This is a genomic window from Flavobacterium pedocola, assembly GCF_053764385.1.
The window spans coordinates 170,555-222,385 of sequence record NZ_JBSNCR010000005.1; the positions used below are offsets into that span (position 1 = coordinate 170,555).

General features: G+C 39.8%; 37 protein-coding genes (1 of these 37 running past the window's edge). 24 read left to right on the forward strand and 13 right to left on the reverse strand.

Annotation, left to right across the window (positions count from 1 at the left end; translation table 11 throughout):
• Positions 1 to 169: the final stretch of an endonuclease III gene (gene nth / locus ACWPKD_RS13125; RefSeq protein ID WP_455413139.1), read on the forward strand. 485 nt of this gene lie to the left of the window's left edge; only the last 169 of its 654 coding nucleotides appear in the window; its start codon lies beyond the left edge, outside the window; its stop codon occupies positions 167 to 169.
• A gap of 115 nt (positions 170 to 284) precedes the next feature.
• On the opposite strand, the gene ACWPKD_RS13130 is transcribed toward nth, so the two are convergent.
• Together ACWPKD_RS13130 and ACWPKD_RS13135 are read right to left on the reverse strand one after the other, a co-directional pair.
• Complete coding sequence (locus ACWPKD_RS13130) at positions 285 to 428, reverse strand: hypothetical protein (RefSeq protein WP_455413140.1); 144 nt, start codon at positions 426 to 428, stop codon at positions 285 to 287.
• 52 nt (positions 429 to 480) lie between these two features.
• Positions 481 to 1,065, reverse strand: a complete 585-nt coding sequence (locus ACWPKD_RS13135) for an RNA polymerase sigma factor (RefSeq protein ID WP_455413141.1) — start codon at positions 1,063 to 1,065, stop codon at positions 481 to 483.
• A gap of 320 nt (positions 1,066 to 1,385) precedes the next feature.
• On the opposite strand from ACWPKD_RS13135, the gene uvrA reads away from it, so the two are divergent.
• The gene (uvrA, locus tag ACWPKD_RS13140; RefSeq protein WP_455413142.1) at positions 1,386 to 4,172 is read left to right on the forward strand and encodes an excinuclease ABC subunit UvrA; all 2,787 of its coding nucleotides are present in this window, start codon (positions 1,386 to 1,388) and stop codon (positions 4,170 to 4,172) included.
• 30 nt (positions 4,173 to 4,202) lie between these two features.
• On the opposite strand, the gene ACWPKD_RS13145 is transcribed toward uvrA, so the two are convergent.
• Positions 4,203 to 5,390 carry a M28 family peptidase gene (locus ACWPKD_RS13145; protein WP_455413143.1) on the reverse strand — a complete coding sequence of 396 codons (1,188 nt, stop codon included), beginning with the start codon at positions 5,388 to 5,390 and terminating at the stop codon, positions 4,203 to 4,205.
• A 100-nt stretch (positions 5,391 to 5,490) separates the two neighbouring features.
• Here ACWPKD_RS13145 and ACWPKD_RS13150 point away from each other — a divergent pair, with 100 nt between their 5' ends.
• Complete coding sequence (locus ACWPKD_RS13150; RefSeq protein WP_455413144.1) at positions 5,491 to 5,883, forward strand: VOC family protein; 393 nt, start codon at positions 5,491 to 5,493, stop codon at positions 5,881 to 5,883.
• Positions 5,884 to 6,161: 278 nt separating this feature from the next.
• Entirely contained in the window at positions 6,162 to 6,890 is a 729-nt protein-coding gene (locus ACWPKD_RS13155) for a hypothetical protein (protein ID WP_455413145.1), read from the forward strand.
• Between the two features lie 67 nt (positions 6,891 to 6,957).
• Here the strand turns inward: ACWPKD_RS13155 and ACWPKD_RS13160 are convergent, their stop codons facing one another.
• Together ACWPKD_RS13160 and ACWPKD_RS13165 are read right to left on the reverse strand one after the other, a co-directional pair.
• A complete protein-coding gene (locus tag ACWPKD_RS13160) occupies positions 6,958 to 7,518 on the reverse strand; it encodes a hypothetical protein (protein WP_455413146.1) in 561 nt (186 codons plus the stop codon).
• 1 nt (position 7,519) lies between these two features.
• Positions 7,520 to 8,503: a hypothetical protein gene (locus ACWPKD_RS13165; RefSeq protein WP_455413147.1), complete on the reverse strand. Its 984-nt coding sequence runs from the start codon at positions 8,501 to 8,503 to the stop codon at positions 7,520 to 7,522.
• Positions 8,504 to 8,587: 84 nt separating this feature from the next.
• On the opposite strand from ACWPKD_RS13165, the gene ACWPKD_RS13170 reads away from it, so the two are divergent.
• On the forward strand, positions 8,588 to 9,589 hold the full coding sequence (locus ACWPKD_RS13170) for an SIMPL domain-containing protein (RefSeq protein ID WP_455413148.1): 1,002 nt from the start codon (positions 8,588 to 8,590) through the stop codon (positions 9,587 to 9,589).
• A gap of 109 nt (positions 9,590 to 9,698) precedes the next feature.
• On the opposite strand, the gene ACWPKD_RS13175 is transcribed toward ACWPKD_RS13170, so the two are convergent.
• The 4 genes from ACWPKD_RS13175 to ACWPKD_RS13190 form a co-directional block, all read right to left on the reverse strand.
• Complete coding sequence (locus ACWPKD_RS13175) at positions 9,699 to 10,976, reverse strand: glycosyltransferase family 4 protein (protein ID WP_455413149.1); 1,278 nt, start codon at positions 10,974 to 10,976, stop codon at positions 9,699 to 9,701.
• Entirely contained in the window at positions 10,977 to 11,348 is a 372-nt protein-coding gene (gene crcB, locus ACWPKD_RS13180; RefSeq protein WP_455413150.1) for a fluoride efflux transporter CrcB, read from the reverse strand.
• A gap of 55 nt (positions 11,349 to 11,403) precedes the next feature.
• Positions 11,404 to 13,911: a YfhO family protein gene (locus ACWPKD_RS13185; protein WP_455413151.1), complete on the reverse strand. Its 2,508-nt coding sequence runs from the start codon at positions 13,909 to 13,911 to the stop codon at positions 11,404 to 11,406.
• Between the two features lie 112 nt (positions 13,912 to 14,023).
• Positions 14,024 to 14,308, reverse strand: coding sequence for a DUF4834 family protein (locus ACWPKD_RS13190; RefSeq protein WP_455413152.1), 285 nt, complete (start codon positions 14,306 to 14,308; stop codon positions 14,024 to 14,026).
• 99 nt (positions 14,309 to 14,407) lie between these two features.
• On the opposite strand from ACWPKD_RS13190, the gene ACWPKD_RS13195 reads away from it, so the two are divergent.
• Together ACWPKD_RS13195 and ACWPKD_RS13200 are read left to right on the forward strand one after the other, a co-directional pair.
• Positions 14,408 to 15,355, forward strand: coding sequence for a transporter (locus ACWPKD_RS13195; protein ID WP_455413153.1), 948 nt, complete (start codon positions 14,408 to 14,410; stop codon positions 15,353 to 15,355).
• Positions 15,356 to 15,357: 2 nt separating this feature from the next.
• The gene (locus tag ACWPKD_RS13200) at positions 15,358 to 16,476 is read left to right on the forward strand and encodes a GTP cyclohydrolase (protein ID WP_455413154.1); all 1,119 of its coding nucleotides are present in this window, start codon (positions 15,358 to 15,360) and stop codon (positions 16,474 to 16,476) included.
• A gap of 140 nt (positions 16,477 to 16,616) precedes the next feature.
• On the opposite strand, the gene ACWPKD_RS13205 is transcribed toward ACWPKD_RS13200, so the two are convergent.
• A complete protein-coding gene (locus ACWPKD_RS13205; RefSeq protein ID WP_455413155.1) occupies positions 16,617 to 17,882 on the reverse strand; it encodes an aminotransferase class I/II-fold pyridoxal phosphate-dependent enzyme in 1,266 nt (421 codons plus the stop codon).
• Between the two features lie 216 nt (positions 17,883 to 18,098).
• Between ACWPKD_RS13205 and ACWPKD_RS13210 the strand changes: the two genes are divergently transcribed.
• The 4 genes from ACWPKD_RS13210 to ACWPKD_RS13225 all read left to right on the forward strand — a co-directional run bounded on the left by ACWPKD_RS13210 (position 18,099) and on the right by ACWPKD_RS13225 (position 24,356).
• The gene (locus ACWPKD_RS13210) at positions 18,099 to 18,500 is read left to right on the forward strand and encodes a hypothetical protein (RefSeq protein WP_455413156.1); all 402 of its coding nucleotides are present in this window, start codon (positions 18,099 to 18,101) and stop codon (positions 18,498 to 18,500) included.
• A 131-nt stretch (positions 18,501 to 18,631) separates the two neighbouring features.
• Positions 18,632 to 19,699 (forward strand): efflux RND transporter periplasmic adaptor subunit, encoded by a 1,068-nt coding sequence (locus tag ACWPKD_RS13215; RefSeq protein ID WP_455413157.1) that lies wholly within the window; start codon positions 18,632 to 18,634, stop codon positions 19,697 to 19,699.
• A gap of 24 nt (positions 19,700 to 19,723) precedes the next feature.
• The gene (locus ACWPKD_RS13220; protein ID WP_455413158.1) at positions 19,724 to 22,936 is read left to right on the forward strand and encodes an efflux RND transporter permease subunit; all 3,213 of its coding nucleotides are present in this window, start codon (positions 19,724 to 19,726) and stop codon (positions 22,934 to 22,936) included.
• On the forward strand, positions 22,923 to 24,356 hold the full coding sequence (locus ACWPKD_RS13225; RefSeq protein ID WP_455413159.1) for a TolC family protein: 1,434 nt from the start codon (positions 22,923 to 22,925) through the stop codon (positions 24,354 to 24,356). The genes ACWPKD_RS13220 and ACWPKD_RS13225 overlap by 14 nt, the downstream gene beginning before the upstream one ends.
• Before the next feature lie 243 nt (positions 24,357 to 24,599).
• On the opposite strand, the gene ACWPKD_RS13230 is transcribed toward ACWPKD_RS13225, so the two are convergent.
• Together ACWPKD_RS13230 and ACWPKD_RS13235 are read right to left on the reverse strand one after the other, a co-directional pair.
• Positions 24,600 to 26,126: a carbon-nitrogen hydrolase family protein gene (locus ACWPKD_RS13230; protein ID WP_455413160.1), complete on the reverse strand. Its 1,527-nt coding sequence runs from the start codon at positions 26,124 to 26,126 to the stop codon at positions 24,600 to 24,602.
• Between the two features lie 441 nt (positions 26,127 to 26,567).
• Positions 26,568 to 27,338: a hypothetical protein gene (locus ACWPKD_RS13235; protein ID WP_455413161.1), complete on the reverse strand. Its 771-nt coding sequence runs from the start codon at positions 27,336 to 27,338 to the stop codon at positions 26,568 to 26,570.
• 154 nt (positions 27,339 to 27,492) lie between these two features.
• Here ACWPKD_RS13235 and ACWPKD_RS13240 point away from each other — a divergent pair, with 154 nt between their 5' ends.
• From ACWPKD_RS13240 to ACWPKD_RS13260, 5 genes are all read left to right on the forward strand, one after another.
• Positions 27,493 to 28,068, forward strand: a complete 576-nt coding sequence (locus ACWPKD_RS13240; RefSeq protein WP_455413178.1) for a non-canonical purine NTP diphosphatase — start codon at positions 27,493 to 27,495, stop codon at positions 28,066 to 28,068.
• Positions 28,069 to 28,244: 176 nt separating this feature from the next.
• Entirely contained in the window at positions 28,245 to 30,140 is a 1,896-nt protein-coding gene (locus ACWPKD_RS13245; RefSeq protein WP_455413162.1) for a DEAD/DEAH box helicase, read from the forward strand.
• A 78-nt stretch (positions 30,141 to 30,218) separates the two neighbouring features.
• On the forward strand, positions 30,219 to 30,989 hold the full coding sequence (locus ACWPKD_RS13250) for a carboxypeptidase-like regulatory domain-containing protein (RefSeq protein ID WP_455413163.1): 771 nt from the start codon (positions 30,219 to 30,221) through the stop codon (positions 30,987 to 30,989).
• A gap of 6 nt (positions 30,990 to 30,995) precedes the next feature.
• Complete coding sequence (locus ACWPKD_RS13255; RefSeq protein WP_455413164.1) at positions 30,996 to 32,162, forward strand: WG repeat-containing protein; 1,167 nt, start codon at positions 30,996 to 30,998, stop codon at positions 32,160 to 32,162.
• A 3-nt stretch (positions 32,163 to 32,165) separates the two neighbouring features.
• On the forward strand, positions 32,166 to 33,938 hold the full coding sequence (locus ACWPKD_RS13260; RefSeq protein WP_455413165.1) for a hypothetical protein: 1,773 nt from the start codon (positions 32,166 to 32,168) through the stop codon (positions 33,936 to 33,938).
• A gap of 2 nt (positions 33,939 to 33,940) precedes the next feature.
• On the opposite strand, the gene ACWPKD_RS13265 is transcribed toward ACWPKD_RS13260, so the two are convergent.
• Positions 33,941 to 34,615 (reverse strand): TrmH family RNA methyltransferase, encoded by a 675-nt coding sequence (locus tag ACWPKD_RS13265; protein WP_455413166.1) that lies wholly within the window; start codon positions 34,613 to 34,615, stop codon positions 33,941 to 33,943.
• 57 nt (positions 34,616 to 34,672) lie between these two features.
• On the opposite strand from ACWPKD_RS13265, the gene ACWPKD_RS13270 reads away from it, so the two are divergent.
• The 8 genes from ACWPKD_RS13270 to ACWPKD_RS13305 form a co-directional block, all read left to right on the forward strand.
• Positions 34,673 to 35,203: an RNA polymerase sigma factor gene (locus ACWPKD_RS13270; RefSeq protein WP_455413167.1), complete on the forward strand. Its 531-nt coding sequence runs from the start codon at positions 34,673 to 34,675 to the stop codon at positions 35,201 to 35,203.
• Positions 35,204 to 36,004, forward strand: coding sequence for an anti-sigma factor (locus tag ACWPKD_RS13275; protein ID WP_455413168.1), 801 nt, complete (start codon positions 35,204 to 35,206; stop codon positions 36,002 to 36,004). It begins immediately after the preceding gene.
• Between the two features lie 21 nt (positions 36,005 to 36,025).
• A complete protein-coding gene (locus ACWPKD_RS13280; RefSeq protein WP_455413169.1) occupies positions 36,026 to 36,520 on the forward strand; it encodes a hypothetical protein in 495 nt (164 codons plus the stop codon).
• Positions 36,521 to 36,561: 41 nt separating this feature from the next.
• Positions 36,562 to 37,245 (forward strand): SIR2 family NAD-dependent protein deacylase, encoded by a 684-nt coding sequence (locus ACWPKD_RS13285; RefSeq protein ID WP_455413170.1) that lies wholly within the window; start codon positions 36,562 to 36,564, stop codon positions 37,243 to 37,245.
• Positions 37,246 to 37,408: 163 nt separating this feature from the next.
• Positions 37,409 to 38,752 carry an adenylosuccinate lyase gene (gene purB / locus ACWPKD_RS13290; protein WP_455413171.1) on the forward strand — a complete coding sequence of 448 codons (1,344 nt, stop codon included), beginning with the start codon at positions 37,409 to 37,411 and terminating at the stop codon, positions 38,750 to 38,752.
• A gap of 98 nt (positions 38,753 to 38,850) precedes the next feature.
• Positions 38,851 to 40,056, forward strand: a complete 1,206-nt coding sequence (locus ACWPKD_RS13295) for an MFS transporter (protein ID WP_455413172.1) — start codon at positions 38,851 to 38,853, stop codon at positions 40,054 to 40,056.
• 165 nt (positions 40,057 to 40,221) lie between these two features.
• Positions 40,222 to 42,477, forward strand: a complete 2,256-nt coding sequence (locus ACWPKD_RS13300) for a cation:proton antiporter domain-containing protein (protein WP_455413173.1) — start codon at positions 40,222 to 40,224, stop codon at positions 42,475 to 42,477.
• A gap of 789 nt (positions 42,478 to 43,266) precedes the next feature.
• Positions 43,267 to 51,831: fibronectin type III domain-containing protein (locus ACWPKD_RS13305; RefSeq protein ID WP_455413174.1), on the forward strand; the 8,565-nt coding region annotated here is incomplete at its 3' end.

Genomic DNA, 51,831 nt, shown 5'->3' on the forward strand with positions numbered 1-51,831 from the left:
AGACGCCAAACGTATTTTCCCTAAAGAAACCTGGAACGATTTACACCTTCAGATTATTTGGTACGGAAGAGAATATTCACCGGCACGTGGCTGGAATCTTGAGAAAGATATAATCACCAAAACACTGGGCAGAAAATCGGTTTTGGAGGAATATTATAAAGGCAAATAATTCATTAACGATTCTTCAAAAACAAACCGCAACTCACAGATACACTGCGATGTTGCGGTTTTCAATTAGTACAGATCGAAGAAATGCCTCGAAATTAACACTTCGAGGCATTTCCCTAATTAGCAATATTCTCAAAAACTAAATCACCCACTTTAGTAATACTCAGGGCTTTCGAATAGCTGAGTAAAAAATTAACCGTTTCCTTCCTAGGTGACATTTTGGGACTTGCTTTTTTCTTCTTAGAGTAGAGTTTTGCCATTGCTATACATTTAAATTATATAACAACAACGCAAGTATTTTATAAATATTGTTTAATTGGTTAAAATAATTTGGTTTTTTTCGATAACCTTTCTTAAGTTCATTAAAGCATAACGCATTCTTCCTAAGGCTGTGTTGATGCTAACCCCAGTAATATCGGCTATTTCTTTGAAACTCAAGTCGTCGTAAATACGCATTACCAACACTTCTCGCTGATCGTCGGGAAGTTCGTTAATCAATCGCTGTAAATCAACCTCTACCTGTTCGGTGATGATCTTATTCTCAATATTCGGACTGTTATCCGACATGATTGAAAAAATAGAAAACTCCTCAGTCTCTCTGTGGTACGGCATCTTTTTCGTTTTACGGAAATGATCCACAATCAGGTTGTGTGAAATACGCATTACCCAAGGCAAAAATTTACCTTCTTCGTTATAGTTTTTCGTCTTTAAAGTTTTGATAACTTTAATAAAAGTGTCTTGAAAGATATCCTCGGTAACGTCACGATCCATTACCTTCGAATAAATAAAACCATAAATCTTAGATTGGTGTCTTTCGATTAATGTAGCTAAAGCAATTTCGTCTCCACCTACATAATTTTTCACTAGGACTGCGTCCGGAAGTACAACATTAGCCATAATAATACCTTTTAGTTTTTGGTTTGGGAATTAAGTCTTTACAACTCTAAAAAGTATTTTTATCCTATAGGCGAATGTTATTTTTTGCAATTAGTGATACCCAAATATAACAATAAATATTTTTATCTCACAAATTAATTTTGAAAATTTAACAATATTTAAGACAATAACCTTAAAAATCCGATGAAAAAACTAAAAATAATTAAATTTAGGCTTTTTACTGATTTTAAGCAATTTACGTTATTTACAACGTAATATTGTGTAAACAAATTCCCTGAAATTTGGTTTTTGACTATCTTTGCAATTCATTGAATTTTGCTATGCAAACCGACATCACAACACTAGAACCTAAGAAGAATATCATCATTAAAGGAGCGCAACTTCACAATTTAAAAAATGTGGATGTGGCGATTCCCCGTAATAAACTTGTGGTGATTACCGGGCTTTCGGGTTCAGGAAAATCCAGTCTGGCATTCGACACCCTTTATGCGGAAGGCCAACGCCGCTACGTGGAAAGCTTATCATCCTACGCAAGACAGTTCTTAGGAAGATTAGACAAACCAAAAGTAGAATACATCAAAGGAATCGCGCCTGCCATTGCCATCGAGCAAAAGGTAAACACCACCAATGCGCGCTCGACGGTGGGTACTTCTACGGAAATTTACGATTATTTAAAACTGCTTTATGCCAGAATCGGGAAAACCTTTTCGCCGGTTTCAGGCCTTGAAGTGAAAAAACATACCGTAACCGATGTGATCACTCAGGTGAAAAACTTCGACCTGGACAGCAAATGGTTACTCCTTTCCCCTATTCATCTGGAAGCCGGACGAGCACTGGAAGACAAACTGAAAGTCCTTTTACAACAGGGTTTTGCCCGTATTCTGGTGAACAACGATATGGTTCGTTTAGATGAAATCGATCAGCATTCGTTAGACAATAAAGACGTCTTACTGATTATCGACCGTATCGTGGTAAAAGAAGAAGAGGAATTCTTCAACCGCTTGGCCGATGCTGTACAAACTGCTTTCTACGAAGGAAAAGGCGAATGTTATCTGCAGGAACTCAATTCGGATAAGAAATTCACCTTCAGTAATAATTTTGAACTGGACGGCATTACCTTTTTGGAACCGAACATCCATTTGTTCAGCTTCAACAATCCTTACGGTGCCTGCCCGAAATGTGAAGGTTACGGAAACGTTATCGGGATTGATGAAGAACTTGTGGTTCCAAATACAGCACTTTCGGTATACGAAAACGCCATTTATCCGTGGAGAGGCGAAAGCATGGGCTGGTACCGCGATCAGTTGGTGAACAACAGTCATCATTTCGATTTTCCGATTCACAAACCGTTTTTTGAATTATCTCCCGAACACAAGGCTCTGATCTGGAAAGGAAACAAATATTTTGTTGGTCTGGATGCTTTCTTTCAGGAATTGGAAGAGAAAAACTATAAAATTCAAAACCGCGTAATGCTTTCCCGTTACCGAGGCAAAACCAAGTGTAACGTCTGTAAAGGAAAACGTTTGCGTCAGGAAGCCAATTACGTTTTGGTAGGCGGAAAAACCATTTCGGATTTAGTCGATTTACCGATTAAAAACCTGATTGAATTCTTCAAAGGCATGACCTTGAACGAATACGACGAAAAAATTGCTAAACGTCTTTTACTGGAAATCAACAATCGTTTGCGCTTTTTAGATGAAGTGGGACTGAACTACCTGACTTTGAACCGAAATTCGGCAACATTATCCGGTGGAGAATCACAGCGCATCAATCTGGCGACATCTTTAGGAAGCAGTTTGGTAGGTTCGATGTATATTCTGGATGAGCCAAGTATCGGTTTGCATCCAAAAGACACGGAACGCCTTATAAAAGTTTTGGAAGATTTACGCAATTTGGGTAATACTGTAATTGTTGTAGAACACGACGAAGACATCATGAAAGCGGCCGACATGATTATCGATATCGGTCCGGAAGCAGGAACCTTTGGCGGACGATTGGTAGCTCAAGGCACTTACGAAGAAATTCTGAAAGCCGATTCCCTGACCGCACAATACCTGAACGGAAAAATGGAAATCGAAGTTCCGAAGAAACGCCGTAAGTTCAAAAACCATGTGGATGTTATCGGAGCCCGTGAAAACAACTTAAAAAACATCAATGTTACTTTTCCTTTAGAATGTTTAACCGTAATCACGGGAGTTTCGGGAAGCGGAAAAAGTACTTTAGTCAAGAAAATATTGTTCCCTGCCCTTCAGAAGAAACTGGAAGGTGTTGGTGAAAAAGCAGGTCAGTTTACCGATTTAGGCGGAAGTTATTCCCTGATCAAACACATTGAATACGTAGACCAGAACCCGATCGGAAGAAGTTCACGTTCCAACCCGGTTACGTATATTAAGGCTTATGATGATATCCGTGATTTATTTTCCAAACAGCAATTGTCGAAAATGCGCGCCTATCAGGCCAAACATTTTTCGTTCAACGTTGATGGCGGACGCTGTGAAACCTGTAAAGGTGAAGGTGAAGTAACCATCGAGATGCAGTTCATGGCCGATGTGCACCTGGAGTGTGAAACCTGTAACGGAAAACGTTTCAAAAAAGAAATCCTGGAAGTAAATTTCGAAGGTAAGAATATTGATGATATCCTAACGATGACCATTGATGATGCCATTGAATTCTTCAATACTCATAAACAGACGAAAATCATCCAGAAGTTACAGCCTTTGCAGGATGTGGGATTAGGCTATGTTCAGTTGGGACAATCGTCTTCTACCCTTTCCGGCGGTGAGGCACAGCGTATTAAACTCGCATCCTTTTTGGTGAAAGGAGCTACGAAAGAAAAAGCGCTGTTCGTTTTCGATGAACCTACAACCGGATTGCATTTCCACGACATCAAGAAATTATTAGCTTCTTTCGATGCTTTGATTGAGAAAGGTCATTCAATAGTAGTAATCGAACACAACCTGGATTTAATCAAATGTGCCGATTACATTATTGATATTGGCCCGGAAGGTGGTGAAAACGGTGGAAATCTTATCGCTTTCGGAACACCGGAAGAAGTTTCCAAAAACGCTAAATCGATTACCGGACATTACTTAAAAGATAAACTATAAAAAAAAAGACCTCAATTAGAGGTCTTTTTTTTATTCTATAATAAACTTCTTGGTTATTCTTTTATCTCCGGATTCCAGAACACCCATGTAAATTCCACTGCTTAATTGTGAAACATCCAGCGTTTCAATCTGTCTGGCATTGGAAAATGACTTATTGAAAACATTTTTACCATTGATATCTACAATTGAAAAAGCATAATTTGCATCGGTCAATGTCCCCAAATTGATATTCAGTTTCCCTTTTGTCGGGTTTGGGAAAAAGCTTATCTGAAAATCTGCATTAAAGTCATCATTAGACAAGGTCGTATTTGCACGTGCAAAATGCATCGTTGCTCCGGTTGTAGCTTTCGAAATCTTATATACATAAACCGGATCCATATTTACTAATAAATCCGTTGAAGTATGACGGTGCGGCGACTCATTTTTCTCAAAAAAACCGGTAATAATCTCGTTATTCTCTTCAAAAGGCATATAATCTGAAGCATAAGCGTAATTCAAATAGGTGCTTAAGGGCGAATACAAACCAACACATGTAATAAGCTCATTCGTTATTGTATTTGAAGCAGCATTATTCGATGTTGGACTTCCCGTATCTCTTTCACAAGTAATAGTGTTATTTGTCATTCCGGCAACACCACCTACCTCATCAATATTGAACACAACACGAATATCCATTTTTGGTGTTGTACCGTTAACTACTGATGAAACATAATGCTGACTACCATAAAGTCCGTCTTCTTCCCCACTGAAATGGATAAATTTTACAGAATATTCAGTTGAAATGCTTTGTAACAATCTTGCAGCTTCCAGTAAAACTACCGTTCCACTACCATTATCATTAGTTCCGGTACCTGTTATCGAATCATAATGACCACAAACAATAACATAAGTGTTAGGGTAAAGCGTTCCGACTTTTGTTACAACTAAATTTTTGCAGGTATATCCGGAATAAGAATAACTGTCTTCCACCATCTGACCAGCCGTATAGCCATAACTAAGGTATTTATTTTTTATCCAATCAAGGGTATTTTGAAGCGCTGCGGTTCCTTTTCTTTTAACCCCAAGAGCTTCGTATTGTGTTAAATTGGTGGTAATGTTTGACTGTTGTGCCTGATTGACCACATCAGCATAGGCCTGAATAAAAGTTTGCGCAGTGGTGATTTGCAAACCAAACACCGCCGATAGCAACAGCAATGTTTTTCGATTAAGTAATTTCATTTTAGTTAGTTAAGTTAGTTTGGTTCACGAATTTATAAAAATTTAACTTAAAAATTATTTTTTTTTATAATTTTCAACCTATTCTGTAATTGATAGTGAAATGAAACATATTTTATCTTCCGAATTTATTCTTTACGTTGACGATCAGGACGCTGCATCCCGCTTTTACGAAGGCCTTTTCAGAAGCACACCAAGTTTGGAAGTTCCGGGCATGACCGAATTCACATTATCCGAAAACTTAAAAATCGGCTTGATGCCCAACAACGGAATTGCGAAAATTATTACACCTGTAATGGCACATCCGGAAAAGGGAAACCAAATTCCGCGTTGTGAACTCTATTTTTATGTGGAAAACATTCAATCTGAATTTGAAAATGCAGTAAAATGTGGTGCAAAAATCATCAGTGGTATTGAAGACCGGAACTGGGGTGACCGCGTTTGTTATCTTGCCGATCTTGACGGACATATTATTGCATTTGCAGAAAAAATTTAAGTAAACCGAACTTATTTCCCCTTTTTGAATCTCATTCCTGTTTGCGGAATGAGATTTTTTTATCACCACAACCCTTTTATTTACAACCAGTTGCAAAGTATTTTTATACTAGGCACGCATAGTAAATATTTTTGGCACGCTAATTGGATATTACTAAACAACAAGAAATTTTACTTGTTCGAGAAAGCCGAAAATCGAAAGAGTAAGCAAACTATTAAATTAAAGTGTTATGAAATCGTAAGATTCTCGAATACCTTGATTTAGAAAATAAAATTGTCATGAGAAAAAAAATTACTCTATTAGTAGCCAGCATCTTCCTGGCAGGAAGTATGGCTTATGCGTCAGAAAATCCTGTTTTTTCTGACAACAACGGAAGAAACCCACGCCACAATGTGGATTACCGTAATGCCGAACCGATTATGTTCATGGAGCGGGGAATTGAGTTCTACATCTTTCCAAATGGGGAATTTGATTTCAACACCAGACCTTCAGGACCTAGACCCAGAGTTGTAAACACAACCTATGGAGCCCCTGGAGTAAGTGTAACCCACTATGGACCTGCAAACTACGGAGTGCGTGTAGAACACGATAACTTCGGACGTGTAAGACGGGTTGGAAACGTTTTCATCAACTATGACGGACGCAACCGTGTAAAACGTGTAGGTTCAGTTTATATGCGATACAACAGTTTTGCATTAACCCAAGTGGGCGGCCTGCGAATCTTCTACAACCGAAGAGGATGCATCATCGATGTGGTAGGTTATGTGAACGGAGCGAGTCATGCGTATGCCTACAATCCTTTTGCAGGCGCCGGATACGATAATGGTAACTATGGCCCCGCTAATGATTACGGTTACGATAACGGTTATGAAAGCGGTTCCGGTTATAACGAAGACGATTACTACTACTACCGCGCTGATGGTTCAAAAGCCAAAATGAGCAAAGAAGAAGTAGAAGAAATCAGAAAAGACGAGCAATCCGTAAAGGAGAAAAATAAAAGATCTTAGGTATAGTTAAGATTTGGTTGGTTAGTTTGGTTAATTTCCCGTGGAGCAGCAATGTGAAGCGGGATTTTTACATTTTAAAAGGGCCTAAAGTGTAAGTCCATACTTCTTTGGTTTTACTTCCGAACTGTTTTTGAACCGGATAAAAAAACACCTGTTGCTGAATGCTTTTCTTCCCCGAATCCACCTGAACCGTGTACGTAAACAAAAAGCTGTTTTCCAATACTGTTTTTTTCTCAATTTCAAGAAACTGAATGGCATGCTTTGAAGTTTTGAGTTGCTGCAATAACGCTTCAAGACTGATTTTGTTTCCGGATTCCAATAAAAGATTATCCATGGTTACAGAAACATTCCCGAAAAGATTCGTGATATTTTGCGCTACCTGAAGTTTGAAAGCCTCGGATTCGTCACCGGACAACATTTGAAAATAACTGTATAAATCCTTGATTTTCTCTTCAGCATTTTCCTGATAAGCCCCGATAGCCGCAACATTAAAATTCGCCTGAATAGCTTGCCTGCCCATTTTTTTATTAACGTTTGAAGTTTCTGTACTCACTTCTTTATTCGAAACATTTTGTCCGAAACAAAAAACAGAACTCAACAACAGGAATAAATACAGATACTGCTTCATCTTACTTCTGAATTAATCGGATTAACGAAATTTTATTATTGGTGTCTTTCTCCAAAACCACTATTTTCAGTTTTTTAAGTGAGGGCGTCGGTACCACTAATTGCTGCGTAAACTCTTTTTTATCAAAATATTCCACGCCCAGATTGTCTTTCAGCATGATCATCACTTCAAGGTTGTCCGACAAAATCATCTCCAATTGCTTTTTCCGGATCTCCCAGTCTTTAACATCGGATTGCATAAACGCTTTTAACATCATGCCGTAATCGTCCGGTTGCAGTTCGATTACCTGCGCTTCCGAATTGGAACTTACCGTAATTTGCCGGCTCTGATAAAAAGGGCTTTTCAAAACCACTTTATCTTTCCCGCGTACTTCCAAAACGCCGTTTTTAACCGGTATTGCTTTTTCAACCGAATCTTCCACAATAAAAGCGCTCACTTCATCAGCGGCAATTTTCTCTTTGGTAAAAGTATCTTTCAGTTCAAGGGTTTGCTTTTGCGGAACAAACACATTTTTAACAGGCAAGACAACAAGTATCAAAATGGCTCCTGCCACTGCCATGTACAGCATTCGATTAGTTTTCCTTTTGGGAACCTTGACTGCCATTTCCTCTTTAGCTTCTATTTGCTGATACTGGAATTTGAATTCGTCCCAACCCGAAACCCCAACATACTGGCTTAGAATGTCGAGCATGTCTTTTCGCGGAAGTTTCTCATTCTGTTCCGGTTTCAGATGGGTGTAAATCCATTTTTCACTTACGGATTGTTTTGTATTGAGCTGAATGGCATCGATCAGATTAAAAATATCCTGGGAACTGAACGTCTTCCAGCTTCCGGAAAAATACGGATGCTGCTTCTGATAGGTTTCCAAAACCTTTTGTTTCAACTGAAAAAACACGCCCAATTCGGTCATAAATAACTGCTGTAAAAGTAGTTCCCTTGTAGTTTTCTTTACTGTAAAAGCACTGTAAATGTACTGAAAAAACATTACAGAAAGTTGAAACCCGTTTTACAACAAACAATTCCCTGTCCAAAAATACATTTGCCTCATGAACTTTAAAAATCAGACACTATGAAATCAAAATGGCTAACCATCGCATGTACCGTAATTCCATTATTATCCGCTACGGCACAACATTCCGGAAATGTAAATTCCGAAACCGCTAAAAAAGAAATGGGCAATTACAATTACAACAACCAGTATCAGAACCGTGAAGTGAACAGCATCCAGACCACGTATTCCAACGATTATGAAATGGTTATCAACATCAAAGGGATTTACAACGAAAAAGCTACTGCACAACGAGCGGTTTTCAGTGTACTTCAGATTGGAAAAACGGCAGAAGAAGTGACCACGCTTATTGACGAACGCATCAGCAAAGTGGTAAAAGAAATTCAGGAATTTAACAAAGACATCGACGTGGTTTCCGATATTATCACGTTTATTCCAACGTACGAATACGAAGTGGAGAAAAAAATCTTCAACCCTAAAACCTACAACGAAAAACCGGCCGGATTCGAACTGAAGAAGAATCTCATCATCAAATACAAAACCACCAACGACCTGAACAAAATCATGAACATTTGTGCGAAACAGGAAATTTACGACATGGCAAAGGTAGATTATGTTACCAATAATCTTGACCAAATCCGGGATGTGCTTCAGGCAAAAGCGTTGGAAGAATACAAACAGATGCTTACCAATTATTCGTCGATTATGAATACCGATTTGTTCAAAAAAGAAAAAACGCTAACCGAAGGCTACAATACTATTTACCCAATGGAAAGCTACAAATCCTATTCCGCATACAGTCAGGCGTCGATCAATTTTGACCCGAAAAGCCAGGTGAACCAAGTGAAGAAAAACACCACACAGTTTTACGATGCGGCACTGTCAAAATCGCACACATTTGTAGTCAATCCCGAAATCACGGAACCAACCATCCAGCTTTTTTATGAAATGACAATTAAAATAAAACTCAAAGAAGACCAGCTGCCCAAAAACACGATTATCCGAAACAACCGCTATTACATTATCACCCCGGCCGGCGATATCAAACCGCTTAATTTATAAATGATTACAAAATCCCGTGGAACTGCAAAGTGAAGCGGGATTTTTAATTCCCCTCTTTTTAGATAGCTTATCCCGTTTTTGAACGGGAGGTGCCCAAAGGGTGGGGTGTTTATTTTAGCAGATTAGCCAATTCTTTAGTCAGACTCTTTCTGCTGTATTGCTGTAAACCAACCGGATAGACTTTCAGGTTCTGCTGCAGATACAAATTGAAGTAGTTCAGAATTGTCGCTTTTACTTTCTCCTTTTCAGTATACAACGCAAAAGTTCCGGTATTCGTTTGCTGTAAGATTACTGAAAAATCGGCGTCTTTGGGACCGATTGCCAATATGGGACGTTCGGAAACCATATATTCAAACAACTTTCCGGGGATGATGCTTTTAGTGTCTTCTGAATCGATCTCAATCAACAATAAAACCTGTGATTTGCGCTGGTGTTCAACAGCTTCCTGATGCGAAACATAACCGAGATTGTTCACAAATCCGTTTAGTTTAAATTCAGTAATGGTATCCAAAACCTCCTGACTGGTGGCGCCTATAAGTTTTAATTCGAAATATTTTTGAAATTCCGGATTCTCTTCTACCAGTTCCTGCAAGGCTTCCCATAAAATTCTTGGGTTTCTTTCCGATAAAAACGAACCGATGTGCGCCAAAGTGAACTTTTCATCCAAAGCCGGTCGTCCCACATTTTCCACATCATAACCGTTGGTAATTACGTGAATGGGTTTGGTGGTGATGCTTTCGAATTCTTTTTTTGTGGTCGGGCTGGTTACCAGTAGAAAATCAGCAGCATTCATGACTTTTCGTTCCAGCGCTTTATGTTGATTAGCGGAAGACAATGTAAGTTTTAACGCTTTATGATATCCGATAGTTGTCCACGGATCACGGAAATCAGCTATCCATTTAATGTTCAGGTTTTCCTTCAGTTGCAAACCGATTAAATGCAAACTGTGAGGTGGCCCCGTTGTTATAACGGTATCGATTCCGTTCTCCTTAATATATTTTGAAAGATAGTTTACAGAAGGCTTTACCCACAACACTCGGGCATCGGGAATAAAAAGATTACCGCGAACCCAAAGCATCATTTTCTGAACCAGCGATTGTTTCTTCTGATTCGGGATGATTCCGGAGCTGATTTTTTTGGTACTTTTTTTCGAAAATACAGAAGCCCAGGCATACGGCTCGACAATCTTATTTTTAAGGATCGTTACCTTTGAAGGAACTTCCGAAAGCAATTTCTCATCCACTAACGGATAAGTCGGATTCTCAGGAATATAAACGATAGGCTCAATATCAAAATCCGGCAGGTACTTCACGAATTTCAACCAACGCTGAACACCTGGCCCTCCGGCGGGCGGCCAATAATACGTTATGATAAGTACCTTTTTCATTTATAATTTTGAAACCGTTAAACCTGCCCAAGTCGCAGCCAATCCGACAATAACACTCAATCCGATGTAGAGAAAAGCGGTTCCGGTCTGATTGGCCTGAAACAACTGCAAATTCTCATTGGAAAAAGTTGAAAACGTGGTATAACCGCCGCAAAAACCTGTCACCAAAAAGAATTTCAAATCAGGATTTGTTATGTTGTTTTTCTCTAAATACCCCAAAAACAATCCGATCAGGAAACAACCAACAATATTGGTCACAAAAGTCGCGTAAGGAAAATACAACTGCGAAAACTTATTAACCCATTGCGAGGTCAGGTAACGAAACACGCTACCCAATCCACCGCCTAATGCTATTAATAAAATCGTCCTCATGTTTTTTTGGAACGCGGATAAAACGGATGCACACAACGCGAATTATCACGGATTTTTATAATTTTTCTTTTCTCCTCTTAACTTCTGTAAAAATTCCAAAACCAATTAATAGAAGCATTCCAAGGAAACTGATTAAGGAAATCATACTTCCGGTTTTAACCACTTGCGGCTCGAATTTGAATTCGATGGTGTGTTTTCCGGCTGGAATTTGCAAACCACGTAAAACATAATCAACATTTAAAATCGTAGCTTCTTTTCCGTCAATCGTGGCGTTCCATCCTTTTGGATAATAGATTTCAGAGAAAACGGCTAAGCCTTCATTTGCATTGTTGGACTCGTATTTTAAATGGTTTGGTTTGTGTTCTTTTAAACGAATTGTTGCGCTTGAATCCACTTTAAACGTTTTTGGATCGTTTTTAAATCGAGAACCAAACTCATAAATATTAACGATGGCAACTTCTTTGGTTTCTAACTTATCCAGTGCTTTCATTTCCTCATCGGCTGAATTCACCATTTTAACTTCACTTACAAACCACGCGTTACCATTGGCAAACGGATTACCTACCGGAACATCGCCCTGACCCGTCGGAACGATAACATATTTCACATTAAGCAGATCCAGAACCGGGCTGCTTTTTGTTAAGCTGAATCGATCAAAATCTATAGCATTGCCTAATTCATTTAAATTCTTTTCCACCTGATATTCAAACAACTGATCCATTCTTCTTGGTCTTACAGCACTGTAACCTCCAACCGATTTATGGAAATACGATGTTCTTCCCTGTAATCTGCCCTGGATTTCGTATACCCTGTAAACAGCAGTATCCTGTAAAATCGCGTCATCCGCCTCAGTAGCTGCAAAAGGGATATCGATTTCCCTTGCGCTTTTAAAATGATCCGGATCGTTGTTCAGGTAGCGTTTATCCACTGCGAACAAGTCTAAAATCATAAAAACACCAACTATAATTACAGCCGTAGTGGCGGCAAGCTTATTTTTCACATACAACCATAAAGCAATTGCCGCAACACCCATAAAAAACAGGGAACGCAACAAATCGTTTGTATAGAAATTCATTCTGTCTTTCTTCAAAGCATCAATAAAATTGATTCCGAAGGATTTATCCTGGCTGTCGATGAACACCTGTGCCAGTTGGCTGTCGATGGAACTTGAAAAATCAAACATTCCTTTGCCTAACAACAAAACAACCACGATTCCTAAACTCACACCAGCTGCCTTTAATAAATTAGGTAATCTCTTTTCTTCATCAGTTGAAAAGAACGATTGCAATCCCATAATTGCCAATACCGGCATACACAATTCCAAAATAACCTGAATGGATGAAACGGCACGGAATTTATCGTATAAAGGAACATAATCAATAAAAAAGCTGGTCAGGAAATCGAGGTTTTTCCCCCAGGATAACAACAAAGAGAATAGGGCTCCGGCAAGAAAAACGTATTTTATTTTTCGCTTGTCGTGAAACAATCCTAAAACCGCCAGAAAGAAAACAATTGCTCCAATATAAGCGGGAGCTTCAACGATTGGCTGTTCGCCCCAATAGGTTTTTCCGTAGTAGGAAATGGTCTGCAGCGCTTCCTCCGGTGTGGCACCATAACCCAATAAAAACTGATACAGTTCCGAATCTTTTCCAAGTTTTTCACTGTTACCGCCACCGAAAAGTCTAGGAGAAATCAGGTTTAAACTCTCCGCTTTCCCATAACTGTATTCAGTAATATATTCATGTTTCATAGAAGAATCCGTAACATTTTCAGTACCGTCTGCATTGAAGGTTAATTCACTTTTGCCCCTGATACTGAAATCGGTATACTCCGCAGTGGCCATCAAATTGGATGCGTTTGCTCCTAAAGCTAAAATACCGGCTATCGCAAACACACCGGCTGCTTTCCAAAGTCCTTTAAAATCTTTTTCTTTTAAATACTGTATCTTATAATAGATGGCAATTACCAGAAGTAAAAACAACAAATAATACGTCATCTGAAAATGATTGGCATTGATTTCCAAGGCTGCGGCGATCATAGTGAGTAAACCACCAACCACATATCGTTTCTGATACACAAGTATCACACCTGCAACAACCATCGGCATATAGGCAATCGCGTGAGCCTTTGCATTATGACCAACCCCCAGAATAATAATCAGATAGGTTGAAAGACCAAAAGCGAGGGCTCCGAAAAAAGCTTTTAAATTGTCTACTTTTAAAGCTTTCAGCAAAATGAAAAATCCAATAAAATACAAAAACAGATAATCTGCAGGACGCGGTAAAAAGCGTAAAACACTGTCAATCTTTTTGATATAGTTGTGCGGATAATTGGCCCCTAACTGATACGTAGGCATTCCTCCAAAAGCACTGTTGGTCCAATACGGCTCTTCTCCGGCAACTTTTCTGAAGTCGTTTTGCTCTTTAGCCATTCCGGTATATTGGGCAATATCACTCTGGTAGATTTTTTTGCCCTGCATCACAGGATAAAAATAAAGAATGGAGATGATGGCAAAACCTGCTATAACCAGCAAATAAGGATAGATTTTGTTTAGGTTTTTCATAAGAATATGATGTGAATTGCTTCTGTTAGCTTAAAAATCAGGCTAAAATAACAATAAAAACCCTTTTAAAAAAAGAAAACAAATAACTGGGTGTTATTCGTTTTGTATCTGCTTATTCAATTTCTTCAAAATCAATATACTCGCCAACTTTTTTCTTCTCTTTAGGCATTTCATCCTGAGAACTCTGTTGCTGCGTTTGCTGGTTAGATTGTTGTTGGTAGTTTTGCTGTTGCTGTTTGAAGTTTTCTTCGGCTTTTTTCACCACCTGCTGAAACAAATATGGTGCAAGCAAACGCATTAAAAATTTCAAAACGTAGTAAATAAATATAATCCAAAGCAGTGTTCTTATAAATCCAGTGAATGACGCCGTTTCCATATTCAAAATAAAATTTGTCAAATTTAAGCAAAGCTAGTTTTAAAAATCGGTTTCCATTCTTAAAATAATAATAAAAATGCTATTTTTGGAAAGCAGTATTTAATCGAAACTAAACAGATCATGCAAAACATAAAAACGAAACTACTTGGCTTTTTGCTGTTAACTTCAGGAATCACATTCGCCCAATACACGGAAGAAATCAATTCCAACCGCCCCGGAAAATCCTTTGGTGCTTATTCCATTGGAAAAACCGTAATTCAGGCAGAAACCGGAGTTTACTATCTTCGTGAAGATCATAGTAAGCTGGACTATGAAGCAAAAGGTTTCGGACTTGACCTGGCTGTTCGTTACGGTGCACTTTTGGAACAGTTAGAGTTTATTGGCGAAATCCAGTATCAGACTGATAAAATGGAAACGGATTTTGGCAGCGAAAACCGCAATGGTTTCAAACAGCTAAATCTTGGAGCAAAATATCTGATTTACGATCCTTGGAAAAATTATAAAGAGAAAGTAAACGTGTACAGCTGGAAAGCCAATAAAAAATTCAAATGGAGAAAACTTTTACCGGCGGTAGGCGTTTATGCCGGAGCTAATTTCAATGTTGGAGAAAATCCGTATACTTTCCCTACCGACCCTAGTTTCAGCCCTAAAGTGATGGCTATTTTGCAAAACCACTTTGGAAACAAAACCGTGCTTACCACAAACATCATCGCAGATAAATTCATTACCGATTATCCTTCGTACGGCTACATCCTTACTTTAAGCCGTGCCGTTGGGGAAAGATGGTCTGTATTTTTGGAAAACCAAGGCTATAAGAGTGACTGGTATGCAGACAGTATTTTACGAGGCGGTGGCGCTTTCCTTTTAAAGAAAAACATGCAGGTTGACGTTTCCCTGGGAACCAACTTCAAAAACACACCATCCGTAATGGGAGCTGCCGTAGGTTTTGCATGGCGTTTTGACAAAAACTACAAGCCTATCGAAATCAAAGAAGGTAAAGAACAGAAAGGCAATACCAAAGGCAAACAAATGGAAGAAAAGAAAAAACGTACCGACGAAATTAAATAAGCATGATTACCATTAAAGAAGTCAGTTCCAAAAAGGAGCTTAAAGATTTTGTACTGTTTTCGTTTGAACTTTTCAAAAACAACCCGTACTGGATTCCCCCTATCATTGCAGATGAACTGGAGTCTTTCGACAAAGACAAAAACCCGGCCTTTAAAACTGCTGAGGCGCATTTTTATCTGGCTTACAAAAACAATAAAATAGTTGGAAAAATTGTTGCTATAATCAACTGGGACGAAGTTAATATATTAGGCAAGAAAAAAGTACGTTTTGGCTGGTTTGATGCTATAGATGATATCGAAGTAACCAAAGCATTGCTTGAAAAAGCTACCGAATTAGGTCGTCAGCATAAAATGGATCATATGGAAGGCCCAATGGGTTTTTCCAATCTGGATAAAGTTGGGGTGCTTACTGAAGGTTTCGAAGAAATAGGCAATATGATCACCTGGTACAGTATGCCCTACTATAAAGAACATTTTGAGAAACTGGGATTGGTCAAAGAAAAAGAATACATAGAAAGTGATTTTACTTTTTCAGGAATTGACCCAAAACCGTTTCAAAAAGCAAGCACATTAATAAAAGAACGTTACGGCTTTAAAGCACAAAACTTTAAATCTACAAAGGAAATAATGCCTTATGTAGATAAAATGTTCGATTTGTTTAATGAAACCTATGCTACCCTACAATCTTTTGTACCGATAAATGACATCCAAAAAGAATATTTCAAGAAAAAATACATTAGCTTGATTAATCCAGAATACATCAAATTTATTTTGGACAAGGACGATAACATGATAGCTTTTGCTATAGTGATGCCGAATTTCGCTCAAGCATTGCAAAAAGCCAAAGGAAAACTTTTTCCGTTTGGATTTTATCATTTGCTTCAAGCCAGAAAAAAATCGAAAGAAATTGTATTCTACTTAATTGGTATTACACCGGAATATCAAAGCAAAGGTGTTACAGCAATAATTTTTGATGAGTACTATAAGGTGAGCCTTGAAAAAGGAATCGAATTATGCATCAGAACACCGGAATTAGAAGAAAACCATGCGATACATAATCTTTGGAAAAACTTCAACCCGAGAATTCACAAAAGAAGACGAACGTACCGAAAAGATATTTAATAGTTTGTGGATTCGGTTATTCGTTTTTCGGTTATTTGAAATTCGAAATTAACAAACTCTTCAATCTTTTAATCTTTCAATCATAAAAAAAAGGGATGCTCAATTGAGCATCCCTTTTTTAATTATATCTCTTTTGAAAATTACTCCGCAGAAACGTCTACCGTAGTTTTTTCAGCAATTGCTTTATAAGTTCCGTTCGATAATTTTTCACGGATCGCTTCAAACGCGGTTAAAGTCTCGTCGATATCTGCAATCGTGTGAGAAGCCGTTGGAATCATACGCAACAAAATGATACCTTTCGGGATTACCGGATAAACTACAATCGATAAGAAGATGTTGTAGTTCTCACGTAAATCGTTTACCATCACCATCGCTTCAGGAATCGATCCTTCTAAATATACCGGAGTTACACAAGTGTTGGTATCTCCAATGTTGAATCCTTTTGCTTTCAATCCGCTTTGCAGATAGTTTACGTTTTCCCAAAGTTTGTCTTTCAACTCCGGCATGGTACGTAACATCTCTAAACGTTTTAAAGCACCTACCGTGAAAATCATCGGTAAGGATTTCGCGAACATTTGGGAACGCAAGTTGTATTTTAAATAATCGATAATGTCTTTATCTCCGGCTACGAAAGCGCCAATACTCGCCATGGATTTTGCGAAAGTCGAGAAGTAAACATCGATACCGTCCTGACAACCTTGCTCCTCACCGGCTCCTGCTCCTGTTTTACCAAGAGTTCCGAATCCGTGCGCGTCGTCTACCAACAAACGGAAGTTGTATTTTTCCTTCAATGCAACGATTTCTTTCAGTTTACCCTGTTGTCCTCGCATTCCGAAAACACCTTCGGTAATTACTAAAATTCCACCGCCTAATTCAGTAGCCATTTTAGTGGCACGCTGTAAGTTCTTTTCTAAACTTTCAACATCGTTATGTTTGTACGTAAAACGTTTTCCCATGTGAAGACGTACCCCGTCGATAATACAACCGTGACCGTCTACATCATAAACGATTACGTCATTTTTCGTTACCAAAGCATCGATAGTTGAAACCATTCCCTGATAACCGAAATTCAACAAATAAGCGGCTTCTTTACCAACGAAAGCGGCCAACTCATCCTGTAATTGTTCGTGTAAAGTAGTATGCCCTGACATCATACGCGCGCCCATCGGGTACGCTGCACCGTATTGTGCCGCTGCTTCTGCATCTACTTTACGGATTTCAGGGTTATTTGCTAAACCTAAATAATCATTGATTGACCAGTTCAAGATTTCTCTTCCGTGAAACTTCATTCTTGGCCCTAATTCTCCTTCCAGTTTGGGGAATACGTAATAACCTTCTGCCTGTGAAGCCCATCGTCCTAACGGACCTTTATTGTTTTGTATTCTTTCAAATAAATCTTTAACCATAATTCAAGTATGTATAAGTCTGATTTTTAATCGCTCCAAAAGTAATTATTTCTGGTTTGGTATCATAAATTTTTTTTATTGATTTTCGCCACTTTTAAGCAGAATAATTTTCAGGCGCTTCAAGACGATATAAAAACTCCCTTAATGGTAATTTAACAACAATTTATCCCCTATAATGTTTTCCTAACAAAAAAGTTTACTTACTTTTGCGCTCGTATGAAAAGACTGTTTAACTATCTTCTGTTTCTTTTCACCGCTTTACTGGTTAGCAACCAACTGTTTGCTACTTCCAATAAGGCGAAGGATGCTTTTACCACATCGGAAACAGCTTATCATACTCCGTTTGAATTTGAAACCAATTCAGATGTTAAGTCGCCTTTCTTTGCCCAAAAAGACATTAAGGACAAAATAGAACTTTCGGAAAGCGAAACAGAAACCGAAGATTCCCAGGCTTTTACTTTTGCAGCCAGCTTCAATTTCTTTGAAGCATATCTGACCACACCAACATTTGGCAATCTTTGCCGTCTGATACAAAATGGTTTATCACCCGGTAAACATGTTTTATATTTAGAAAATTTACAATCGCTTTGCATCATGTACTGTGTATACAGGATTTGATTCTCTCTTTCTCTTTATTGGCGGCTCAGGCCTTGTAATTAGGTAAACTCCCTTTTGTTTAAAGGACAGGAGCCATTTTATTTATTTCCTTACACAATTTCCATTTTATTATTATGGCTAAAAGATTTTTAATGCTTATTAGCTTGTGTGGTGTATTATTGAACACAAGCTGCAATTCCGAAAAAGAAAAGAAAGAAGAACATGCGGAATTCCTGGTTACCAATCCGGTAGAGAAAGATACTTTAATTACTAAATCCTATGTATCTCAGATTCACTCGGTAAACCATATCGAGCTGCGCGCTCAGGAAAGAGGTTATCTGCAAAAAATATATGTAGATGAAGGACAATTCGTGAGAAAAGGACAATTGTTGTTCCAGATCATGCCGAACCTGTATCAGGCGGAAGTACAAAAAATGCAGGCGGAAGTTAACTTCACACAGATTGAATACCAGAACACTAAAACATTGGCAGACAAAAACGTTGTTTCTCCTAATGAATTAGCAATGGCAAAAGCAAAATTAGATAAGGCGAAAGCAGAATTGGCTTTAACAAAAGTGCATTTAGCTTTTACTGAAATCAGAGCACCTTTTGACGGTATCATCGATAAATTCCACGTTCGTTTAGGCAGTTTATTGGAAGAAGGAGACCTTTTAACCAATTTATCCGACAACAGCAAAATGTGGGTTTACTTCAATGTACCGGAAGCAGAATACCTTGACTACAAAAGCCATGTAAAAGACAACAGCAAAACCAAAGTAAACCTTTTAATGGCGAACAATGAGTTTTTTGATTATACAGGTGTAGTGGAAACCATAGAAGCGGATTTCAATAACGAAACCGGAAACATTTCTTTCAGAGCCACCTTCCCTAACCCTAAAGGTTTATTAAGACACGGGGAAACCGGAAGCGTTCAAACTACTATTCCTTTAAAAAAGGCTGTATTGATCCCTCAAAAATCAACCTTCGAAGTATTGGATAAAAAATATGTGTATGTAGTGGACAAAAACAATGTAATCCACTCTAAAGCGGTTTCTATTGTTGCTGAATTGCCCCATATTTTCGCAGTCAAAGGCTTAGCGGAAGGCGATAAAATTCTTCTGGAAGGTCTAGGCCTTGTAAAAGAAAATGAAAAAATCCATTTCAAAACCGTAAGTCCTGCATCTGTATTGTCCCATTTAGGAGACATGTATGCTGAGTAATCCTGAATCTTAAAAAGAAAAAAAATGTTCAGCAAGTTCATACACAGACCGGTATTTGCGATTGTAATTTCAATTGTAATACTCTTTGTAGGGTCTATTGCCATCAAGCAACTCCCTATCTCACAGTTCCCTCAGATTGCCCCGACTACGGTAAATATCTTTATTGCGTATCCGGGTGCAAGTGCCGATGTATTGGTTAAATCCACGCTTATTACCCTTGAAAACTCCATCAACGGTGTGGAAGGCATGCGCTATATCGCAACCGATGCCACCAGTGCCGGAGAAGCCACCCTTAGAATTATTTTCGAACCGGGAACCGATCCCAACCAGGCCGTTGTCCGGGTAAAAACCAGGGTCGACCAGGTAATGCCGCTTTTACCGGAACTTGTGCAGCGTGAAGGTGTGGTTATCACCCCGATCCAGCCGAGTATGTTGATGTACGTGAATCTTTATTCCAAGGATAAAAGTATGGATGAAAAATTCCTGTACAATTATGCCAGTGTGAAAATGATTCCGGAAATCAACCGATTAAAAGGTGTTGCCCGTTCCCAGATTTTAGGAAGCAGAACCTATGCGATGCGTGTTTGGTTAAACCCGGACCGTATGCGTTCTTACAACATTTCGGTAGACGAAGTGATGAAAGCTTTAGGCGAGCAAAGTATTATCGGACGTCCGGGAAGAATCGGACAAAGTTCCGGTATCTCCGCGCAATCCCTGGAATATGTTTTAACCTATAAAGGACGCTACAGCGAACCGAAAGAATACGAAAACGTAATCATCAGAGCGAATGCAGACGGTGAAAGCATCCGTTTAAAAGACATCGGAAAAGTGGAATTAGGAAGTGAATTCTTCGATATTTATTCCAATTTGGATGGTAGTCCATCGGCCGCTATCGTATTAAAACAAAACTACGGAAGTAATGCCAGCGAAGTAATTGAAGAAATCAAAACCAAGCTGGAAGAAATGAAAGAATCGTTCCCGCCGGGAATGGAATATAAAATCAGTTATGATGTATCGCAGTTCCTTGATGCTTCGATCGAACAGGTAATTGACACTTTACGGGATGCTTTCATACTTGTAGCTTTGGTAGTGTTTGTCTTCCTTGGCGACTGGCGCTCTACCTTAATTCCGATTTTAGCCGTACCGGTTTCTTTAGTCGGTGCGTTTTTTGTCATCCAGTTTTTTAGCCTTTCCATTAACCTGGTAACCCTTTTTGCCCTTGTATTAGCCATCGGAATTGTGGTAGATGACGCAATCGTCGTCGTCGAGGCGGTGCATGCCAAATTCGAAGAAGATCCACACATCACCCCGTATCAGGCCGTTAAAAAAGTATTAGGTGAAATCAGTGGTGCGATTATCGCGATTACGGCGGTAATGGTATCCGTATTCTTACCGATATCCTTCATGACCGGTCCGGTTGGAACCTTCTACCGACAGTTCTCCATTACCATGGCGAGTTCCATTGTAATTTCAGCCATTATTGCCCTTACCCTTACCCCGGTATTGTGTGCCATGATGCTCAAAAACAATCACGGAAAAGAAAAGAAAAGCAACTTGTTTACCAAAGCTCTTGACCGTTTTAACAGCGGATTTGACAAACTTACCGGTAAATACGTAACCCTATTACGAAAAATAGCAAGCAGAAGATGGGTAACCTTCGGGATCTTATTGGTTTTCTGTGCAGGAATCTTATTGGAAAATCAGGTTTTGCCGGCAGGATTCATCCCAAGTGAAGATCAGGGAACTATTTATGCAATCATCCAGACGCCTCCTGGATCTACTTTAGAGCGAACCAACCAGGTTTCACAAAAACTTCAGAAGGTATGTAAACAGGTTGAAGGTGTGGAATCCGTATCTTCCTTAGCCGGTTATGAAATTATGACCGAAGGTCGTGGATCAAATGCCGGAACCTGTCTTATCAACTTAAAACCTTGGTCTGAGCGCGAACACACCGTGAAAGAAATCATGGAAGAGTTGGAGGAAAAATCCAAAGGTCTTGGTGCCGTAGTGGAATACTTTGAGCCGCCTGCCATTCCGGGATTCGGTTCATCGGGTGGTTTCTCCATGCGTTTGTTGGACAAAAATACAACTACAGACTACCATGAGTTCGACAAAATCAACAAAAAATTCATGGCAGATCTAGGAAAGCGTAAAGAACTTACCGGATTGTTTACCTTCTTTGCGGCCAATTATCCTCAGTATGAGCTGGAAATCAATAACGATTTAGCGATGCAGAAAGGTGTTTCCATTGGTACTGCCATGGAAAACCTGAATATCATGATTGGTAGTACCTACGAGCAAGGTTTCATTAAGTTCGGTCGTTTCTTTAAAGTATACGTGCAGTCCGATCCTAAATTCAGACGATTGCCAACGGACATCCTGAATATGTACGTTAAAAACGATCATGGGGAAATGGTTCCGTATTCTGCCTTTATGACCCTTAAAAAATCTCAGGGGCCAAACGAAATCACTCGATACAATATGTACAATTCGTCTGCAATACAGGGACTTCCGGCAAAAGGCTACACTACTGCGGAAGCCATTCAGGCGATTCGTGAAGTGGCCGAGGTTTCGTTACCTAAAGGGTATGATATTGCTTGGGAAGGACTTTCGTATGACGAATCCAACAGAGGGAATGAATCCATCTACATTTTTGCGATCGTTTTGATCTTCGTGTACTTGGTTTTAGCCGCACAATACGAAAGTTTCATTATTCCGCTATCGGTTATCTTCTCGTTACCTGCGGGTATTTTCGGCTCGTTCTTCCTACTTCAGCTAATGGGAATGGAAAACAATATTTATGCTCAAATCGGACTGATCATGCTCGTCGGGCTCCTCGGTAAGAATGCGGTACTTATCGTTGAATTCGCCATACAGAAACATAACGAAGGGATGACCATTTTAGAAGCCGCCATCGAAGGTGCCAAAGTGCGATTCCGACCGATCCTGATGACTTCGTTCGCGTTTATTGCCGGGTTGATTCCATTGATTATCGCAACAGGTGCCGGAGCTATCGGAAACAAAACCATCGGAGCAGCGGCCTTAGGCGGAATGCTTTTAGGTACTGTCTTCGGAGTAATTGTCGTTCCCGGACTGTATTACATTTTCGGAACATTAGCAGACGGAAGAAAACTGATAAAAGGAGAAGACGAAAGTTCATTATCCGATGAATTTGTTCACATGATAGATGCTTTTAAACCCCATAATGAAACAGAAGAGAATAATGAAAATCATTAAGAATTTGAACTATAAGCTTGTTGCGGCTCTTATTTTATTAAGCGTGGCAAGCTGTAAAACACCGAGTGTAGCTGAAAGAACAGCCGACACTAAAATTCCTGAGCAGTACGATACGGTTAAGGACACGGTGAATTCGGGAAAAATCACCTGGAAAACGTATTTTAAAGATACGTATTTACAAGCCCTGATCGATGAAGCCCTGAAAAACAACCAGGAGCTGAACATCACCATGCAGGAAATCGAAATCGCTAAAAACGAAGTGAAAGCCCGTAAAGGAGAATACCTTCCGTTTGTAGGTGCGAAAGCCGGTGCCGGTGTAGATAAAGTAGCCCGTTTCACCAACATCGGTGCTATGGAAGCCACAACAGAAATCAAGCCCGGAAAAGAAATGCCGGAACCACTTCAGGATTACAATGTTGGCCTTTATGCCAACTGGGAAGTGGATATGTGGGGAAAACTCCGCAATGCTAAAAAATCGGCGATGAAACGTTACCTGTCTTCGGTTGAAGGTAAAAACTTTATGGTGACCAATCTGGTTTCGGAAATTGCCAATTCGTACTACGAGTTGTTGGCTTTAGACAATCAGCTGGAAATCGTAAACCAGAACATTACCATTCAGAACAATGCACTGGAAATTGTAAAACTGCAGAAAGTTGCCGCACGTGTAACCGAATTGGCCGTTAAGAAATTTGAAGCCGAAGTATTTAAAACCCGAAGCTTACAATTCGACATTCAGCAAAAAATCGTGGAAACCGAAAACAGAATCAACTTCTTGGTTGGACGCTTTCCCCAGCACATTGACCGAAATGCAGAAGCTTTCAATGAAAGTTTACCGAACACGGTTCATTCCGGTTTACCTTCGGATTTACTAACCAACCGCCCGGATATCCGACAGGCTGAATTAGAAATCGCAGCGGCTAAACTTGATGTCAAATCTGCTAAGGCCCGCTTCTACCCTTCTTTGGGAATTTCGGCCGGTATCGGTTACAAGGCTTTCAATCCGGAATATCTTTTTAAACCGGAGTCGTTATTGTATTCCATCGCAGGAGATTTAGTGGCGCCGTTAATCAACAGGAATGCTATTAAGGCCAGTTACAACACGGCAAATGCTAAACAGGTTCAGGCGGTTATCAACTATGAGCAAACCATTTTAAAGGCTTACATCGAAGTGGGCAACCAGGTTTCCAAAATCAGTAATCTGGAAAAAAGCTATGTTTTAAGAAACCAACAAGTTGAGGCTTTAAACAGTTCCGTGAACATTTCCAACGATTTGTTCCGTTCCGCCCGTGCCGATTACATGGAAGTTTTATTAACGCAGCGTGATGCTCTGGAATCCAAATTCGATTTAGTGGAAACCAAAATGCAACAGTTCAACGCCATGGTGAACATTTACAAAGCCCTTGGTGGCGGATGGAACTAACATTCAGAACAACCTAATCCATTTTTACTTCTGAAAGGCCCTGATACTTAGTATTGGGGTTTTTCTTTTATTTATATTCTATTTTCCTGATACTAATCTCAGAAGTCTAAAACATATCTGTTGCATTTTTTTTAAAATATTTTTTTTGCAACAAAAAGTGTTGCAAAATTTTTAAAATTATTATTTTGCAACGAAAGTTGTTGCATTTTTTTAAAAAATATTATTTTGCAACAGTTAAAAAATCTATGGTTTTCCATTGAGTTGCAGGGAGTACAAATCAGTTCGTTTATCGAGTAGGTTTTTTACACTTCCGTGAAAATGCAGGTTTTCCAATAGGCTTAAATCTACATCGGATATTAGTATCATTTCGGTATTGGCGGTGGCTTCGCTTTTAATACCGTTAAACGGAAAGGCAAAATCACAAGGGGTAAACACTACGGCTTGCGAATAATGTAAGTCCATAGCTTCCACTTGCGGTAAATTCCCGACACTTCCGGTAATAGCAACGAAACATTCATTTTCAATGGCTCTTGCTGCTGCACAATGACGTACCCTCATGTAAGCGTTATGGGTATCGGTAAGGTACGGTACAAAGAGTATCTGGATGCGTTCTTCTGATAATATTCGGGCCAATTCGGGAAATTCCACGTCGTAACAAATCAAAATTCCGATTTTACCGGCGTCGGTGTCATAAGCTCTCAGGGTATCGCCGCCTTTCAATCCCCAATATTTTTCTTCGTCGGGGGTAATGTGGATTTTTTCGTAGAGTTCCGTTTTCCCATTACGATGGCACAGGAATCCTCCGTTTTGAAGGCGGTTATCTTCCATAAAAGGCATACTTCCGGTAATGATGTTCACATTATACTTTATGGCCCATTCACTGAATTTGTCTTTTATCTGTTCTGTATACTCCGCAAGTTGTCGCATGGCATCGGCTTCGTCTTTGCTTTCCAGTAATGCCATTAAAGGGGCGTTGAAAAACTCAGGAAAAACGGCAAAATCCGATTTATAAGAGGACACCGAATCGATAAAGTATTCAGCCTGTTTGAACATTTGTTCCACTGTTGTATAATACCGCATTTCCCACTGAATCAATCCCAAACGAACGTTACGGGTTACCCTTTTTGTCTCGGTTGCTTCTTTGTCTTCATAATACACATTGTCCCATTGCAAAAGTGTTGCGAACTCTTTACTTTGCAAATCTTCAGGCATATAATTCGTCAGTACTTTTTTTACATGGAAGTCATTGCTTAACTGAAAGGTCAGCACGGGATCGTAAATCTCTTTCCGTTTTACTTTCGTAATGTATTCTTTAGGTTTCATTTCCGAAACATACTTGTGATAGTTGGGGATTCGGCCACCAAAAACCACAGCTTTCAGGTTCTTTTTTTCGCAGAGTTCTTTCCGTACATCATAAAGTCTTCTTCCCAAACGTCTGCCCCGATAATCCGGATGGATGAACACTTCAATACCGTAAAGCACATCGCCTTTTTGAGTATGCGTGGAAAAGGTATAATTACCTGTGATGTCCTTATAGGTATGATTATCGCCAAATTCGTCATAATTGACAATTATCGACAAAGCGCATCCCACGATTTGCTCATTGAAACAGACCACCAGCTGTCCTTCGGGAAACTTTTTTATAAGTGCATCTATAGAATTGAATGCCCATAAATTGCCATGCCAGTTTTTATAGGCGGCTTCCATGGTGGTGATTAATTCCTTGTAGTCGTTAAGTTTCAACTCTCTTATTTCAACAATGTCATCCATGATTTCTCTATTTTTTCCGGATTTGATAGGCTTATAAACAGTATATCATTGAATTCGCATTGCAAACAAAGTTGCAGCTTACGTGTTGCGGCGTTTAGCCTTTGTCGAGGTGAGGAATAACAAATTTACTAAAAGTTGAGGATTTAATGAAGGAATTCTTAAGGTTTGGGATATCAATAACACATTGGCTATGTACAACTTACAGCCAACAGTAGCTAACTAAAACCTTGGACACAATCAGCACTAATGACCTGTTTTATTATAAAAGCAACTAATCTTTTTAGTCATTTTTTGAAAAAAAGTATCCTAATCAAATAATTTGACTTACCTTTGTCCCCGAACGCACAGCAATGTGGTTACACGTTCACTTTAAAAGTCGGGGGCTCCACCTCGGCTTTTTCTTTTTAATAGGGTTTTAATTTTTGCTCCTGAAACCAATAACTACAACATCTTTTTAGCTACTGTCGGGTTTTGCATATTGATCCAAAAGATGTTTACCGGCTCTTCTTTTTCAGACTTTCCGTTTTTGTTATTATCCTTGCGGGCATAGATGTACATGATGTCACTCTTGGAATCGTAACTAGATCGAATAGCCGAATGTGTTCTAGGCAACAGCGCAATTTTTCTGCTGTTCTGTTCATCAATGTAATATATTTTTCGAAGGTCTTTCTTATTGATAAGTGAATCCTTGTTGGTATCTTCATCATACGCCGAAACAAGGAAATAGTTTCTCTTTATTGGCAGTTTGTTAAGCGAATCCTGCTTGTCTCCGGGATAATAAAGATTACGGATTAAGGCAGGCTTACTGAAAAAATAAGTAATTTTCTCCGTTTCAAGATTATAATGTGCAATGTTGATCAGATTATAACCGGACAATAAATCCATTCCGGGCATGAAATAATGAAAATCAACCCCATCCACTTCAGGCTCCATCAAATAGGAAGATTCCTGATCATAGTTGATGTTCTTATCACTTTCCCTTCTGATTTTATAAACAGGAATCAGTTTTACCTTATCAATTCCGGTCGGTAGTACAGAAGTTGTGGAATTGTTAATTTGTGAAAAAGTTGAATTCCCGTGTAAACCACTGGTATCTATAGCAGTCGATGAATCAAACTCGTCGTAGGTTAACTGTTCCGGTTTTTTATCCATTTTATTTTCACAAGAAAACAGCGCGACAGTCAGGGTTATTACAAAAAGTAATTTTTTCATGGTTTGCTTTTATTGTAGTTTCAGAAATGGTTCCAAACATAACTATTTCAATCCAATTCCGCACTCACTGAATCTGATGATTTTCGGTATAATTATTAACAAACTTATTTAGGCTCAAACCTTATCTTTGCATTCACTAACACGACAATTTATGCTGCAACTCGTTTTTGCCTCCAACAACGCTAATAAAATAAAGGAAATACAACAATTAGTCCCGGCTGATATTCAAATTTTGAGTTTGAAAGACATTGGTTGTGAAGTTGATATCCCCGAAACGGCCGAAACCATTGAAGGCAACGCCATCCTGAAAGCAAATTATGTAACTGAACATTACGGTTACGCCTGTTTTGCAGATGACAGCGGTCTGGAAATTGAAGCCCTTAACGGAGAACCAGGAGTTTTTTCAGCACGTTATGCCGGACCACAGCGCAACGACAACGACAACATGGATAAAGTGTTGCACAATCTTCAGAATGAATCCAACAGAAAAGCGAATTTCAAAACAGTTATTGCCCTAAACCTCAACGGGGAACAACATTTGTTTACCGGAATTATCAACGGAAATATCATTAATGAGAAAAGAGGAACGAACGGTTTTGGCTATGATCCAATCTTTATTGCAGCTGGTTATGAGAAAACTTTTGCTGAATTAACCATGGAAGAAAAATCGGCCATCAGCCATCGCGGAAAAGCTGTAAAACAACTGATTTCCTTCCTTCAAAACGTCTAATTTCATTATCAAATCCTCAATAAAAAGCCGTAAAAATCTTTAAATCCTCAAACTTTCATTCTTCGTATTTTTCTAATTTGTTGATTATCAAATACTAATAAATTCACAAATAAAGTTTTTTCATTAGTTAGTCTCATTAATTAACACTACTTTTGCACCCAATTTAAAATTACATAATGAATAAATTTGAACAATTAGGATTGAATGAATCGCTACTGCTGGCGGTTAAAGATCTAGGATTTGAGAATCCGTCAGAAGTACAGGAAAAAGCGATTCCAATACTATTGGAGCAAAACACAGACATTGTAGCATTGGCACAAACTGGAACAGGTAAAACGGCAGCATTCGGCTTCCCGCTAATCCAGAAAATAGACGCTGATGACAGAAGCACTCAAGGCTTAATTTTATCGCCAACACGTGAACTTTGTTTACAGATCACAAACGAGATTAAACAATATTCAAAATACATTAAGGGCTTACACACCGTTGCGGTTTATGGTGGTGCAAGCATTACCGAGCAGGCGCGTGAAGTAAAAAGAGGTGCACAAATTATTGTGGCTACTCCTGGTAGAATGCAAGACATGATCAATCGTGGGCTTGTAAACATTAAAAACATTAACTTTTGTGTGCTTGATGAAGCAGACGAAATGTTAAACATGGGATTTTATGATGATATCTGTTCGATATTATCAGACACTCCGGACGAAAAAAACACTTGGTTATTCTCGGCTACCATGCCGCAGGAAGTAGCACGAATTGCAAAACAGTTCATGCACAATCCTCAGGAAATTACCGTTGGTGCTAAAAACTCCGGTTCTTCAACGGTATCGCACGAATTTTACATGGTAAACGCCCGTGACCGTTACGAAGCTTTAAAACGTTTAGCAGATGCTAACCCGGATATTTTCTCGGTTATTTTCTGTCGTACCAAACGTGATACCCAATCGGTTGCAGAAAAATTAATCGAAGACGGATATAACGCTGCTGCACTACATGGTGATTTATCCCAGGCACAACGTGACGGGGTAATGAAAGCCTTCCGTGGCCGTCAGATCCAGATGTTGGTTGCTACAGACGTAGCCGCTCGTGGAATCGACGTAGACAACGTAACACACGTAGTAAACTATCAGTTACCGGATGAAATTGAAACCTACAACCACCGTTCAGGCCGTACAGGTCGTGCCGGTAAATTGGGTACTTCAATTGTTATCGTAACGAAAAGTGAAATCCGTAAAATCCACTCGATTGAAAAAATCATCAAACAGAAGTTTGAAGAGAAAACAATCCCGAGCGGAATCGAAATCTGTGAAATCCAGTTATTACACTTAGCTAATAAAATCCACGATACGGAAGTTGATCATGAAATTGACAACTATTTACCGGCTATCTATGAAGTTTTCCAAGACTTAACAAAAGAGGAATTGGTAAAAAGAATGGTTTCCGTTGAATTCAACCGTTTCTTGTCTTACTACAAATCGAAACGTGATTTATCAAGTCAAGGTGGCGACAGAGGCGAAAGAAGTTCTGAGCCAAGAGAAATCAGAGCCGGAGATCCGGTACGTTACTTCATCAACATTGGTGCAAGAGACGATTTCGACTGGATGCAACTGAAAGACTTCTTAAAAGATACTTTAGATTTAGGCCGTGACGATGTATTCAAAGTAGACGTTAAAGAAGGTTTCTCTTTCTTCAACACTGACGGAGAGCACACAGCCAAAGTAATGGACATCCTAAATGGTTTTGACTTACACGGAAGACGTATCAACGTTGAAATATCTAAAAACGACGGTGGCAGCAACTCAAGTCGTCGTGATCATAACGGTCGCGGTGGTGAAAGAAGAAGCTTCGGTGGTGGAAGAAACGAAAGAAGTTCTGGCGGAAGAAGAGAAGGTGGATTTGGAGGAAGAAGCGAATCTCGCTCATCTGACAGAGCCCCACGTGGTGAAGGAAGAGGTTCCGACAGAAGAAACAGTTCGGATGACAGAGCACCAAGAAACGAAAGACGCAGCAGTGCAGCACCTCGTCGTTCCGACAGTAACGCACCTAGAGAAAGAAGACCAAGAAGAAGCTAATTCTTTTTGTTAATTTTCTTTAAATTCCTATAGAAACTACAAAATATCTAGTACTTTTAGACCTTTCTAAAAACAAGTATGAAATATTTTGTAGTTTTTTTATTTGCCCTGTTTTCATTATCCGCTTTTGCTCAGGAAGACGTATATACTAAAATATCCGGAGTCGTTGTAAACGAAGCCAACCTCCTACCTAAAAAAGACGTTAACGTAATCAACCTGAATACCGTAAAAGGAACCACTACCAACGGTATGGGGGAATTTGAAATTGAAGCAAAAGTTAACGATACCTTACACTTTTCATTTATTGGTTTTCAGTCAATTAAAATCCGTGTTTCTGCGGATTGGGTGAAGAACAAAAAAGGTTTTAAAGTTAAACTTACCGAAAAAGCCTTTGCCCTTGAAGAGGTTTTCATTCCCAGATATTTATTGACCGGTTATCTTGAAGTCGACACTAAACTAATCGCATTAAACGAAGCCCAGCGCTATAGTATCTCAGGTTTACCGTATGGTTACGAATCCGGCGGAAGTTCGTCTTCCCAAGTTGGTAAAGTTTTAGGTGCTATCTCCAATCCGGCGGATGCGCTCTATAATGTCTTCGGGAAAAAACCGAAAGAAATGAAAAAGCTGCGCGAGTTCAAAAAAGACGAAACGGTTCGAAATGTACTCGCTTCCAAATATGACCGCGAAACAGTTGCCGCACTGTTAGGCATTGATAAAAAAGAAATCAAAGACATTCTCAAAGGATGTAATTATTCCGACGCTTTTATAGAAACCGCCAACGATTTACAAATCATGGACGCCATAAAAGGATGTTATGAAGATTATAAACTGTTGAAGAAAAGCAAATAATACTTAATGAAAAAAACGGTACTTTTTCTACTTTTAATTACAACAATCACTTACGGACAAACACAGAAAACCCAGGAAGACACAAAAATATTGATCCCATACCGTGTCAAAAACCTTTGGGGGCTTTCGGATACTTTAGGCAATATCAAAGTACAGCCTGCCTATAAAGAAATCAAGGATTTCCATATCGCCTACAACAAGAAGCGCAGTTCCCGTTACGTGGTGAAAACCAACAAGAATTACTTTGTGATCAACCGCAGTAAAAAAGTATTTCTCCCGGAAACCAATACCTACGATTCCATCCTGATTTCAAGGAGCGACATCAACCAATTTTACGTTTTCAAGAAAGGAAAAGCTGGATTATATACCAACGGAAAAGAATTGATTCCATGTTTATATGACGAAATCCATCCAACCCATAACAGCAGTTTCGTTGTAAAAAAAGGAAAATTTGCAGGATTATTGAACAGCAGCGGAAAAACAATCATCCCTGTTGAATACGACAGAATCCATCCTTCTTATGAGGATAAAGACCAAAACAAACCGCAATTTATATGGAAAGCCAAAGGGTTCTTTACCGATAAAGAATTCAGCGATGTAAAGGTTAAGAAAACGTCACAGGAATCTGAATCCAGTGCTGGAATGGTTGAATTAATGGATGCGAAAGAGGCCGATCTTGACATTGACGCAATAGCACACAAACTCGGCAAAATTTATAGGTTTGTAGATGTTGATCGATATCGGAAATTTGCTTTCGTCGGGAAAGACAAAAAAACCGGAGTCATTGACCTGAGAACAGAAAGCTTCATCATTAACCCGGAATATGATTACATAATGTTTTCCGGAGAGGATCATGACAAGAAAATATTTGAGGTAGTCAATAACAAAAAGTACGGACTGGTTAAAGAAGGTAATATTTTTTTACTTCCGGTTGAATACGACAAAATCACTTCAAGTTATGAACTCGGAGCCTTACTCCTGAAAAAAGACAACAAAACCGGTCTTTATATTTTTAACACTTCTTACCCTTTTATACCAGCCAAATACGAAGCCATAAAAAAAAGCATGCCAATACAAATAAACGACACATGGCAATTTGGTCTTTTCAAGGTTGAAACAGAAAAAGGCGAAGGTTATGTAGGCGAAAACGGTATTGAATTCTTTAAAAACTAAAAAATGCTTAACCGCAATTTTTTCATTGTCTACACTTTGATTTTTTCGGTTTACTGCTCGGCACAATTAACCGAAAACAGCTACTTTTTTGATTACCAAAACAGCTCCTACCAGATGAACCGGGCCATTTCGTTTGCTTCCTTTAAAGGCAATTATAAAAAATCGATCGAAATCTTAAAAAATGATTTCTTCACCAAAAACAAAAAAGAAGCAGCTTTCATAGAATCCTTGATCCGATATAATACGATCGGAAAGGAAAGTGCTTTGGCATATCTCGAGAGCCAGAATTTCACTACTGAAGAAAAAGATTTTGCCAAATTATGGCTGAGTTATCACACCAACTCCACAACCGATTATGCAACATTACTGGCTGCCTTCAAAGCAAAATATCCTGCCAATCCTAATGCATTCAAATTGATTTACCGACAGGAACTCACTGCCAGGGATAAAAGTGCCCGTAATGTTATTTTCCCTCAAAAGGACGAGCTTTTACAAAAAACAGACAGTATCCTCAATTCTCCCGGTTTAAGCAATCAGAACAAGCTTCAGTATTCTTTAATGAAATTGGAACTGCAGTACAGTAACGGTAAAGGATCCCAATACAATACTTTAAACGAACCGGAAGCGATAAAGCAGCTTCTTACACTATGGGAAACCAATAAAACAGCATTTAAAAACGATTATTTTTTAAACTTTCTTAATGACTGTGAAACCGCAGCATGCAAGGCTGCCATTCAGCAAACCGAAAACACGATTCTTCATGATGATTCCGATGCTCCGAAGAAAGCCATAAACTACCTGTTGCGATATATTAATGATAATAAAGACGGTAAACATTCCCTTTCCTCACTAGAATCTCAACTTAAAACCTTGATCCTAAAAGAGAAAAACAAAGACAAACTGAACAATTTATTGGCTTTAATCAACGTGTATATTGTTCCGGTTAATACGGATTTAGGTTTTATAATGAAAGATTTAATTAAACCAATCCCTTTTACTCAGCATTTCAAAGCATTAATCAAAACAAATCTGACTAAGGCTCAAATGCTCGATAAAATAAAAAAGGATATAAGAGAATCGGGGCTTGCGCAAAGCCGTGTTATCGCTGAAAAGGTTAACTCAAACTACGAAGAATTTATACAAATGTCGTATGCGGATGTTTTTGCTTTTTACGGTATCAATACATTTTCCATACTTCAAAAAGGTACTATACAGGAAGGGTTCGATCCGGCCGGAAACAAATATCCTTTGGATCCTGAAAAACCCGATTTGGTAAATGCTGACACCTATCTCACTTTTCTGGCGGAAAACCCATTATATTTTAATCCAAAACTTTCTGTCCCATACCCTATTTATGAAAACGAACAACAATTAATTGATTTCATAAATAAATCTAAAGCCCTAACTTCGAAATTCCCGGGTTCAGTTGGTATTAAAATGAATCTGATCAAGGTCTATCAAAATAATGCCAAACTGATTTCACAAGAAAACAAATCTTTCATTTATCTCAGTTACATCCAAAACCTTCTGGATTTATTTGAAATTGACGAAAATACAGGCTCTGATACCATTACAAACGATACCGATTTTTACGAGAAGATGATCAACTGCAACGAACAATCCTCATTGACGTATTTTGGAAGGATTATCAAGAACCTAAATCATTCGGATTATCAAAAAACACTGGATTACGTAAAAGAAAAGCTTCAGTCCAGACCGGAACAAAAAAACCTGGCCAAGTTTGAAAACCAATTAAAAAACATTAGTGAAAACTGACCTTACACCGTTTTGGTTTCCAAATACTTCCTCGTAATAAAATCAATATCCTTAATCGATTTTCTTGTCCAGTCTATACGCTTTTCAAGCAGTTCCGCTTCCGTTAGTTTCCAGTCGATATCCGAGTGACGCAAACGGTTGGTAATTGCCTGAATGATAATCGCCGCCGAAACCGAAATGTTCAGGCTTTCCGTAAAACCTACCATCGGGATTTTCAGAAAACCGTCTGCCTGTTGCATAACCTCATCCGACAAACCCAATCGTTCCGTACCGAAAAACAGAGCGGAAGGCTTCGTGATATCAAAATCTTCCAGCATACAATCGTTTTCATGAGGCGTTGTGGCAATAATCTGGTAACCTCTTGATTTCAGATTATCGATACAATCCTGATTGGTCGAAAAACGGTGAATGTCCACCCATTTCTCTGCGCCCATCGCAATTTCCTTGTCGATTTTTTTTCCGTACCGCTGCTCTACCACATTAAGCTCCTGAATGCCAAACACTTCACAGCTTCGCATCACGGCACTGGTATTGTGCAACTGATACACATCTTCTATGGCAACGGTAAAATGTCGGGTACGATTTTGCAGTACTTTTAAAAATCCATCTTTGCGATTTTCAGTAATAAATTCTTCCAAATAGGCAAGATAATTAGCGTCTGCGAAAAGGTTTTCCATTAAAAACGGTGTTTTAATTAAATTGTTTAGTAACTTAGACCAAGTTAATTCCTACTTATGACTCAAGAAGAATTATTGGAGCAAATTTATAAAAAAGACGACAAAGCATTTACGCTTTTGTATGACATGTACGCCAAGAGTCTTTTCGGGGTGATTTTCAACCTCATCAAAGACAAAGAAGAATCCGAAGACGTCTTACAGGAAACTTTCGTAAAAATCTGGAAAGGAATTGATACTTACAACGAAACCAAAGGGCGCTTTTTTACCTGGATACTGAACATTGCACGCAATTCCGCCATCGATAAATTACGGTCTAAAAATTTTAACAACAGCCAGAAAAACTTATCGGCTGATAATTTCGTACATATACTTGACGACAGTTCCAAAATCAATAACAAAATTGACACTATTGGTATTCAGGAATTTGTTAAAAAATTAAAACCCAAATGCATTCAGTTAATCGATTTACTGTTTTTTAAAGGCTATACCCAACAGGAAGTTGCCGACGAGCTTGAAATCCCGCTAGGCACCGTAAAAACACAAAACCGAAACTGCATAAACGAATTAAGAAACCTATTGAAAGTTTAAATGAACAGTAGAGAATACATAGAAAGCGGTATTTTGGAGCTTTACGTTTTCGGGAAGTTATCCGAAGAGGAAAGGTTTGAGGTACAACAAATGGCAGCAGACAATCCGGCAATTCGAACTGAAATAGCAGCTATCGAAAAAGCCGTTATCAATCTTTCGCACAGTGTTTCTCCAAACATTTCTTCGGAAACTTATGACAGAATCCGTGAAGAATTATTAGGCAGTGATCCGCAAATCATCAAGATGAAATCAAAAACCAATTGGATACAGTATATGGGCTGGGCCGCTTCGTTCGTAATTCTTTTGGGAGCCGGGATGATGTACCTTCGTATGAATGACACGATGAACGAGCAGATTAATTCCGAAATCGAGAAAAACAAAACCGAATACACCAAAATGCAGCAAACGGTAAGCACCATGGAAGAAAAAGCCAAAACTACCGAAAGCATGATGGAAATGCTCCGCGACAACAACAATACGATTGTAAAACTGGACGGTCAGGCCGCAATGCCGTCCGCAACTGCAAAAATATACTGGAACAAAGCCACACAAAGCGTTTATGTAGACGCCAAAAGTTTACCGGATCCTCCACAAGGCATGGTATATCAGGTTTGGGCTTTAAAAATGAATCCGCTTACGCCTACCAGTATCGGTTTGTTGGAAAAAGAAGCTGATGCCTCTTCAAAAATGTATCAGGTTGACTACACTTCAGATGCCGAAGCTTTTGGTATTACCCTTGAACCGGAAGGAGGAAGTGCCGTGCCGACCATGGATCAGTTGTATGCTTTAGGAAAGGTATAATCTGCAGAAGCTTTAACAATCATGAAAATATTGTTTCTTTTATTATTTTTAACAAGTACACTTCAGGCTCAAAACTTTGATTTCCCCAGTCTTTATAAGAACGATTTGAAAAATCTGGAAGAAAATAGATTTATGGGGGATGTACTACATCTTCAAGAATTCAAACAGTTTGAAAAAACAAGTCTGAAAAACTACATATCCGCTTCTCAAATAACAGACTCTTACCACTTTACCAAATGGTCATCAACTTCTAAAAATGAAAAACTAAAATCTATTGTGAGGTTTGAAAAGTGTATCCCTATTGATGAGAAAAACTGTCTGATTTTTATCGGCTATGAATTTACAACCCGCAACAATAAAACCTATCAATACATTTCGGTGGAAGATCAGGGTTTAATGGAATATGCAATCAACAACAAAGAATATCACATAGCATACGTCAGTATAATCCTGGGGCTTGACAAAGAATATTTTGATACCAAAACCCAAATAAAATCACTATTTTCCAAAAACTAATTTTTAGCTGACACTCCGAACATTTAATACTTTCAGTGTTTATGAAAAAGAAAATCGTAATTCTATCAGGAGCCGGAATGAGTGCCGAAAGCGGTATCAAAACCTTCAGGGATTCGGACGGTCTCTGGGAAGGCCATGACATTATGGAAGTGGCATCCCCTATCGGATGGGCAAACAACCCGAAAGTAGTGTTGGATTTCTACAACGCAAGACGCGCCCAGCTTCTGGAAGTAAAACCCAACAAAGGCCATCAATTGGTTGCGGAACTGGAAAAAGATTACGACGTTTCCGTGATTACCCAAAATGTAGACGATTTGCACGAGCGCGCCGGAAGCACCAATGTACTGCACCTACATGGAGAATTGTTCAAAGTCCGCAGCACCAAATTCCATGACATGATTTACGAATGGAAAAAAGACCTGAATTTAGGCGATGTGGATTACGAAGGCAATCAGTTACGACCACATATTGTTTGGTTTGGCGAAGAAGTACCGGCCATAGATCCCGCAATAGAAATTATTGAGGATGCCGATGTACTGATCATCATTGGAACTTCGTTACAGGTTTATCCCGCAGCCAGCCTGATCCATTATGCGAACGATCAAATCCCTATTTATTATATCGACCTGAAACCGGCCAACATTTATAACATTGTAAATCCGGTTACAGTGATCCCGATGACAGCCAGTGAAGGAATGGAGAAAATTATGAGTTATGAGTTATAAGTTATAAGATGTAATGAATATTTTTAATACTTGTTACAAAGAAAACTGAAAACTGCGACTGTGACTGAGAACTCTTTCAGTAACTAAAAAAAATGCGATTCATAATTTATAACTCATAACTTATAACTATTTTTGCAGCTTCAAAAAACAACACAATAAAAACATGCAACTAACTGAACTGAATGCTATTTCGCCAATCGACGGTCGTTATAGAAACAAAACGGTTTCCTTATCCCAATATTTTTCCGAAGAAGCTTTAATCCGCTACCGTGTTTTGGTGGAAGTGGAATATTTCATCGCATTATGTGAATTGCCTTTGCCGCAACTTTCAGGTGTTGACAAAAACCTTTATCCGGAATTACGCAAAATGTATGAGAACTTCTCTACGGAAGATGCACTTTGGATCAAAGAAACCGAGAAAACAACCAACCACGATGTAAAAGCGGTGGAATATTTCATCAAGGCAGCTTTCGACAAGTTAGGTTTACAGCAATACAAAGAGTTCATTCACTTCGGATTAACGTCTCAGGATATCAACAATACAGCGATTCCATTATCAACTAAAGAAGCTTTTGAAAAAGTTTACATGCCTTCTTTGGTGAGTGTGGTTTCGAAATTAAAAGAATTAAGCATCGAATGGAAGGATGTGCCGATGTTAGCGCGTACACACGGACAACCTGCCTCTCCTACCCGTTTGGGCAAAGAAATCCAGGTTTTCGTGGAGCGTCTGGAAGAACAGATGCGTTTGCTTTTCAATGTTCCTTTTGCAGCTAAATTCGGTGGTGCTACCGGAAATTACAATGCGCATGCGATTGCTTACCCTAACAACGACTGGAGAAAATTCGGAAATGATTTCGTGGAAGACACGTTAGGTTTACACCATTCGTTCCCAACGACTCAAATTGAACATTACGACCATTTTGCAGCTTTCTTTGATGCTTTGAAACGTATCAACACAATCTTAATCGATTTAGACCGTGACATCTGGACGTATGTTTCGATGGATTATTTCAAACAGAAAATCAAAGCCGGTGAAATAGGTTCTTCGGCTATGCCACATAAAGTAAACCCGATCGATTTTGAAAATTCAGAAGGAAACTTAGGGATTGCCAATGCGATTTTCGAACACCTTTCGGCTAAATTACCGGTTTCAAGATTACAGCGCGATTTAACAGATAGCACAGTTTTAAGAAATATTGGTGTTCCGATGGGGCACACATTAATCGCTTTTGAAGCAACTTTGAAAGGTCTAAACAAATTACTTTTAAACGAAGATAAATTTGCTGAAGATTTAGAGAAAAACTGGGCTGTGGTTGCGGAAGCCATCCAAACGATTTTACGTCGCGAAGCTTATCCGAACCCGTACGAAGCTTTGAAAGATTTAACCCGTACCAACACGGTTATCAACAAAGAAGCAATCCATAATTTCATCGGAACCTTAAATGTTTCAGATGATGTGAAAGCAGAATTGCTGAAAATAACACCAAGCAATTATTTGGGAATATAATTTCCATCATGATATTAAAGAAACCCGGAGAAACAACTTCTCCGGGTTTTTTTATGCGTTTAAGAAAAGTTGTATATATTTGAATAAACCCATAACCCATGATGAACGACAGCAATCTGATTCACCCTAAAGAAGCTTACTTATACAGTATTTCAAGAGCATTGGAGAGAGGTGCTCATTATGGCATGAAAGGACTTTTGGTGCTTTACATGATTAACGGAATCAGATTTACCGAAATGGAAGCAACTGAAATTTACGGTACTTTTATTTCGGCTTTTGTTTTCGCTCAAATTCTGGGTGGTATTCTGGGAGATTTTGTCCTGGGAAATAAAAAGACACTTCTTGCCGGCGGATTATTACACGCTATTGGTTGTTTCACACTTTGCATTCCATCAGTAACTGCCCTTTATATTGGTTTGACTCTTATTGTTTTAGGAAGCGGACTCTTCACACCCAACCTGTTATCCAACTTTGGAAAAAGTTATCTCAGCAAACCCAAACTTATGGATGCCGGATTCAGTATCTTATATACAAGCATTAGTTTTGGCGTATTTGCAGGCATAGGATTGATTTCTTTTATAGGTTATTCCAGCTATTCCTATGGTTTTATCACTTCGGGAATAATGATGCTTTCAGCCATAACAATCGCGTTCTTCATTAAGGAAAAAGAAATCGCTGAAACTCAAGCACTATCTTCAGAATATGCCGCCAAAATCAATACTAAAAATGCCCTTTATATTTTGAGTTTCATTATGCTGGTATTTATCTATTGGCTCGTTTACGAATATTCCGAACCGGGCACTGAGTATGTAGCAACTCTTTTTCATGATAATCTTATTCTGAGTTCAATTCCAGCTTCATCCTATATTTCCAGCTTTGTGGTTCCGTTAGGGATTATAACTGCTCTTATCTGGACACATAAATTCAGCAGTCGAGTCCAAAAACTAGCAATTGGATTCCTGCTTGGTGCTTTATCGTCAGGCATAATGTTGCTTTTAGCCGAACAAATGATTACCTATTCGGTTTTGGTTTTCTTTACAGCAATCCTACTAATGGCATTGGCAGAAGTTCACATTTCACCATTGGTTTATGCAGCCGTATCCCAAAACTGTAATCCCAAATATTTAGCTACTGTAATGAGTTTAACTTTTATCCCTGCAAAATTATCGGTTTTCATTATTCCTCTGTTGGCGGCGGAAAAATTATCCGGGAACCAATTACTTTTTAATAGTACTGCCCTGCTTGGGTTAATCGGATTTGGATTATTCGTTTTTCTGTTAACCAAAAGAAAAGCATCTGTATAAAACCCAATATAATTTAGACTCCCGCTGATTTCAAAAGAGGCCTCTCCTCCTCAGAGACCTTAATTCATCTTAAAAAACCCCCAATTTTCAACTTAAAACTTGAAAAACCGGGCTTTTTTTAGTATTTTACGCCTTATTGCTATTTACCTGATAAACTATACGCCTATGCTTTTAACTGTTGCCGCAGCTTCAACGACACATCTCAAACCCTTAATCAGTGATTTAGGACTAATCCTCCTTACTGCCGGTGTTGCCGTACTGATTTTCCGAAAACTGAAACAACCTTTGGTTTTAGGTTATCTGATCGCGGGTTTTTTGGCCGGAAATCATTTTGCTTTTTTCCCGTCTGTTAAAGATGTGCACAGTGTTGAAATCTGGGCAGAAATCGGAATCATATTCCTCTTGTTCAGTTTAGGTCTGGAATTTAGTTTCAAGAAACTCGTCAAGGTTGGTGGAACAGCATCAATTACGGCAATTACCCAAATCCTCTTTATGGTACTTCTCGGGTTTACTGTTGGCCAATTGATGGGTTGGAATAAAATGGACAGCCTGTTTCTGGGCGTGATCCTGTCGATATCATCAACAACAATAATCCTTAAAGCTTTTGATGAATTGGGCGTAAAAGCACAGAAATTTGCCGGAAATGTAATCGGAGCCTTAATTGTTCAGGATATTGTGGCCATTTTAATGATGGTTTTATTATCAACCGTTGCTGTGAGCCAACAGGTTTCCGGAAGTGAATTACTGCAATCGGTTTTAAAATTGGTTTTCTTTCTGACGATATGGTTTGTGGCCGGTATTTTCTTCATTCCGACATTACTGAAAAAAGCCAAACATTTGCTCACGGATGAAATGTTACTGATTCTCTCTTTGGCTTTATGTCTGGTGATGGTGACCTTTGCAGCCAATGTTGGATTTTCTCCCGCTTTAGGAGCCTTTATCATGGGATCCATCATCGCCGAAACCACGCAGGCCGAACATATTGAACATCTTGTAAAACCTGTAAAAGACTTATTTGGGGCTGTTTTCTTCGTATCGGTCGGAATGTTGATCAATCCTGATACGCTGGTAGAATATGCCGTTCCCGTTGCCATACTCACAGTGGTAACCATACTTGGACAATCGTTTAGCGCAACAATTGGCTCTTTATTGTCTGGACAGCCTTTGAAGCAATCCGTTCAGGCCGGGATGAGTTTATCGCAGATTGGGGAATTCTCATTCATCATAGCCACGCTGGGAATGACCTTAGGTGTCACTAGTGATTTTCTTTATCCGACAGTGGTTGCAGTAGCAGCGGTCACAACTTTTACCACGCCTTATATGGTAAAGCTGGGAACTCCCATGGCGGTATTGCTGGAGAAAAGACTTCCGAGAAAATGGATAAAAGCGATTGCCGATTACAGTGCCAATGCTGAAGCTATCAAAACTTTATCAACCTGGCAGATTGTATTGAGGGCCTATCTATTTCAGATTGTCTTCCATTCCATTATAATTGTGGCGGTCATTTTATTGTCATCAAAATATATCATTCCTCTTGTGGAAGGTTCCAAATTCGGACATGCCCTTGCCGCTTTAATTGCGTTGATTATAGTTTCACCGTTTCTATGGGCACTTTCGCTCAGAAGGATTGCCACAGAAGAAGTAAGCGAATTGTTTGCCAACCGAAAATCAAGAGGTCCAATTTTGTTGCTAATCTTTGTAAGAATGGCGTTGGGCTTATTCTTCATCGGATTCATCCTGAACAACTTTCTGTCACCGGGTATCGCCCTTATTGCTCTTGTGATCGCTTTGGCTGCCTATCTGGTTTTTCCGAAACAGTTGCATGCCCGTTATCAGAAAATCGAACAGCACTTTTTAAGAAACCTGCACGACCGTGAAATGACGAGAGAAAAAAGTCTGCGAAAAGACCTGACGCCTTGGGACGGACACATGGCTACCTTCGAGATCAGAGCCACTTCCAATCTGGCAGGCAAAACTCTTGAAGAATTGAAGATGAGAGAAAAAATAGGAATAAACATTGCTTTTATCAAACGTGGGGAATACACCATAAATGTTCCCAGCCGAAACGAGCGTCTTTTCCCTAATGATGAAATTTGCGTAATCGGTACCGACTCACAGGTAAAAAAATTGAAGAAGTTTTTAGTCCAGAACGAAATTGAAACACCCGAAGATGTGGTTGAAGCCGACATTGTTCTGGAACACCTTGAACTCAAAAATGAATCGTTTATCGGTAAAAGCATCCGCGAGTCACAGATCAGGGAAAAAACAAAAGGCCTTGTTGTGGGTATCGAACGAAACGGAAGACGTATGCTTAATCCCGATTCCCATTTGGTTTTACAAAAAGGCGATATCCTTTGGGTGGTTGGGGATAAAAAACTGATGGAAAGCCTGACCAAAAGGATAAGGGTTCCGAACACCTGATTTGACCCATCATCTAAAAATGCATAATAAACTGAGCATTTTCTACCACTTTCACTATTATTCAAAAGAACTCCTTTTAAAAGGATAAATTTCTTATGGAATTTTCTTAATTCATCTTAAGAAAAAGAGCCTATTTTTCTTTTTAAGTCAGAATCGGAGCTTTTCTAAAGAATTTGAATCTTATGTGTTTTATTTTTTTATAACAAAATTTATAAATTATCTAAAAATCAGCACAATAACCACACTTTTATGTGTCTTTTTTAATTACAAAAAATAACATTAATTTTTTATTTTGTTTAAATCAACCAACTATTTACCTTTTTTGTTTAACAAATTATGCATGCATTATACTTTATTTTCAGTGGTAAATTTCCATTTTTAAAAATCAACAATTAGTGATTTTTCAATGTTTACAGGGTTTTTTATAACAATTTTTCATCTTAAAACAATTTAGCTACAATAAAAACCATAAGTAAAAACTTATATAATTAAATATTTATATAATACTGTAGCCATCTAGCCATATTCGCTCCGGTTCATTACTTTTTTATTTTTGGCTTTGCACATTTTAACTTTTAGAAGTTAGGCCATGCAGCTGAATGCTTTAGGGTATTCCGCCGGCAAATAATTTTTAAAACAGAAGTCGGACAGTTGTTGCATTTGTTGTTTCTCCTTGCCGGAAACGACAGTTACAAATAATCCCCTGACTAAAGTTTTATAAAATAATTGCCCTGGTTTAAAGTCTGGATTTTAAAAGTGTTACAAAACAAAAACAACTAATTATTAACTATGAAAAAAATTACATTTTTAATTTTCATGTCGCTTTTGTCCTTTGTAGGATATGCCCAGTTTCCGGAAAATTTCGAATCTGGCATTCCTGCTAACTGGAATGTTATGGACAATGGGGTGGGAACTGTCCAAAACTGGACAACCACCACGCTTTACGGACCGCATCCCAGCGGAACATCCGCGGCACTTATTGACAGAGGAAATATCGGTCAGGGAAATACTTCCGAAGACTGGTTGGTTGCTCCGCAATATTCGGTCCCAGCTCAAGCGCAGCTGCGCTTTATGACCAAAATGGTGCTTTCGGGAGACAACGGTACACTTTACCAGGTTCGTGTCTCTACAACATCTCAAACCAATCAGGCCAGCTTTACAACCATCCAGCAATGGACAGAATCAGAGCTGGAAATTGCCATGGCCAACGGAGGCTCGACTGGCTACAACATTTATGGTGAGATTGTTTTGAATCTGAATGCTTATGTAGGACAACAGATTTATGTAGCTTTTGTAAGAGTGCATACGCAAACAGGTACAACAACATCGGGAGACCGTTGGTTGGTAGACAATGTAAATTTGGCACAACAATGTTTAGACCCGGTAACATTAACGGCGACAAACATTAGTGCAACACAGGCACAATTAGGCTGGAACAGCCCCGGACCTGCTACTTCATGGGAAATTGATTATGCAGCTAACCCTGCAACACCGGATGGAATTCCGAACGTTACGGCTAATACTAACCCATACATGCTTACAGGACTTACTCCCGGAACACAATATTCTTACTATGTAAGATCAGTTTGTGCGGCAGGGGTACGAAGCAATTGGGTAGGGCCTTTCACCTTCCTTACTACTCCTTTAGGACAAACATGTGCCGGACCTATTGTGGTTGGAGCACTTCCTTATACGCATACAAGCAACACCGGATTATATGGTGATGTTATTGACGGAAGCCCTGGAGCTTCTTGTGGAATTACCGGTAACTATTTAAACGGTAATGATGTTTTCTATTCCTTCACTCCTACTTTTACAGGAGTTGTAGATATCTCAATGACACCGACTGGAAACAACTCGGGTGTTTTTGTTTATGGAAGTTGTAATGATGTAGGTATACTATGTCAGGCGGGTGTGGCTAATACCGCGGGCGGTGTTCGTAACATCCCTTTCTTTGCTGTTACAGCAGGAACTACATACTATATCGTTATTTCGACTTCAGGGACTCCACAAACTATTCCTTATACTTTAACCATACAACAGGTAGGATGTCCTCCACCAAATAACTTGGGGGCATCAGGAATTTCACAAACAGGGGCAACTTTAACCTGGGGTAACCCGGCAAGTGCAACCGCGTGGGAATATGTATTTCAACCGGCGGGAACAGGTTTACCGGGAGGTGCGGGAACTCCTGCAGGAACAACTTCTGCAACGATTGGAGGTTTAACAGCTAACACCAACTACGAATTCTACGTAAGAGTAGATTGTGGTGGCGGTACTTTCAGTGCCTGGGCAGGACCATTCCAATTCAGAACATTGTGTACTGCATTCCCGATTCCTTTTACGGAAGGCTTTAACAGTACGTCAACCTCACAGGCTTGTTGGACAGTACTAAACTTAAATGCTGATGCCAACTCCTGGAACATGGATTATGCAACCAACCCGTTCGAAGGAAATCAATCGGCGAGTTTAGTCGCTTCATCCGTGGCGAACAACGACTGGTTGATTTCTCCACAAATCATGGGGCTTAACAATAACCAGCGTTTAAAATTCAGATACAGAGTAGAAACAGGTACATCACCGTGTACGTTTGAAGTGAGACTTTCCACAAACGGAGCATCTCCTTCAGACATGACATCGGTTTTGGTTGCACCTGCTTCTTATAACAACACTACTTATATAGAGCGAATCGTAAACTTAGCAGCCTATTCCGGAAACGTGAATATCGGCTTCTATGTGGCACCGGGTGCCAACGGTTCGAGAATCTATATCGATCAGGTAATCATTGAAGACATGCCGGCGTGTCCTGAACCAACTGCTTTGACAGTATCAGGCGTTACAGCGAACTCGGCTACTGTTAACTGGATTCCTGGAAATACAGAAACTTCTTGGCAGGTATTGGTACAAACTTCAGGCTTACCGGCACCGACTTTGCCAACGCAAGGAGTAACGGTAAACACAACTCCAACATACAACGCTACACCACTTAACAGTTCTACTACATATGATGTATATGTATTGGCTAACTGTGGTGCTACGTCAAGTATTTGGATCGGACCTGTTACGTTCAGAACACCTCAGGTTCCGGCACCACTTCCATTTGCAGATACCTTTGAAGGAAACTTCGACTGGGATACAGTAAACGGAACTCAGACCAACAAATGGTTTGCGGGCACTGCTGCGAATAACGGAGGAACACGTTCTATGTATATCTCCAATGACAACGCAGTTACGAATGCTTATACTGTCACGGCAGCTTCTGTGGCTCAATCGTATAGAGATATTATAATTCCTGCCGGTACAAGCCAGATCAATGTTGCTTTCGACTGGAGAGCGATAGGAGAATCCACTTTCGATTATTTCAGAGTATGGATTGTTCCGACTACGTTTATACCAACAGCCGGAACTCAGATTACTGCTGCTGCGGACAGAATCAACATCAGTGGAAATATTAATCAAAACGGTGCATGGACCAGAAGAAATATAGTTGTAAATGCAACTGCATTTGCTGGCCAGACTGTAAGACTTGTTTATGAATGGAGAAATGACAACGTTGTTGGTACACAACCACCGGCAGCGATAGATAACATAAATATCAACGTTATTACTTGTCCTGCTCCTACCGCACTTACGGTAACAGCTGTAACACAAACTACAGCAACACTTCAATGGACAGCCGGAGCTTCTGAAACGCAATGGGAAATTGTAGTTCAAGCACCGGGTTCAGGACAGCCAACAGGAGCTAGTATCATCATCCCTGCGGGAACCAATCCGTTTACAGTAACCGGATTGAATCCGTCTACAAATTATGAATACTATGTTAGAGCCGTTTGTAGCTCTGCTACAGATGTAAGTACATGGTCAGGACCGACAGTATTTACTACCACTCAAATTCCTGCAATAATGCCTTATGCAGAAACTTTTGAAGGAACATCCGGTTGGTCTACGGTGAACGGAACTCAAACAAATAAATGGTTTGAAGGGACAGCTGTGAACAACGGAGGAACTCGTGCTATGTACGTTTCCAATGACAGTGGTGTGACTAATACTTATACGCTTACAGCTGCTTCTGTGGTACAGACCTATAGAGATGTTCAGATTCCTGCAGGTGTTAATCAGGTTAACGTTGGTTTTGACTGGCGCGCACAAGGAGAATCTACTTTTGATTATTTGAGAGTATGGCTTGTGCCAACTACTTTTGTTCCAACACCGGGAACACAGATAACAGCCGCAGCGGACAGAATCAATCTTAGTGGGAATATCAACCTACAAGCTACATGGATCAGAAGAAATTTAGTGGTAAATGCTACGGCCTTTGCTGGACTGACCGGTAGATTTGTTTTTGAATGGAGAAATGACGGTTCTCTTGGTACACAACCACCTGCCGCCATAGATAATATTAACATTACGGTTATTACATGTCCGGCTCCTACTGCTCCAATTGTAGTGAGTGTGACACAATCTACAGCAACAGTACAATGGACAGCCGGTGCTTCTGAAACACAATGGGAAGTTGTAGTTCAACCGGTAGGTTCTGGGCAACCAACCGGATCAAGTACGATCATTCCGGCGGGAACAAATCCGTTTACTATTACAGGTTTAAACCCATCGACTAATTACGAATATTATGTTAGAGCCGTTTGTAGTTCTGCTACAGATGTAAGTACATGGACGGGACCAAGAACCTTTACTACTTCACAGATTCCTGCAATAATACCTTATAATGAAGGTTTTGAGGGAACATCAGGTTGGACAACAGTTAACGGAACTGCAGTGAACAAATGGTTTGAAGGAACTGCTGCAAATAATGGCGGTACACGTGCCTTATACATCAGTAATGATAGCGGTACAACCAATGCTTATACAATTACGTCTACATCAATTGTTCACGCTTATAGAGATATTGCAATACCGGCAACATGTGCTGGAACTGTGAACGTTTCATTCGATTGGCGTTCTATGGGACAAGCAGCGAATGACTTTATAAATGTTTGGATTGTGCCTGCTACATATGCCCCTACTGCGGGAACGGGAATCACAGCAGCTGCAAGTGGAGGAATTTTTATATCGAACCAATTAAATGGTGGTGCCGCTTTCACGAATGTATCCTATTCGGTTAACAGTGCACCATATGTTGGTGGAGTTATGCGTGTGATCGTTGAATGGAGAAATAATGCTACAACAGGAACACAGCCACCGGCCGCGATTGATAATTTTAAAGTAGAACTTCCTACTTGTCCTAAGCCATACAACCTGGCTGTAGTGGGATCACCGATGCCAACCAGCGCTAACGTAACATGGACACCGGGATGTTCGGAAACAGAATGGGAAATCATTGTATTACCAACAGGATCTCCAGCACCAACGGCTGGAACAACAGGTACTTCGGTTACAACACCACCACCTTATACTATTACTGGTTTACAACCGTATACAGCTTACGATTTTTATGTAAGAGCAGTTTGTACTCCAACATCAGTATTTAGTACTTGGGCAGGTCCTAAAACATTTACGACTTTCATCGGAAATGATGAGTGTACTGGAGCTTATAACGTTCCTGTTAATAATAATGATCTGTGTACTCAGGTAAGAGCTGCAATTTTTAATGGTGCTACGGTTTCAACTGTAGGTGGCTCAAGCTGTGGGACTGCAAACTCGGGTGATATCTGGTTCCAATTCACGGCTACCAATACTTCGCACACTATTGATTTTAGAGATTTTTCAGTATACAATAACCCGATCATGATGACTGTTTATTCTGGAAATTGTGGTGCTTTGACTCAATTAGCATGTAGCTATAACAATTCAACTACGCTTTCAGGATTACAAATAGGCAGCACTTATTTTATTAGGGCTTCAATCAATACAGTTACGACTAATACTAATGTAACATTTAACGTTTGTGTCAAAATTCCAACGGCACCTGCCAGTGGAACTAGTGTAGACTGTTTGATCAATACCGTTAATCCAAGTTTTGAAAATCCTGTAATTAGTGGAACTTTTCCAAGATTTGCTGATTTATATGATCACATGGTGTTGGGATGGAGAACAACCGCTCCAGGGCATCAAATGGAATTTTGGCCGGCGCCAAACTATGAAAATCATACGGCGCATTCAGGAAACCAGTTTATCGAATTAAATGCAACTGAAGTTTCTGGAGTGTATCAGGATTTTGCAACACCGGTAAGTACGGTGTTCACATACAGATATGCTCACAAAGGAAGACAAGGTACTGACACTGTTGCCGTTTTAGCAGGACCTCCGGGAGGACCATATGTTGAGATTGACAGAAGAAGTACAGGAAACGGACCAAATGCATGGAGTTATCCTGCTGCACGTGCCTATACCGTACCTGCAGGTCAGACAGTTACCCGATTTATTTTCCAATCCATTTCAAGTGTTGGAGGTGCAACTATCGGAAACTTCTTAGATAGTATTGAATTTAAAGCGGATAACAGTGTTATTTCTGTATCTCCTTTAAGTTTAGATTGTTCAAGCAATGTATCTACTGTTGTAGCTGCAGGTTTAGGAACATGGTCTGCTCATACCGACAATCCGGGGGCAACGACTATTGGAGACCCTACTGAAAATACTACAACTATCAGTGGATTTACACTACCGGGTATTTACAGATACGATTGGACAACGTTATATTGTACAAGTACAATTGAGATTACTTATACAGATAACGGAAACCGATTACCATTATTTACTCAAGTTGATCCGGTTTGTGAATTATCAACAATTCAGCCCTTACCAACAACTTCTAACGAAGGTATTACAGGTACTTGGTCACCAGCTTTGGATAACACAACTACAACGACCTATACATTCACACCGAATGCAGGGCAATGTGCTATTCCAACGACGATGACAATCACGGTAACACCAAATAATACAGTAAGTGCGGCATCAGCGAGCCCAACGCTTTGTATCAACACGGCTATGACCGCTATTACACACACTACCACTGAAGCTACCGGCATTGGAGCTGCAATGGACTTACCGGCAGGAGTAACAGCTAGCTGGGCAAGTAACACAATTACCATCAGCGGAACGCCAACCGCAGCAGGTGTGTTCAACTACAGCATTCCGTTAATTGGCGACTGTGGTACAGTAACCGCTACAGGAACAATCACGGTAACAAATGAAAATACAGTAAGTGCAGCATCAGCTAGTCCAACGTTGTGTATCAATACGACTATGACAACTATTACGCACACTACTACTGAAGCAACAGGTATCGGATCTGCTACAGGATTACCGGCAGGAATAATGGCTACTTGGGCAGGTGACACGATAACCATCAGTGGAACCCCAACTGCAGCAGGTGTGTTCAACTACAATATTCCATTAACTGGAGGTTGTGGTACAGCATCAGCTACAGGGACAATCATTGTAACAAATGACAATACAGTAAGTTCTGCATCACCAAATACAACGTTGTGTGTTAATTCAACTATGACTGCTATCACACATACTACTACAGGCGCTACAGGCATTGATATTGCTACGGATTTACCGGCAGGGGTAACAGCTACTTGGGCAGGTGACATGATAACCATCAGTGGTACACCAACTGTAGCAGGTGTGTTTAACTACAGTATTCCTTTAACAGGAGGTTGTGGTACAGCAACCGCCATCGGGACTATCACCGTAAACCCTGAGAATACAGTATCTGCTGCTTCAGCGAACCCAACGCTTTGTATCAACACAGCTATGACCGCTATCACGCACACCACAACAGATGCTACAGGCATTGGTGTTGCTACGAACCTACCGGCAGGGGTAACTGCTACTTGGGCAGGTAACACGATTACCATCAGTGGTACACCAACTGCAGCAGGTGTGTTCAACTACAGCATTCCGTTAACTGGAGGTTGTGGTACAGCAACCGCTATCGGGACTATCACGGTAAACCCTGAGAATACAGTAAGTGCGGCATCAGCGAACCCAACGCTTTGTATCAACACAGTTATGACCGATATCACGCACACAACGACAGATGCTACAGGTATCGGAACTGCTACAGGCTTACCGACAGGCGTAACAGCTGCATGGGCTGGTAACACAATTACCATCAGCGGAACGCCAACTGCAGCAGGTGTGTTCAACTACAGCATTCCGTTAACTGGAGGTTGTGGTACAGTAACCGCTACAGGAACAATCACGGTAACAACTGACAATACAGTAAGTGCTGCTTCAACGAACCCAACGTTGTGTATCAATACGGCTATGACCGATATCACGCACACAACAACAGATGCTACAGGTATCGGAGCTGCTACAGGCTTACCGGCTGGTGTTACGGCTACTTGGGCAGGTAATACAATTACCATCAGCGGAACGCCAACTGCGGCAGGAGTGTTCAACTACAGCATTCCGTTAACAGGAGGTTGTGGTACAGCAACCGCTATCGGAACTATCACGGTAAACCCTGAGAATACAGTAAGTGCGGCATCAGCGAACCCAACGCTTTGTATCAACACAGCTATGACCGCTATCACGCACACAACAACAGATGCTACAGGTATTGGAGCTGCTACAGGCTTACCGGCAGGAGTAACTGCTTCTTGGACAGGTAATACAATTACCATCAGTGGTACACCAACTGCAGCAGGAGTATTTAACTACAGCATTCCGTTAACAGGAGGTTGTGGTACAGTAACCGCTACAGGAACAATCACGGTGACAATTGATATTTCGACAAGTGCTGCATCAGCATCACCAACATTGTGTGTTAATACGGCTATGACGGCTATCACGCATACTACTACAGGAGCAACAGGTATTGGGACTGCTACGGGCTTACCGGCAGGTGTTACAGCCTCATGGGCAGCCAATACGATTACCATTAGTGGTACACCAACGGCTTCAGGAGTGTTTAACTATAGTATTCCATTAACTGGAGGTTGTGGTACAGTAATCGCTACAGGAACCATCACAGTGAATCCTAATGTTTCACCAACATTCAATCAGGTAGATCCTATCTGTAGTGGTGATGCTTTAGCAACCTTATCAACCACTTCCAATGAAGGAATAATGGGTACTTGGTCTCCGGCAATGGATAATACCACTACAACCACTTACACCTTTACCCCTAATGCAGGGCAATGTGCAAGTACGGCTACGATGACCATTACGGTTAACCCGGTTGTTACGCCAACCTTTGATGCAATCGAGCCTATTTGTTCAGGAACGGTATTAGCAGAATTGCCTACTGTGTCCAATGAAGGTGTTACAGGTTCATGGTCTCCGTTCTTAGATAATACGACTACCACTACTTATACCTTTACACCGGATGCAGGACAATGTGCTCCAACAGCTACATTGACTATCATCGTGAATTCAAAC

Bases quoted from the DNA above. Each gene is read 5' to 3' on its own strand.
- ACWPKD_RS13275 (WP_455413168.1), top strand. From the start codon at position 35,204: ATGAACAGTAGAGAATACATAGAAAGCGGTATTTTGGAGCTTTACGTT.
- ACWPKD_RS13200 (WP_455413154.1), top strand. From the start codon at position 15,358: ATGATTACCATTAAAGAAGTCAGTTCCAAAAAGGAGCTTAAAGATTTT.
- ACWPKD_RS13230 (WP_455413160.1), bottom strand. From the start codon at position 26,126: ATGGATGACATTGTTGAAATAAGAGAGTTGAAACTTAACGACTACAAG.
- ACWPKD_RS13300 (WP_455413173.1), top strand. From the start codon at position 40,222: ATGCTTTTAACTGTTGCCGCAGCTTCAACGACACATCTCAAACCCTTA.
- ACWPKD_RS13170 (WP_455413148.1), top strand. From the start codon at position 8,588: ATGAAATCAAAATGGCTAACCATCGCATGTACCGTAATTCCATTATTA.
- ACWPKD_RS13175 (WP_455413149.1), bottom strand. From the start codon at position 10,976: ATGAAAAAGGTACTTATCATAACGTATTATTGGCCGCCCGCCGGAGGG.
- ACWPKD_RS13255 (WP_455413164.1), top strand. From the start codon at position 30,996: ATGAAAAAAACGGTACTTTTTCTACTTTTAATTACAACAATCACTTAC.
- ACWPKD_RS13150 (WP_455413144.1), top strand. From the start codon at position 5,491: ATGAAACATATTTTATCTTCCGAATTTATTCTTTACGTTGACGATCAG.
- ACWPKD_RS13235 (WP_455413161.1), bottom strand. From the start codon at position 27,338: ATGAAAAAATTACTTTTTGTAATAACCCTGACTGTCGCGCTGTTTTCT.
- crcB (WP_455413150.1), bottom strand. From the start codon at position 11,348: ATGAGGACGATTTTATTAATAGCATTAGGCGGTGGATTGGGTAGCGTG.
- ACWPKD_RS13155 (WP_455413145.1), top strand. From the start codon at position 6,162: ATGAGAAAAAAAATTACTCTATTAGTAGCCAGCATCTTCCTGGCAGGA.
- ACWPKD_RS13185 (WP_455413151.1), bottom strand. From the start codon at position 13,911: ATGAAAAACCTAAACAAAATCTATCCTTATTTGCTGGTTATAGCAGGT.
- ACWPKD_RS13220 (WP_455413158.1), top strand. From the start codon at position 19,724: ATGTTCAGCAAGTTCATACACAGACCGGTATTTGCGATTGTAATTTCA.
- ACWPKD_RS13210 (WP_455413156.1), top strand. From the start codon at position 18,099: ATGAAAAGACTGTTTAACTATCTTCTGTTTCTTTTCACCGCTTTACTG.
- ACWPKD_RS13270 (WP_455413167.1), top strand. From the start codon at position 34,673: ATGACTCAAGAAGAATTATTGGAGCAAATTTATAAAAAAGACGACAAA.
- purB (WP_455413171.1), top strand. From the start codon at position 37,409: ATGCAACTAACTGAACTGAATGCTATTTCGCCAATCGACGGTCGTTAT.
- ACWPKD_RS13250 (WP_455413163.1), top strand. From the start codon at position 30,219: ATGAAATATTTTGTAGTTTTTTTATTTGCCCTGTTTTCATTATCCGCT.
- ACWPKD_RS13135 (WP_455413141.1), bottom strand. From the start codon at position 1,065: ATGGCTAATGTTGTACTTCCGGACGCAGTCCTAGTGAAAAATTATGTA.
- ACWPKD_RS13295 (WP_455413172.1), top strand. From the start codon at position 38,851: ATGATGAACGACAGCAATCTGATTCACCCTAAAGAAGCTTACTTATAC.
- ACWPKD_RS13130 (WP_455413140.1), bottom strand. From the start codon at position 428: ATGGCAAAACTCTACTCTAAGAAGAAAAAAGCAAGTCCCAAAATGTCA.
- ACWPKD_RS13280 (WP_455413169.1), top strand. From the start codon at position 36,026: ATGAAAATATTGTTTCTTTTATTATTTTTAACAAGTACACTTCAGGCT.
- ACWPKD_RS13215 (WP_455413157.1), top strand. From the start codon at position 18,632: ATGCTTATTAGCTTGTGTGGTGTATTATTGAACACAAGCTGCAATTCC.
- uvrA (WP_455413142.1), top strand. From the start codon at position 1,386: ATGCAAACCGACATCACAACACTAGAACCTAAGAAGAATATCATCATT.
- ACWPKD_RS13285 (WP_455413170.1), top strand. From the start codon at position 36,562: ATGAAAAAGAAAATCGTAATTCTATCAGGAGCCGGAATGAGTGCCGAA.
- ACWPKD_RS13165 (WP_455413147.1), bottom strand. From the start codon at position 8,503: ATGTTTTTTCAGTACATTTACAGTGCTTTTACAGTAAAGAAAACTACA.
- ACWPKD_RS13265 (WP_455413166.1), bottom strand. From the start codon at position 34,615: ATGGAAAACCTTTTCGCAGACGCTAATTATCTTGCCTATTTGGAAGAA.
- ACWPKD_RS13145 (WP_455413143.1), bottom strand. From the start codon at position 5,390: ATGAAATTACTTAATCGAAAAACATTGCTGTTGCTATCGGCGGTGTTT.
- ACWPKD_RS13245 (WP_455413162.1), top strand. From the start codon at position 28,245: ATGAATAAATTTGAACAATTAGGATTGAATGAATCGCTACTGCTGGCG.
- ACWPKD_RS13225 (WP_455413159.1), top strand. From the start codon at position 22,923: ATGAAAATCATTAAGAATTTGAACTATAAGCTTGTTGCGGCTCTTATT.
- ACWPKD_RS13260 (WP_455413165.1), top strand. From the start codon at position 32,166: ATGCTTAACCGCAATTTTTTCATTGTCTACACTTTGATTTTTTCGGTT.
- ACWPKD_RS13195 (WP_455413153.1), top strand. From the start codon at position 14,408: ATGCAAAACATAAAAACGAAACTACTTGGCTTTTTGCTGTTAACTTCA.
- ACWPKD_RS13205 (WP_455413155.1), bottom strand. From the start codon at position 17,882: ATGGTTAAAGATTTATTTGAAAGAATACAAAACAATAAAGGTCCGTTA.
- ACWPKD_RS13160 (WP_455413146.1), bottom strand. From the start codon at position 7,518: ATGAAGCAGTATCTGTATTTATTCCTGTTGTTGAGTTCTGTTTTTTGT.